Annotated in this window: 52 protein-coding genes and 2 pseudogenes (2 of these 54 running past the window's edge); 28 read left to right on the forward strand and 26 right to left on the reverse strand. The window is 72.1% G+C overall.

Features of this window, described 5'->3' with window-relative positions:
• Positions 1-1404, reverse strand: the 5' portion of a protein-coding gene (locus ABD901_RS08285; RefSeq protein ID WP_345122963.1) for a benzaldehyde dehydrogenase. It extends 18 nt beyond the left edge of the window; 1404 of the gene's 1422 nt are visible here — the first part of the coding sequence; its start codon is at positions 1402-1404; the stop codon falls past the left edge of the window.
• A 119-nt stretch (positions 1405-1523) separates the two neighbouring features.
• Between ABD901_RS08285 and pcaB the strand changes: the two genes are divergently transcribed.
• Genes pcaB through ABD901_RS08310 form a run of 5 tightly spaced genes read left to right on the forward strand, consistent with a single transcriptional unit; the run spans position 1524 to position 5170 of the window.
• Positions 1524-2675 (forward strand): 3-carboxy-cis,cis-muconate cycloisomerase, encoded by a 1152-nt coding sequence (gene pcaB, locus ABD901_RS08290; RefSeq protein ID WP_345122965.1) that lies wholly within the window; start codon positions 1524-1526, stop codon positions 2673-2675.
• The gene (locus tag ABD901_RS08295) at positions 2672-3055 is read left to right on the forward strand and encodes a carboxymuconolactone decarboxylase family protein (RefSeq protein ID WP_345122967.1); all 384 of its coding nucleotides are present in this window, start codon (positions 2672-2674) and stop codon (positions 3053-3055) included. The genes pcaB and ABD901_RS08295 overlap by 4 nt, the downstream gene beginning before the upstream one ends.
• Positions 3052-3837, forward strand: a complete 786-nt coding sequence (locus tag ABD901_RS08300; protein ID WP_345122969.1) for an IclR family transcriptional regulator domain-containing protein — start codon at positions 3052-3054, stop codon at positions 3835-3837. Before ABD901_RS08295 ends, ABD901_RS08300 begins: the two co-directional genes overlap by 4 nt.
• 27 nt (positions 3838-3864) lie before the next feature.
• Positions 3865-4476 carry an ATP-binding cassette domain-containing protein gene (locus tag ABD901_RS08305; protein ID WP_345122970.1) on the forward strand — a complete coding sequence of 204 codons (612 nt, stop codon included), beginning with the start codon at positions 3865-3867 and terminating at the stop codon, positions 4474-4476.
• 1 nt (position 4477) lies between these two features.
• Entirely contained in the window at positions 4478-5170 is a 693-nt protein-coding gene (locus ABD901_RS08310; RefSeq protein WP_345122971.1) for a hypothetical protein, read from the forward strand.
• On the opposite strand, the gene ABD901_RS08315 is transcribed toward ABD901_RS08310, so the two are convergent.
• The 7 genes from ABD901_RS08315 to ABD901_RS08345 all read right to left on the reverse strand — a co-directional run bounded on the left by ABD901_RS08315 (position 5154) and on the right by ABD901_RS08345 (position 10014).
• A complete protein-coding gene (locus tag ABD901_RS08315; protein WP_345122972.1) occupies positions 5154-5915 on the reverse strand; it encodes an alpha/beta fold hydrolase in 762 nt (253 codons plus the stop codon). The genes ABD901_RS08310 and ABD901_RS08315 overlap by 17 nt on opposite strands.
• A gap of 8 nt (positions 5916-5923) precedes the next feature.
• Complete coding sequence (locus tag ABD901_RS08320) at positions 5924-6370, reverse strand: SRPBCC family protein (protein WP_345122974.1); 447 nt, start codon at positions 6368-6370, stop codon at positions 5924-5926.
• Positions 6367-6705: an ArsR/SmtB family transcription factor gene (locus ABD901_RS08325; RefSeq protein WP_345122976.1), complete on the reverse strand. Its 339-nt coding sequence runs from the start codon at positions 6703-6705 to the stop codon at positions 6367-6369. Before ABD901_RS08325 ends, ABD901_RS08320 begins: the two co-directional genes overlap by 4 nt.
• A gap of 47 nt (positions 6706-6752) precedes the next feature.
• Positions 6753-7466, reverse strand: a complete 714-nt coding sequence (locus tag ABD901_RS08330; RefSeq protein WP_345122978.1) for a TIGR03089 family protein — start codon at positions 7464-7466, stop codon at positions 6753-6755.
• A gap of 62 nt (positions 7467-7528) precedes the next feature.
• Positions 7529-8410: an ATP-grasp domain-containing protein gene (locus tag ABD901_RS08335; protein WP_345122980.1), complete on the reverse strand. Its 882-nt coding sequence runs from the start codon at positions 8408-8410 to the stop codon at positions 7529-7531.
• 76 nt (positions 8411-8486) lie between these two features.
• Positions 8487-8810: a hypothetical protein gene (locus ABD901_RS08340; RefSeq protein WP_345122982.1), complete on the reverse strand. Its 324-nt coding sequence runs from the start codon at positions 8808-8810 to the stop codon at positions 8487-8489.
• A 289-nt stretch (positions 8811-9099) separates the two neighbouring features.
• Positions 9100-10014, reverse strand: a complete 915-nt coding sequence (locus ABD901_RS08345; protein ID WP_345123576.1) for a heme o synthase — start codon at positions 10012-10014, stop codon at positions 9100-9102.
• A 650-nt stretch (positions 10015-10664) separates the two neighbouring features.
• On the opposite strand from ABD901_RS08345, the gene tkt reads away from it, so the two are divergent.
• The 6 genes from tkt to pgl all read left to right on the forward strand — a co-directional run bounded on the left by tkt (position 10665) and on the right by pgl (position 18735).
• Positions 10665-12722 carry a transketolase gene (gene tkt / locus ABD901_RS08350; protein WP_380139764.1) on the forward strand — a complete coding sequence of 686 codons (2058 nt, stop codon included), beginning with the start codon at positions 10665-10667 and terminating at the stop codon, positions 12720-12722.
• Positions 12723-12750: 28 nt separating this feature from the next.
• Positions 12751-13866: a transaldolase gene (tal, locus tag ABD901_RS08355; RefSeq protein ID WP_345122986.1), complete on the forward strand. Its 1116-nt coding sequence runs from the start codon at positions 12751-12753 to the stop codon at positions 13864-13866.
• Between the two features lie 85 nt (positions 13867-13951).
• Entirely contained in the window at positions 13952-15400 is a 1449-nt protein-coding gene (locus tag ABD901_RS08360; protein WP_345122988.1) for a glucose-6-phosphate isomerase, read from the forward strand.
• Between the two features lie 5 nt (positions 15401-15405).
• Complete coding sequence (gene zwf / locus ABD901_RS08365) at positions 15406-16923, forward strand: glucose-6-phosphate dehydrogenase (RefSeq protein WP_345122991.1); 1518 nt, start codon at positions 15406-15408, stop codon at positions 16921-16923.
• A gap of 28 nt (positions 16924-16951) precedes the next feature.
• The gene (locus ABD901_RS08370; protein ID WP_345122993.1) at positions 16952-17968 is read left to right on the forward strand and encodes a glucose-6-phosphate dehydrogenase assembly protein OpcA; all 1017 of its coding nucleotides are present in this window, start codon (positions 16952-16954) and stop codon (positions 17966-17968) included.
• Complete coding sequence (pgl, locus tag ABD901_RS08375) at positions 17965-18735, forward strand: 6-phosphogluconolactonase (protein ID WP_345122995.1); 771 nt, start codon at positions 17965-17967, stop codon at positions 18733-18735. The genes ABD901_RS08370 and pgl overlap by 4 nt, the downstream gene beginning before the upstream one ends.
• Before the next feature lie 107 nt (positions 18736-18842).
• On the opposite strand, the gene ABD901_RS08380 is transcribed toward pgl, so the two are convergent.
• The 14 genes and pseudogenes from ABD901_RS08380 to rsgA all read right to left on the reverse strand — a co-directional run bounded on the left by ABD901_RS08380 (position 18843) and on the right by rsgA (position 37332).
• Positions 18843-19181 carry an RNA polymerase-binding protein RbpA gene (locus tag ABD901_RS08380; protein WP_345122997.1) on the reverse strand — a complete coding sequence of 113 codons (339 nt, stop codon included), beginning with the start codon at positions 19179-19181 and terminating at the stop codon, positions 18843-18845.
• A 126-nt stretch (positions 19182-19307) separates the two neighbouring features.
• Positions 19308-19565, reverse strand: a complete 258-nt coding sequence (gene secG, locus ABD901_RS08385; protein WP_345122998.1) for a preprotein translocase subunit SecG — start codon at positions 19563-19565, stop codon at positions 19308-19310.
• A gap of 64 nt (positions 19566-19629) precedes the next feature.
• Positions 19630-21345 (reverse strand): ABC transporter substrate-binding protein, encoded by a 1716-nt coding sequence (locus tag ABD901_RS08390; protein WP_345123000.1) that lies wholly within the window; start codon positions 21343-21345, stop codon positions 19630-19632.
• A 211-nt stretch (positions 21346-21556) separates the two neighbouring features.
• A complete protein-coding gene (tpiA, locus tag ABD901_RS08395) occupies positions 21557-22339 on the reverse strand; it encodes a triose-phosphate isomerase (protein WP_345123002.1) in 783 nt (260 codons plus the stop codon).
• A gap of 3 nt (positions 22340-22342) precedes the next feature.
• The gene (locus ABD901_RS08400) at positions 22343-23491 is read right to left on the reverse strand and encodes a phosphoglycerate kinase (RefSeq protein WP_345123004.1); all 1149 of its coding nucleotides are present in this window, start codon (positions 23489-23491) and stop codon (positions 22343-22345) included.
• A complete protein-coding gene (gene gap / locus ABD901_RS08405; RefSeq protein WP_345123006.1) occupies positions 23488-24492 on the reverse strand; it encodes a type I glyceraldehyde-3-phosphate dehydrogenase in 1005 nt (334 codons plus the stop codon). Before gap ends, ABD901_RS08400 begins: the two co-directional genes overlap by 4 nt.
• Before the next feature lie 459 nt (positions 24493-24951).
• Complete coding sequence (gene whiA, locus ABD901_RS08410; protein WP_345123008.1) at positions 24952-25932, reverse strand: DNA-binding protein WhiA; 981 nt, start codon at positions 25930-25932, stop codon at positions 24952-24954.
• Positions 25933-26482: 550 nt separating this feature from the next.
• A pseudogene (locus tag ABD901_RS08415) lies at positions 26483-27397 on the reverse strand (gluconeogenesis factor YvcK family protein); the annotation flags it as partial.
• A 461-nt stretch (positions 27398-27858) separates the two neighbouring features.
• Positions 27859-28749, reverse strand: coding sequence for an RNase adapter RapZ (rapZ, locus tag ABD901_RS08420; protein ID WP_345123578.1), 891 nt, complete (start codon positions 28747-28749; stop codon positions 27859-27861).
• Positions 28750-29805: 1056 nt separating this feature from the next.
• Positions 29806-31734 (reverse strand): annotated as a pseudogene (gene uvrC, locus ABD901_RS08425) (excinuclease ABC subunit UvrC); the annotation flags it as partial.
• Positions 31735-31929: 195 nt separating this feature from the next.
• Positions 31930-32343 (reverse strand): Rieske (2Fe-2S) protein, encoded by a 414-nt coding sequence (locus tag ABD901_RS08430; RefSeq protein WP_345123010.1) that lies wholly within the window; start codon positions 32341-32343, stop codon positions 31930-31932.
• Positions 32344-32488: 145 nt separating this feature from the next.
• Positions 32489-33010 carry a Rieske (2Fe-2S) protein gene (locus ABD901_RS08435; RefSeq protein WP_345123012.1) on the reverse strand — a complete coding sequence of 174 codons (522 nt, stop codon included), beginning with the start codon at positions 33008-33010 and terminating at the stop codon, positions 32489-32491.
• A gap of 118 nt (positions 33011-33128) precedes the next feature.
• On the reverse strand, positions 33129-36167 hold the full coding sequence (uvrA, locus tag ABD901_RS08440; RefSeq protein ID WP_345123014.1) for an excinuclease ABC subunit UvrA: 3039 nt from the start codon (positions 36165-36167) through the stop codon (positions 33129-33131).
• A gap of 130 nt (positions 36168-36297) precedes the next feature.
• A complete protein-coding gene (gene rsgA / locus ABD901_RS08445; RefSeq protein ID WP_345123016.1) occupies positions 36298-37332 on the reverse strand; it encodes a ribosome small subunit-dependent GTPase A in 1035 nt (344 codons plus the stop codon).
• A 104-nt stretch (positions 37333-37436) separates the two neighbouring features.
• Between rsgA and ABD901_RS08450 the strand changes: the two genes are divergently transcribed.
• The 6 genes from ABD901_RS08450 (at position 37437) to ABD901_RS08475 (ending at position 41491) form a co-directional block, all read left to right on the forward strand.
• Positions 37437-37871, forward strand: coding sequence for a hypothetical protein (locus tag ABD901_RS08450; RefSeq protein ID WP_345123018.1), 435 nt, complete (start codon positions 37437-37439; stop codon positions 37869-37871).
• A gap of 9 nt (positions 37872-37880) precedes the next feature.
• The gene (locus ABD901_RS08455) at positions 37881-38558 is read left to right on the forward strand and encodes a maleylpyruvate isomerase family mycothiol-dependent enzyme (protein ID WP_345123020.1); all 678 of its coding nucleotides are present in this window, start codon (positions 37881-37883) and stop codon (positions 38556-38558) included.
• Complete coding sequence (locus ABD901_RS08460) at positions 38555-39151, forward strand: MBL fold metallo-hydrolase (protein WP_345123022.1); 597 nt, start codon at positions 38555-38557, stop codon at positions 39149-39151. The genes ABD901_RS08455 and ABD901_RS08460 overlap by 4 nt, the downstream gene beginning before the upstream one ends.
• Positions 39152-39205: 54 nt before the next feature.
• Positions 39206-39415, forward strand: coding sequence for a type II toxin-antitoxin system VapB family antitoxin (locus ABD901_RS08465; protein WP_345123024.1), 210 nt, complete (start codon positions 39206-39208; stop codon positions 39413-39415).
• A complete protein-coding gene (locus tag ABD901_RS08470) occupies positions 39412-39837 on the forward strand; it encodes a PIN domain nuclease (RefSeq protein ID WP_345123026.1) in 426 nt (141 codons plus the stop codon). Before ABD901_RS08465 ends, ABD901_RS08470 begins: the two co-directional genes overlap by 4 nt.
• Before the next feature lie 460 nt (positions 39838-40297).
• Positions 40298-41491 carry a glycosyltransferase 87 family protein gene (locus ABD901_RS08475; RefSeq protein WP_345123028.1) on the forward strand — a complete coding sequence of 398 codons (1194 nt, stop codon included), beginning with the start codon at positions 40298-40300 and terminating at the stop codon, positions 41489-41491.
• Positions 41492-41623: 132 nt separating this feature from the next.
• On the opposite strand, the gene ABD901_RS08480 is transcribed toward ABD901_RS08475, so the two are convergent.
• Positions 41624-42211 (reverse strand): hypothetical protein, encoded by a 588-nt coding sequence (locus tag ABD901_RS08480; RefSeq protein WP_345123030.1) that lies wholly within the window; start codon positions 42209-42211, stop codon positions 41624-41626.
• A gap of 81 nt (positions 42212-42292) precedes the next feature.
• Here ABD901_RS08480 and ABD901_RS08485 point away from each other — a divergent pair, with 81 nt between their 5' ends.
• The 5 genes from ABD901_RS08485 (at position 42293) to ABD901_RS08505 (ending at position 45638) form a co-directional block, all read left to right on the forward strand.
• Positions 42293-42688 (forward strand): sensor histidine kinase, encoded by a 396-nt coding sequence (locus ABD901_RS08485; protein WP_345123032.1) that lies wholly within the window; start codon positions 42293-42295, stop codon positions 42686-42688.
• Positions 42685-43353 carry a response regulator gene (locus tag ABD901_RS08490; RefSeq protein WP_345123034.1) on the forward strand — a complete coding sequence of 223 codons (669 nt, stop codon included), beginning with the start codon at positions 42685-42687 and terminating at the stop codon, positions 43351-43353. Before ABD901_RS08485 ends, ABD901_RS08490 begins: the two co-directional genes overlap by 4 nt.
• A gap of 95 nt (positions 43354-43448) precedes the next feature.
• Positions 43449-44348, forward strand: a complete 900-nt coding sequence (locus ABD901_RS08495) for a hypothetical protein (RefSeq protein ID WP_345123035.1) — start codon at positions 43449-43451, stop codon at positions 44346-44348.
• A 41-nt stretch (positions 44349-44389) separates the two neighbouring features.
• On the forward strand, positions 44390-45097 hold the full coding sequence (locus ABD901_RS08500; protein WP_345123037.1) for a uracil-DNA glycosylase: 708 nt from the start codon (positions 44390-44392) through the stop codon (positions 45095-45097).
• A gap of 19 nt (positions 45098-45116) precedes the next feature.
• Positions 45117-45638, forward strand: a complete 522-nt coding sequence (locus tag ABD901_RS08505) for a MarR family winged helix-turn-helix transcriptional regulator (protein WP_345123039.1) — start codon at positions 45117-45119, stop codon at positions 45636-45638.
• Between the two features lie 100 nt (positions 45639-45738).
• On the opposite strand, the gene ABD901_RS08510 is transcribed toward ABD901_RS08505, so the two are convergent.
• Together ABD901_RS08510 and murJ are read right to left on the reverse strand one after the other, a co-directional pair.
• A complete protein-coding gene (locus ABD901_RS08510) occupies positions 45739-46677 on the reverse strand; it encodes an NADP-dependent oxidoreductase (protein WP_345123041.1) in 939 nt (312 codons plus the stop codon).
• A 170-nt stretch (positions 46678-46847) separates the two neighbouring features.
• Positions 46848-48608, reverse strand: coding sequence for a murein biosynthesis integral membrane protein MurJ (gene murJ, locus ABD901_RS08515; protein ID WP_345123042.1), 1761 nt, complete (start codon positions 48606-48608; stop codon positions 46848-46850).
• A 132-nt stretch (positions 48609-48740) separates the two neighbouring features.
• On the opposite strand from murJ, the gene ABD901_RS08520 reads away from it, so the two are divergent.
• The 5 genes from ABD901_RS08520 (at position 48741) to ABD901_RS08540 (ending at position 55389) form a co-directional block, all read left to right on the forward strand.
• Entirely contained in the window at positions 48741-49697 is a 957-nt protein-coding gene (locus ABD901_RS08520) for a quinone oxidoreductase family protein (protein ID WP_345123043.1), read from the forward strand.
• Positions 49698-49748: 51 nt separating this feature from the next.
• Entirely contained in the window at positions 49749-50069 is a 321-nt protein-coding gene (locus ABD901_RS08525) for a GYD domain-containing protein (protein ID WP_345123044.1), read from the forward strand.
• Between the two features lie 180 nt (positions 50070-50249).
• Positions 50250-50891: a ComEA family DNA-binding protein gene (locus ABD901_RS08530; protein WP_345123045.1), complete on the forward strand. Its 642-nt coding sequence runs from the start codon at positions 50250-50252 to the stop codon at positions 50889-50891.
• 192 nt (positions 50892-51083) lie between these two features.
• A complete protein-coding gene (locus ABD901_RS08535; protein ID WP_345123047.1) occupies positions 51084-53396 on the forward strand; it encodes a DUF4236 domain-containing protein in 2313 nt (770 codons plus the stop codon).
• 199 nt (positions 53397-53595) lie between these two features.
• On the forward strand, positions 53596-55389 hold the full coding sequence (locus tag ABD901_RS08540; protein ID WP_345123049.1) for a glycosyltransferase: 1794 nt from the start codon (positions 53596-53598) through the stop codon (positions 55387-55389).
• 6 nt (positions 55390-55395) lie between these two features.
• Here the strand turns inward: ABD901_RS08540 and ABD901_RS08545 are convergent, their stop codons facing one another.
• A complete protein-coding gene (locus ABD901_RS08545; protein WP_345123050.1) occupies positions 55396-55926 on the reverse strand; it encodes a DUF302 domain-containing protein in 531 nt (176 codons plus the stop codon).
• An 82-nt stretch (positions 55927-56008) separates the two neighbouring features.
• On the opposite strand from ABD901_RS08545, the gene ABD901_RS08550 reads away from it, so the two are divergent.
• Positions 56009-57428 carry the 5' portion of an Hsp70 family protein gene (locus tag ABD901_RS08550; RefSeq protein WP_345123053.1) on the forward strand. The gene runs 233 nt beyond the window's last position, so 1420 of the gene's 1653 nt are visible here — the first part of the coding sequence; it begins with the start codon at positions 56009-56011; its stop codon lies off the right edge, out of view.

The raw sequence follows: 57428 nt of genomic DNA on the forward strand, positions 1-57428 counted from the left end.
GATCGCGCCCCGCATCGTGATCCACCGCAGGTCGGTGTAGGCGTCCACGTTGCCGGAGCCGCCCGCCCGCGCGCCGGTGCCGGAGTCGCGCACGCCGCCGAACGGGGCCACGGCCTCGTCGTTCACGGTCTGGTCGTTGATGTGCACGATCCCGGTCGGGATCCGCTCGGCCAGGGCCAGGCCGCGCATCGCGTCGCCGGTCAGGATGCCCAGCGACAGCCCGAGCTCCGAGTCCGCGGCCAGGGCCACCGCCTCGTCCTGCGTGGCGAAGCGCACGACCGGCGCGACCGGGCCGAAGACCTCGTTGGCGTAGGCGGGCGAGGCCGGCACCACGCCGTCGAGGACGGTCGGGCGGTAGAACAGCTCCTCATAGCGCCCGCCGGCGGCCAGCCGCGCGCCGCCGTCCACAGACGCGGTGACCAGGCCGTGCACCTTGTCGCGCTGCCCGGCGTCGATGAGCGGGCCGAGCGCCACCGGCTGGGTGTGCGGGTCGCCGACCGGCAGCGCGTCGGCGTGCGCGGCGAGGCGGGCCACGTACTCGTCGGCGATCGACTCGTGCACCAGGTGCCGGCCGGTGGTCATGCAGATCTGGCCGGCGTGCAGGTAGGAGCCCCACGCCCCGGCGGAGACGGCCCGGTCGAGGTCGGCGTCGGGCAGCACGATCAGCGCCGAGTTGCCGCCGAGCTCCAGATGGACCCGCTTGAGGTGGCGCCCGGCGAGCTCGGCGACCTTGCGGCCGGCCGCGGTCGAGCCGGTGAACGCGACGACCCGCACCAGCGGGTGCTCGACGAGCGCCGTGCCGACGTCGGCGAACCCGGGCAGCACGTGCAGCAGGCCGTCGGGCAGGCCGGCCTCGCGCAGCAGGGCCTGGATGGCGAAGCCGCCGCCGACGGCGGTGCGCGGGTCGGGCTTGAGCACCACGGCGTTGCCGACGGCGAGCGCCGGCGCGACGGCCCGGATGGCGAGGATGAGCGGGAAGTTGAACGGCGCGATGACGCCGACGACGCCGACCGGGGAGCGGCGGGCGAGGCTGAGGCGCGGCAGCGCGCTCGGCAGGATCTCACCGATCGGGCGGGAGGCGAGGGCCGCGGCCTCGTAGCACTCCTGCGCGGCGACGTGGGTCTCGACGCCGGCCTTCGGCGGGATCGAGCCGGCCTCGCGGACCAGCCACTCCTCCACCTCCTTCGCGCGGGACTCGAACAGCGCCCCGGCGCGGCGCAGCACGCCGGCCCGCTCCTCGAAGGGCGTCGCCGCCCAGGCCCGCTGCGCCTCGGCCGCCGCGGCGCAGGCCGTGCCGACGTCGCCGGGCGCGGCGAGGCCGACCGTGCCGAGGACCGCGCCGGTGGCCGGCTCGATCACGTCGCGCGTCCCGGCGCCGAGCGGCGTCTCCACCAGAAAGCTCATGTGGGCACCTCATCTCCCGAAGGATGTTCGCATCGCGCACAATTGTTCGCGTGGCGCGCACGATGTGGCAAGGTACGTGCCGCAAGGTTCGGCAAGGTGACGACTAGCGCGGGGATCCCATGGGACCTACTACGAGCCTGTTCGGCGAGGTGCTGGCGCGCGGCGAGGTCGCGGCCGCCGTCGGCGACGACGCGTGGCTGACCGCCATGCTGCAGGTCGAGGCCGCCCTCGCCGAGGTGCAGGCGTTCACGGGCCTGCTCGACCAGGAGGCCGCCGACGCGATCGGCGCCGCCTGCGCCCGGCCGGAGGCCTTCGGCGTCGCCGCGATCGGCACGGCCGCCGCGGAGAGCGGCAACCCGGTGGTACCGCTGGTCGCCGCCCTGCGCAGCGCCGTGCCCGAGGCCTGGTCCGACGCCGTGCACCGCGGCGCCACCAGCCAGGACATCCTCGACACCGCCGGCATGCTGGTCGCCTCGCGCGCGCTGCGGCCGCTGCTGGCCGACCTCGCCGCCTGCGCCGAGCAGGCCGCCCGGCTGGCCCGCGAGCACCGCGACACCCCGATGATCGGCCGCACCCTGCTGCAGCAGGCGGTGCCGACCACGTTCGGGCTCAAGGCGGCCGGCTGGCTCGGCGGCCTCGACGCCGCCCGCCGCCGCCTGGAGCAGGTGCAGCGGGAGCGCCTCGCCGTGCAGTTCGGCGGCGCGGCCGGCACCCTCGCCCCGTTCGGCGCCGCCGGCACCGGCGTGGTCGAGGGCCTGGCCACCGTGCTCGGGCTGACCGAGCCGGTGCTGCCCTGGCACACCGAGCGGACCCGCATCGCCGACCTGGCCGGCGCCCTCGGCTCGGCGGCCGGCGCGGCGGCGAAGGTGGCCCGCGACATCACGCTGCTGGCCCAGAACGAGGTGCACGAGGTCTCCGACGCCGCACCCGGCGGCTCGTCGACCATGGCCCACAAGCGCAACCCGATCGCCGCCGTGTGCGCCCTGGGTTGCGCCGCGTCGGCGCCCGGCCTCGTCGCGAACCTCCTCGCGGCGATGGCGCACGAGCACGAGCGGGCCGCGGGCGCCTGGCACGCCGAGTGGCGCCCGATGCGCGAGCTGCTCGTCACGACCGGCTCGGCCGTCTCCTGGCTGCGGGCGGCCCTGGAGCGGCTGCTCGTCCATCCGGACGTGATGCGCGACAACCTGGCCCGCAGCGGCCTGACCGGCGACCTGGGCGCCACCGGCCCGCTCGTCGACCGCGCCCTCGATGCGTTCGGGACCACACGATGACCCCGGCCGAGCGGGGTGCCGAGGTCCGGCGCGAGGTGCTCGGCGAGTTCGCCGAGCGGCCGCCGAAGCCGTTCGCCGAGCCGTTCCGCGAGTGGGTGCTCAGCGCGGCCTGGGGCGGCGTCTGGGACCGGCCGGGGCTCGACCGGCGCACCCGCAGCTGCGTCACCCTCGCCGTGCTGACCGCGCTGCGCTGCGAAGAGGAGCTCGCCATGCACGTCGAGGCGGCCCTGCGCAACGGGCTGACCCGCGACGAGATCGCCGAGGTGCTGCTGCACGCCACCGTCTACGCCGGGGCGCCGGCCGGCAACGCGGCGTTCGCGGCGGCCGCGCGCGTGCTGGAGAGCCTCGACGCGGACGGGGTTGCCGAGGACGCGCCGTGACCGAGGACCCGCGCGGCCCCGACTTCGTGCAGTCGCTCGAGCGGGGCCTCGCCGTGATCCGGGCGTTCGACGCCACCCGGCCGGAGCTCACGCTCAGCGAGGTCGCCGCGCTCACCGGGGTCACCCGGGCCGCCGCGCGGCGGTTCCTGCTGACGCTGAGCGAGCTCGGCTACGTGCGCAGCGACGGGCGGCAGTTCTCGCTCACGCCGCGGGTGCTGGAGCTCGGGTACGCGTACCTGTCCGGCCTGTCGCTGCCGGCGATCGCCGAGCCGCACCTGGAGGCGCTCGTCGCGCAGGTCAACGAATCGTCGTCGGTGTCGGTGCTCGACGGCGCCGACATCGTCTACGTCGCCCGGGTGCCCACCTCGCGGATCATGACCGTGATGATCAGCGTCGGGACGCGCTTCCCGGCGTACGCCACGTCGATGGGTCGGGTGCTGCTGGCCGGGCTCGAGCCGGCGGACCTGGACGCGTTGCTCGCCGGGACCGAGCCGCGCCGGCTGACACCGCACACCGTCGCCGACGCCGCCGCGCTGCGCTGCGAGATCGAGCGGGCGCGGGTGCAGGGCTGGGCGCTGGTCGACCAGGAGCTCGAGGAGGGGCTGCGCTCGGTGGCGGCGCCGATCCGGGACCGGGCCGGGCGGGTCGTCGCCGCGCTCAACCTGTCCACGGCGGCGAGCCGCCGCTCCGCCGAGGAGGTGCGCCGCGACCTGGTGCCGCCGCTGCTGGCCGCGGCCGCGCGCATCGAACGCGATCTCCCGCCAACCCGGCGCCGGGCCTGAGGCGTTGATCTCAATATGGTGGACGGCATGGACTACGGACGCGTGCGCCTGCGGGCCGAGGGCATCACCAAGCGCTACGGGCGCAGGAACGTCCTGTCGGGCGTCGACCTCACGGTCCGCTCCGGCGAGGTCGCGGCGATCGTCGGTGCGAACGGGGCCGGCAAGTCCACGTTCCTGAAGATCTGCGCCGGGCTGGCCGGTGCCGACGCGGGCACCGTCACGATCTCCGGCACGGTGGGGTACTGCCCGCAGCAGGCCGGCCTGTTCCAGTTCCTGCGCGCCGACGAGCACTTCGAGCTCTTCGGCGCCGGGCGGGACCAGCCGCGGCCGGCGGCGCGGCGGTCCGGGCGGCGCATGGCCCGGCAGCTGTCGTGGAACGCGAGCGAGCCGACGGCCGCCCGGCACCTCTCGGGCGGCACCCAGCAGAAGCTGAACCTGGTCCTCGCCGCGATCGGCGACCCCGACCTGATCCTGCTCGACGAGCCCTACCAGGGCCTCGACCGCGGCTCGTACACCGACTTCTGGGAGTGGGTGTTCCGCTGGCGACAGGAGGGCCGCGCGGTCGTCGTGGTGACCCACATGCTCAACCTCCTGGACCGCGTCGACACGGTGCTCGACCTGACGCCGGTGGAGGTGTGAGATGCGCAAGACCCTGATCGTCGCCGAGATGGTGGCCCGCGACCTGCTGCGCCGCCGCGGCGCCCTCACCCTGCTGGCCCTCGTCCCCCTCGCCTTCTACCTGGCCCGCCACGACGACAAGGTCGGCCAGTCGATCCGGTTCGCGACCCTCGGCCTGTCCTGGACCGTCAGCACCCTGGCCCTGTTCGCCGGCACCGCGGCCAAGGGCGCCGAGCCGCGGCTGCGCATCGGCGGCTACCGCCCCGGCCAGCTCTACGCCGGCCGCCTCGTCGCGCTGCTCGGCATCGGGCTGGCGCTCGGCGCCGCCTACTGGGCCGTCATCGTCGTCGACCAGGACCTGCAACGCCCCGGCGCGCTCGCGGTGCTGATCGCCGTGTCGGTCGTGGTGGCCGCGCCGATGGGCCTGCTCATCGGCGCCGTCGTGCCGCGCGACCTGGAGGGCGCGCTGCTGCTCATCACGCTGCTCGGCCTGCAGTTCCTGATGGACCCGGCGAAGAGCGCGGCGCGGCTGCTGCCGCTGTGGTCGAACCGGGAGATCGGCACGTACACGGTCGACCGCACCGACGCCGGCTACCTGCAGCGTGGGCTGCTGCACGCGGCGCTCTGCACGCTGCTGCTGGTGGGCGTGACGGCGGCGCTGACGTCCGTGCGCCTGCGGCGCCGCCGTCACGTGCGGTTCAGCTCAGCAGCTTGACCAGCAGCGGGGCCAGGGCGTCCGGGTCCGGGTCGTGCGTCTGCCCGTCGAGGACCTCGAAGCGCGCGCCCGGCAGCGCGGCGGCCGTCTCCCGGGCCGCGTTCTGCAGGAAGGCGGGACTGGCGCCGCCCGCGACGACCGTCGCCGGTATCGCGACATTGCCCAGCACTACATTGCCCAGCACGACATTGCCCAGCACGGCATCGTCGTAGGCGAGGGTGTGCGCGATCGCCTCGAGGATCGCGAACGCGGGCGACGCGCGGAAGCCGGCGATCGCCTCGGCCGGCATCCCGACGCGGGTCATGAACAGCGCGACCGCGTCGCCGCGCCGGTCCGCGGCGAGCAGGTCGGCCAGCCCCGCCGAGTAGGCCGGGTCGGGGCCGATGAACGGCGGCTCGTAGAGCGCCAGGGCCGTGACGCCCGGGCTCGCCGCGGCGGCGGCCAGGCCGACGGCCCCGCCCGAGGACATGGTGTAGACGGCGGCCGAACCGCCGGCCGCGGCGACGAGCGCGAGGAGGTCCTCGGTCTCGCGGTCGACGTCGTAGGGCAGCGTGTCGCCGCTGTCGCCGCGGCCGCGCCGGTCGTAGGTGTACACGGTGAAGTGCTCCCGCAGCCGCGCGGCGAGGGGGCGCATCGGCCCGGCGGCGCGGTAGCACATGGCGCCGTCGACGAGGATCAGGGCCGGGCCGGCGCCGGCGCTTTCGTAACCGATGGCGGTGCCGTCGGCAGAGGTAACGGTGGGCATGCTGGCTCCTAACGGTTGCGGCCGAGCTCGGCCAGGTAGGCGTCGAAGCGGTCCAGGCTGGTGTTGAACCCGGCCCGGGCCTGCGCGCTCAGGAACACGGCCGGCACGTTGGTCTGGTGGGTGCGCACCTCGGTGCGCCCGTCGCCGAGGTCGGTGAAGGTGATCTCGGTGCGCATCCCGCCCTCGACGGCCGGCTCGACCCACACGAGCCGCCGGGGGCGGTCGATCTCGGCATAGACGGCGCGCATGGTGTACGTCCCGCCGTCCGCGCCGACCATGGTGGTCTCGAACGCGCCGCCGGGCCGCAGGTCGACGACGATGCCGTCCAGCGGCGTCGTGGTCCCGGCCGGCCCCCAGAAGTGGGTCAGGTGCTCCGGCGACGTCATGCAGTCGAACAGCAGCTCCGGCGATGCCTCGTGGATGCGGCTGAACGTGAGCTCGCCTACTTCGCTCACCGGGCAACCCCCTTGAGCCGCTCGATGTGCGCGGCGAGGCGGTCGTGGCGGTCCGACCACACCTTGCGGTGCCGCTCGATCCAGCCGGCCGCGTCGGCCAGCCGCCCGCCCTCCAGGGCGCACGGGCGCGACTGTGCGCTGCGCGTGCGCGAGATGAGCCGGGCCTGCTCCAGGACCTTCAGGTGCTTCGAGACCGCCTGCTGGGTCATCGCGAAGGGCTCGGCCAGCTCGTGGACCGTGGCCTCGCCCTCGGCGAGCCGCTCCAGGATCGCCCGCCTGGTCGGGTCGGCCAGGGCCGCGAAGACGAGGCTCAGCTCGTCGGTGACAACCGCCATGGACACGACGGTACCCACAACCGAGCAGTTTCACAACCATATGGTTGTTATTGCAGCGTGTGGGTGGCTCCCTCGCGCTCGCCGTGCTCCCGCAACGCTTCGGGGGTCGCATTCGCGCACACCACGATCGAGGCGCCGGCCGACAGCGGCGCGAGCAGCCATTTGACCGGGTGGTCGTCCCCGCCGGCGTTCACCAGCAGCCGGTCGCCGCCCCGCAGCCCGATCCGCTCGGCCACGCCGGCCGCGATCGCGCCCCACTGGCCGTAGCTGGTCCCGTCGACGCTGGCCGCATCGGTACCGCGGGTGCGCCCGAACGCCGGCGTGTGCGCCGGGTACGCATCGAGGGCGGCCCGGAGGTCGCGGTACCCCTCCGGCGCCTCCCCGAAGCACGAGAACCGGTGCGTGGCCTCCGGAACGTTCTCCAGCCACGAGCCGATGCGCGCGGCGGCGACGAAGGAGACGTCGTACGGCTCGCCGGCGCCGGGCTCGTGGACGGCCAGCCCGGCGGTCGCCCAGCCCTGCAGCGAGACGGTGATCCCCGCCGACCAGGCGCCGAGCAGGGCCGCCGCGCTCAGCCAGTGCGGCGGCAGCAGCACCGCGGCCCGGTCGCCTTCGCCGAGCCCGCAGCCCTCGCGCAGCAGCCCCGCCGCGCGGGCGGCCCACTCGCCGAGCGCGGTCGCGGACAACTCGACGCGCTCGCCCGTGGCGGCGTCGTGGTGGATGAACAGGGGCGCCTCGACGCCCACGAGGTCCTCGGCCATGCCGGCCAGCCTAGGCGTTCAGCGCATAGGCCGGCCGGGCCGCGTACCGCTCGAGCCGCCCGCTATAGCAGCGAGCGCTCCACGGCCGCCGCGAAGCGCTCGGCCGCCCCCGGCGCGTGGCCGAAGAACAGCGAGGGCTCGGTCAGCTCGACCTCGATGACCACCGGCCCGTCCGGCGTCGGCAGCAGGTCGATCCGGGCGTACAGCAGCTCGCCCACCGGCGCCGGCAGCGCCGCGAGGACCCGCTCGGCGAGCGCGCGCTCCGCGCCGGACGGCGTGCGCGGCGAGATGTTCTCGTTCTGGTACAGCTTTTCGGTGCCCTCGTAGGGCCCGGTGAGAATGGCGCCCTTGCGGATCGCGTGGCTGAGCTCGCCGTGGAAGCACATCAGCGCCGTCTCCCCCGCCGTGTCGACGCCGGCGAGGTACGGCTGGATCATCACGACCCGGCCCTCGCCCTGCAGGCGCCGCACGAGCGCGGCGGCGAGGCCGGCCTGGGTGGAAAGGTCGTACCGCCCGGTGTCGATGCTGCCGACGCTGACCGCGGGCTTGACCACGATCTCGCCCTCGGCCGGCGGCACCCACTCCTCGCCGGGCTCGACCCAGGTGGTCGGCACGACGGGGACGCCGGCGGCGGCGAGGTCGCGCAGGTACCGCTTGTCGGTGTTCCACTCGATGACCCCGGCCGGGTTGGCCAGCCGCGGCACGGCCCGGGCCCAGGCGACGAACTCGTCGCGGCGGCGGGCGTAGTCCCAGGTGTTACGGATCACGGCCAGGTCGTAGCCGGACCAGTCGGCCGCCGGGTCGCTCCAGGCGACGGGCTCGGCGGCGATGCCGCGCGCGGCGAGGGCCGGGATCAGCGCCCGGTCGTCCTCGTCGAGGTCGGGCAGGCCGGTGCAGGTAACGAGAGCGACCCGGGCGGCGGCCCGGGTCGCGGCTGACAACAAGGGTTGGCTCTGTATGGGCTGACTCAGGCGATCTTGGTTCACCCGGCGAAGATACCCAGGTGATCGGGGCCGGAGGCTAGCGGGACAGGGTGCGGCGGCCCATCGAGCGCCACAGGTCGTTGCTCGGCCGCATCTGCTCCAGCAGCTCGCGCTCCCACGCGTTCTCGATCGTGACCCCGGCCTGCGCGCAGGCGGAGCGCGCGATGTCCGTGCCCTCGGCGAACTGGTCGCCCCAGACGCCGTCCTCTCCGACGAGCACGATGCGAGCACCGCGCCGGCCGACGTACTCGATGACCGCCTTGGCGCCGCCGTGGTCCTCCGCGAAGGACTTGATGCCGGTGATCAGGCTGCCCGGCACCGGGCGGCTCAGGGTCATCGTCGTATCGGAACCATCTGCCATGAGCGCCACATTAGAGGGACGGCAGACCAAGCGCGGATGAACTGCGCTCCCGTTGTGATCGTTGTTACGAACATGTTTAGCGGTGACCGGCGTCGATTCGCCCGACAGTGTCCGCAAATAGCCGGATTTTCTTCGCCCTCATTCGGCGCGCAAAGCGAGATATCTGTCACGTCCCGTACAGCGGGACGGGCGTGCCAAAAAATTCGGGCGTTTCTGGTTTAACTTTCGCTTAGGGGACCTTTTGGCGCGGGGTTGGGGCCATCGGTACTTGCCGTGCCGCGCCGGCGGTTCAGTGCAGGAGCGCGTCGACGGCGATCGCGACGAACAGCAGCGTCAGATATGTCACGGACCAGTGGAAGAGCCGCATCGGCTTCAGCGGTTCCTCGCGCCGGGCGCGGTTGTAGAGGCGGTGCGACTCGACGAGCAGCATCGCGCCGGTGACGATCGCCACGACGCCGTACAGCGGGGTCATCCCCAGCGGCCAGAGCGCGACGGAGGCGGCGACGGTGAGCCAGCTGTACACCACCGTCTCGAGCCCGACCCGGCGCATGCTCGCCACGACGGGCAGCATCGGGATGCCGGCCCGCGCGTAGTCGGCCTTGAACTTGATGGCCAGGGCGTAGAAGTGCGGCGGCTGCCAGAGGAACACGACGGCGAAGAGCACCCACGCCGGCCACGACAGCCCGCCGGTGACCGCCGCCCAGCCGATGAGCACGGGCGCCGCGCCGCACGCGCCGCCCCACACCGTGTTCTGCGGCGTGGTCCGCTTGAGCCACAGCGTGTAGACGAGGTCGTAGTAGGCGATCGCGCCGACGGTGAGCAGCGTGGCGAGCAGGTTGGTGAACGTCGCCATGAGCACCGTGGACACGGCCGCGAGCGTGAGGCCGAAGACCAGGGCGCTGCGCGGCGACACGGTGTGCGTCGCGAGGGGCCGCCGCGACGTGCGCTTCATCACCTGGTCGATGTCGCGGTCGATGTAGCAGTTCAGGGCGTTGGCGGCGCCCGCGGCGAGCGAGCCGCCGACGAGCACGACCAGGACCAGCCACAGGTTGGGCAGCCCGCCCTTGGCCAGGAACATCACCGGGACGGTCGTGATGAGCAGCAGCTCGATGATGCGGGGCTTGGTGAGCGAGACGTACGCCTTCACCACCGCCGCAAGGCCGGCGCGGCGGCCGGCCGTCTGCTGTCGCTGTGCCCGGGCCAGGGCTGCCGCCGACGTGGGACGGACCGGCTCGGACGCGCGCTGATCAACGACTGAATGGTCGACGAGCTGCGTCACGTCTGGGTTGCCACCTTCCGGCGTCGGCCGCGTTGCTGCCCGTCGGCTGCCCGATATTCCAGGGCCTCGCGGTCCTGGCGGAGTCGCCTGGTGGAGAGTGCGGCGGAGCGAGGGTCCCACCGAGATCAGCGGGGCCCCCGCATCGTAGAACAGGATCGGCGCAGGTCGGACGGCGGCCCCGGCGGGCCGGGGCGAGGCACTTGCCGTACCGGATCCGATGGATCTCCGCGCTACGATTTCGCGTACAGCTGAATCGATCTAGCGCCGCCCGGCCCCGGCCACGTCGGGGCCGCCGGGGCAGTGCGGTCATCGTCTACCGTTGCCGCAGGCAGTGCCGAGCGCTGCCGAGGCAGTGTCGCCGATGTCCGAAACATGGTCGACTGAGCGTCGGGCCACCCGATCGTGGGTAGGGTCGACCTGGTAACCCTTTCGAGACAGTGTTCATGCAAAAGACAAACGCAACCTCGCCGTTCGACAGGAGCAGCACCGCCGTGAGCGTTGAAGAGGTCAAGGGTCCCGAGCTTTCCTGGTCCGACGTCGACCGGCGCGCGGTCGACACGGTCCGGGTGCTGGCGATGGACGCCGTCGAAAAGGCCGGCAACGGCCACCCCGGCACCGCGATGAGCCTGGCACCTGCCGCATACCTTCTCTTCCAGAAGGTGATGAAGCACGACCCGACCGACCCGAGCTGGATCGGCCGCGACCGCTTCGTGCTCTCCTGCGGTCACTCGAGCCTGACGCTGTACATCCAGCTCTACCTGGCCGGCTACGGGCTGAGCCTCGACGACCTGCAGTCGCTGCGCCAGTGGGGCTCGCTCACCCCGGGCCACCCCGAGCACGGCCACACCGCCGGCGTGGAGACCACCACCGGCCCGCTGGGCCAGGGCATCGGCAACGCCGTGGGCTTCGCGATGGCGGCCCGCCGCGAGCGCGGCCTGTTCGACCCGGAGCCGTCCGTCGGCGAGAGCCTCTTCGACCACTTCGTCTACGTGCTGTGCTCCGACGGCGACATCGAAGAGGGCATCAGCCACGAGGTCAGCGCCCTGGCCGGGCACCAGAAGCTGGGCAACCTCGTCGTGATCTACGACGACAACGAGATCTCGATCGAGGACGACACCAAGGTCGCCAAGAGCGAGGACGTGGCGGCCCGCTACGCGGCGTACGGCTTCCACACCCAGGTCGTCGACTGGCGCGCCGGGCACGACGCCGGCGACGGCGTCTACGCCGAGGACGTCGTGGCGCTGTGGGACGCCATCCAGGCCGCGAAGGCCGTGACCGACAAGCCGTCCTTCATCGCGCTGCGCACCATCATCGGCTGGCCGGCGCCGAAGAAGCACAACACCGGCAAGATCCACGGCTCCGCCCTCGGCGCCGACGAGGTCGCCGCGACCAAGCAGATCCTGGGCTTCGACCCGGCGCGGTCCTTCGACGTCGCCGAGGACGTGCTCGCGCACACCCGCGGCGCCATCGAGCGCGGCCGGACGCAGCACGAGGAGTGGGAGAAGGGCTTCGCGCAGTGGCGCGAGGACGCCGGCGAGCGCGCGGTTCTGCTGGACCGCCTCTACGCGGGCGAGCTGCCCGACGACTGGGAGAAGGCGCTGCCGGAGTTCCCGCCCAGCGAGAAGGGCGTGGCGACCCGCAAGGCGTCCGGCGACACCCTCAACGCGCTCGCGCCGGTGCTGCCGGAGCTGTGGGGCGGCTCGGCGGACCTCGCGGAGAGCAACAACACCACGATGGAGGGCGAGCCGTCGTTCCTGCCGGCGCAGTACGGCACGAAGCTGTTCCCCGGCAACGAGTACGGCCGCACCCTGCACTTCGGCATCCGCGAGCACGGCATGGGCGCGATCCTCAACGGGATCAAGCTGCACGGCCCGACCCGCCCCTACGGCGGCACGTTCCTCGTCTTCTCCGACTACATGCGCCCCGCGGTGCGCCTGGCCGCGATCATGCAGCAGCCGGTGATCTACGTGTGGACGCACGACTCGGTCGGCCTCGGCGAGGACGGCCCGACGCACCAGCCGATCGAGCACCTCTCGGCGCTGCGGGCGATCCCCGGCCTCGCGGTGGTGCGCCCCGGCGACGCCAACGAGACCGCGCAGGCGTGGAAGGCGGCGCTGGAGCGCAAGAACCAGCCGATCGCCCTCGCACTCACCCGCCAGAACCTGCCCGTGCTGGACCGCACCGTCTACGCCCCGGCGGACAACGTGGCCAAGGGCGGCTACATCCTCAAGGACGCCAGCGACGGCCAGCCGCAGGTGATCATCGTCGCCACCGGCTCCGAGGTGCAGCTCGCCGTCAAGGCGCAGGAGCGCCTGGAGGCCGAGGGCACGCCGACGCGGGTCGTGTCGATGCCGTGCCAGGAGTGGTTCGAGGAGCAGGACGCGGCGTACCGCCAGCAGGTGCTCCCGACCGGCGTCAAGGCGCGCGTCACCGTCGAGGCCGGCATCGCGATGTCCTGGCAGAAGCTGCTCGGCGACTGCGGCGAGGCCGTGAGCATCGAGCACTACGGCGCGAGCGCCCCGTACACGGTGCTGTTCGAGCAGTTCGGCTTCACCGTCGACCACGTCGTCGCGGCCGCGCACGCCTCGCTCGCCAAGGTCGGCGAGATCACCGGCAGCACCACCGGCAACTGAGCCGGAAACTGAAGAAGGAGACCCCGCGATGAGTTCCGACCGGCTGGCCGAGCTCGCCGCCGCTGGCGTGGCGATCTGGCTCGACGACCTCTCCCGGCTGCGGCTGAGCAGCGGCGACCTGGACAAGCTGCGCCGCGAGCAGCACGTGGCCGGCGTGACCACCAACCCGACGATCTTCGCCAAGGCCGTCACCTCCGCCGACGCCTACGCGGAGCAGAACAAGGACCTGGCCGTGCGCGAGACCTCGGTCGCCGAGGCGATGCGCGCGATCATGGGCTACGACGTGCGCTGGGCGTGCGACGTGATGAAACCCGCCGCCGACGCGAGCAAGGGCGTCGACGGGCGCGTCTCGATCGAGGTCGACCCGACCCTGGCCAACGACACCGCCCGCACCGTCGCCGAGGCGAAGGCGCTGTGGTGGCTCGTCGACCGCGACAACCTGTTCATCAAGATCCCGGCGACCCCGGAGGGCCTGCCGGCGATCACCGCGACGCTCGCGGCGGGCATCAGCGTCAACGTCACGCTGATCTTCTCGCTCGAGCGCTACGACGCCGTCATCGAGGCCTTCTTCGCCGGCCTCGAGCAGGCCAAGGCCAACGGGCACGACCTGTCCAAGATCGGCTCGGTGGCGTCGTTCTTCGTGTCGCGCGTCGACACCGAGTACGACAAGCGCCTCGAGAAGATCGGCACCGACGAGGCCAAGGCGCTGCGGGGCAAGGCGGCGATCGCCAACGCGAAGCTCGCCTACAAGCTCTACGAGGAGAAGTTCTCCTCCGAGCGCTGGCAGGGCCTCGCCGACGCGGGCGCGCACCCGCAGCGGCCGCTGTGGGCCTCGACGTCGACGAAGAACCCGGAGTACCGCGACGTGATCTACGTCGAGGAGCTCGTCGCCCCCGGCACGGTCAACACGATGCCGGAGGCGGTCATCCACGCCTTCGCCGACCACGGCGAGGTCCGCCTCGACGCCGTCACCGGCGGCTACGCCGAGGCGCAGCAGGTCATGGACCGCCTCGCCGCCGTGGGCATCGACTACAACGACGTCGTCGAGGTGCTCGAGCGCGAGGGCGTGGAGAAGTTCACGGCCAGCGGCAAGGAGATGATCGAGACGGTGCAGAAGGCGCTCGACTCGGCGGCCGCGTCCTGATCCGCACGCGGGCCGGAGGTTTCACGGGTTCTTGACGCGCCCGCCATTCGCTGGCGCCAAGATGAGGGCATGCAGGGGGTGGCGGGTGTCTGATTTGCTCGACAACGTGGTCGCCGCGGCCGGGCTGACGGTGTTCGGCGCCGCGCCCTCGGCCGAGCCCGCACCCCGCCTCACGCTCCCCGGCCCGGAGCTTCCGGGCCGCATCGAGGCCCTGCGCGGCAACCTGCACGCGCGGGGCCTCGATCATGTAGTGCTTCTGGCGACGGGTGCGCCGGCCGCCGCGGCCCGGGCGATCGCGGCCACGCTCGGCCTGCGGCTGACGGTGCTCGACGACGCCGACCCGCACCGCGTGTCGGCGGCGCTGGCGCATCCCGACCGGACCGTGGTGGTGCTCGCGGCCGAGACGGCCGACCACCTCGACGACCACCTGCGCGTCTTCCCGGCGCCGCTGGTGGTGGTGACCGCGCCCGGCTCGCCCCTGGAGGCCCTCGGGCGCTCGTGGGGCGCCGAGCTGTTCCTTACCGACGCCTCCCCGCTGTCCGCCCTGAGCGAGTACGGCCTGGTGGCGCCCGGCCTGGCCGGCGCCGACACCGCCGCGCTGCTCGACGAGGCCGCGGCCCTGCTCGCCCCGGCCCCTCCACCGGCCGCGCCGGCCATCGCCGCCGGCTTCAGCCTGGCCCCGTTCATCCGGTCGGCGGCGGAGACCGTCGGTGCGCCGCACGCGCCCGACGCACCCGGCGCGGCGCTCGGCGCCGCGATCGCCGCGGCGGCCCGCTCGGGCCGCGACAAGCTCGCCGTCGCGCCCGACGGCACCGGCATCGACGGCCTCGGCGAGTGGATCGACGCGGTCTTCGCCGGCGTCGTCCCGGTCGCCCTGGAGAACCCCTCGTCGTGGGGGCACGAGGGCCCCGACGTGCTCAGCGTGACCGTCGGCGGCGCGCTCGGCCGGGCCATCATGCCCGGCGGCGGCATCGCCTCCGACCTGTCCGTCAACGGCCCGCTCGGCGCGCAACTGCTCGCCTGGGAGCAGGCCGCCCGCATGCTCGGCGCGCCCGCCGCCGAATCCGGCGTATCCTTGGGCGGATCGGACATTCCGCCGGAAACGCCCGCGCTGGTCGAGGGTTCCATCGAGGTGTACGGCGAGACGAGCGCCTCCGGCCTCATCGGCGCGATCGACGCGCTGGTGCGCGGCGTGCCCGAGGGCGGATACGTGGCGATCGCCGCCTATCTCGACCGCGACGGCGACGCCGCCGCGGCGGCCGTGCGCGACGCCCTCGCCGGGCGGGTCGCGCGGGCCGTCACCTTCGGGTGGGGCGGCCGCCCGGCCCGGACCGGTCTCGGCGCCGTGCTGCAGCTGACCGGCGCGGTGACCGGCGACGTGCCGGTGCCCGGCGGGCCGTACACGTTCGGTGGCCTGCAGGCCGCCCGGGCCGCCGCCGACCGGCGGGCCGGACGGCGGTTCCCGACCCTGCGTTTGCATCTGACCGACCGGGCAACCGGTACAGACCAACTGTTGGCCGCCCTCGGAGGCTGAGACTGATGACCAATCCGCTGCGGGACCCGCAGGACCGGCGACTGCCTCGGATTCCCGAGCCCTGTGCGCTGGTCATCTTCGGCGTCACCGGTGACCTGGCCCGCAAGAAGCTCATCCCGGCCGTCTACGACCTGGCCAACCGGGGTCTGCTGCCGCCCAGCTTCGCCGTGCTCGGCTTCGCCCGCCGCGACTGGGGCGACGGCGACTTCGAGGACCTGGCCCGCAAGGCCGCGCAGAACGGCGCGCGCACCACCTGGCGGGAGGAGGTGTGGTCGCGCCTGGCCGGCAACATCAAGTTCGTGCCCGGCTCGTTCGAGGACGACGCGGCCTTCGACCACCTGGCGCAGACGCTCGACGACCTGCACGACGACGCCGGCATCCCCGGCAACGCCGCCTTCTACCTGTCGATCCCGCCCTCGGCGTTCCCGGTGGTGCTCAAGCAGCTCGAGCGCACCGGCATGTCGGACAACGCGAAGTCCGGCGGGTGGCGGCGGGTCGTGGTGGAGAAGCCGTTCGGCTACGACCTGGGCTCGGCCCGGCAGCTCAACGACCTCGTCGACGACGCCTTCACCGCCCAGGACGTGTTCCGCATCGACCACTACCTGGGCAAGGAGACCGTCCAGAACATCATGGCGCTGCGGTTCGCCAACAACCTGTTCGAGCCGGTGTGGAACTCCAACTACGTCGACTCGGTGCAGATCACGATGGCCGAGGACGTCGGCATCGGCACCCGCGCCGGGTTCTACGACACGGTCGGCACGGCCCGCGACGTCCTGCAGAACCACCTGCTGCAGCTGCTCGCCCTGGTGGCGATGGAGGAGCCGACGGCCTTCGACGCCGACGCGATCCGCACCGAGAAGCTCAAGGTGCTCAACGCCATCAAGGTGCCGACCGACGTGTTCACGCAGACGGTCCGTGGGCAGTACCTGACCGGCTGGGTGGCCGGCGAGCGGGTGCCCGGGTACCTGGAGGAGAAGAACGTCCCGGCGGAGTCCAAGACGGAGACGTACGTGGCGGTGCGGCTGGGCATCCAGAACCGCCGCTGGGCCGGGGTGCCCTTCTACATCCGGGCCGGCAAACGCCTGCCGCGGCGGGTCACCGAGCTCGCGGTGCTGTTCAAGAAGGCGCCGCACCTGCCGTTCAACGACGCGGACGTGGAGATGCTCGGCAACAACCAGCTGGTCATCCGGGTGCAGCCGGACGAGGGCGTGATGCTGAAGTTCGGCTCGAAGGTGCCGGGCACCCAGATGGAGGTCCGCGACATCGCGATGGACTTCCAGTACGGCGAGGCGTTCACCGACGCGAGCCCGGAGGCCTACGAGCGGCTCATCCTCGACGTGCTCATCGGCGACAAGACGCTCTTCCCGGACTCGGCCGAGGTCAATGCGAGCTGGAACGTGATCGACCCGCTGGAGGAGGCGTGGTCCGGCTCGACGCCGGAGCCGTACCGCGCGGGCGAGTGGGGTCCGCGGGCCGCCGACGAGATGCTGGCCCGCGAGGGCCGCGCCTGGCGCCGGGCCTGAGGCGACCGGCCCGAGAGGAGACATGGACATGATCGGTTTGTGGGACACGACCGGCATCGAGGTCGTCAAGGCCCTGGCCAACGAGCGGCGCAGCGCCGGCGGGCTGACCAGCGGACTGGCGCTGACGCTCATCGCCGTGGTCGACGAGCGGCAGGTCCGCGAGGCCGAGGCGGCGGCCACGATCGCCGCCTCCGCGCACCCGTGCCGGCTGCTCATCATCGTGCGCGCCGACGTGACGCAGCAGCGCTCGCGCCTCGACGCCGAGATCGTCGTCGGCGGCCGGCTGGGCCCGTGCGAGGCGGTCGTGATGCGCATGCAGGGCCGCCTGGCGCTGCACGCCGAGTCGGTGGTCATGCCGCTGCTCGCGCCGGACGTGCCGGTGGTGACGTGGTGGCAGTGCTCGCCGCCGGAGCGCATCGCCTACGACCCGCTGGGCGTGGTCGCCGACCGCCGCATCACCGACAGCGCGCAGTCCGACGACCCGGTGTCGGCGCTGCGGGTGCGCTCCGACGACTACGTGCCCGGCGACACCGACCTCGCGTGGTCGCGCATCACCCCGTGGCGCACCCTGCTGGCCGGCGCGTTCGACGCCAACCGGGTGGGCGTGAAGGCGGCGACGATCGTCGCGCCCGAGCTCGACCCGACCGCGCTGCTGCTCGGCGGCTGGCTGGAGGCCCGCCTGGGCGTGCACCCGTCCCGCGTGACCGGCACCGGCAAGATCATGGAGTCGGTCAACCTGGAGCTCGCCGACGGCACCGCCATGAACCTCGTCCGCGACCTCAACGCGGGCGTGGCGACGCTGGAGCGCACCGGGCAGCCGGACCGCATCCTGCCGCTGAGCCGCCGCCCGCTCGGCGACGAGCTCGCCGAGGAGCTGCGCCGCCTCGACCCCGACCAGCCGTACGCGGCGGCGCTGGCCGCCGGGACCGGCAAGCGCCGGCTCGGCGAGCGCACGGCGCCGCGCGTGCACATCTGGAAGGACCCGGCCCTCGCGGAGCGTCCCGAGGCCGCCGCCGCCCCACTGCAGGGGAGCGTTGCCCCGTGACCCAGAGCAAGGTTGTCGTACACACCGAGCCGAAACTGCTCGCCGAGGCCGCGGCGGCGCGGCTCATCGTGCGGCTCACCGACGCACAGGCCGAGCGCGGCGAGGCGTCGGTGGTGCTCACCGGCGGGCGCATCGCCGCCCAGATCTACCAGGCGATCCGGGAGAGCCCGGCGCGCGACGCGGTGGACTGGTCGCGGGTGAACCTCTGGTGGGGCGACGAGCGGTTCCTGCCGGCCGGCGACCCGGAGCGCAACGAGACGCAGGCCCGCGCGGCGCTGCTCGACGCGCTGAAGCTCGACCCGGCCCGCGTGCACCCGATGCCGCCCTCGGACGGCCCGGACGGCGACGACGCCGAGGCGGCTGCGGCCCGCTACGCCGCGGAGCTGGCCGAGGCGGCCCGCCCCGGCCACGCCGAGGTGCCGCACTTCGACGTGATCCTGCTCGGCGTCGGCGAGGACGGCCACGTGGCCTCGGTGTTCCCGGAGCACCCGGTGACGCTGGAGTCGCGCCCGGTCTCGGCGGTGCGCGGCAGCCCGAAGCCGCCGCCGGTGCGCACGACGCTCACCCTCCCGGCGATCAACACCGCCGAGGAGATCTGGCTGATCGCCTCCGGCACCGGCAAGGCGAGCGCCGTGGGCCTGGCCCTGGCCGACGCGGGCCCGCGCCAGATCCCGGCGGCGGGCGTGCACGGCCGCGACCTGACGCTGTGGCTGCTCGACTCGGCCGCGGCGCACGAGCTCCCGCCGAAGTTCCGCAGCCTGGTCTGAACGGCCGAAAGGCGCCGGCCCTCCCTCGGGCCGGCGCCTTTTTCGTGTTGCCATGGTTCGTTGTTGCGTTGGTTCGTTGTTGCGTTGGTTCGTTTCGGTTTCCCGGTTCAGCCCCGGCGCTGGCGTAGCTTGGCCAGCGCCTCCTGGAGGATGGCCTCGGCGTCGGCGTCGCTGCGCCGCTCCTTGACGTAGGCCAGGTGGGACTTGTACGGCTCGGGCCGGGGACGCTCCGGTGGGCGCTGGGCGTCCTGGCCGGCCGGGAGGCCGCACCGGGGACAGTCCCAGAGGATCGGGGGCGTGATCTCGGCGGCGAACGCCGGCTCGGTCATGTGGCCGTTGGCGCACCAGTATCGGACGCTGCGCCGGGGGGCCTGTTCACCTCGCTCGGCCCAGCGCATCGGGCCGGAGCCGACTCGGGTTCCGCGGATGGCGTTGCCAGATGCCACGGCTGCTCGCTCCTGTTCGTCGGGGGGTACGACGTCATGGGGAGTGCAGGAGTGTGGGCGAAAACACCTGCGCGCGGCCCGAAAATACCCGGACCGCGCGCATGAGTCTAAAACTACCCGGTGTGCTCAGGCACCACCGTTCTGGACAATTTTCAGCCAGAGGCCCAGACCGACGATGCAGGCGAACCAGATGATGCCGACCAGCAGCGTGTAACGGTCCAGGTTCTTCTCGGCGACGGAGGAGCCCGCGAGGCTCGAGGACACGCCGCCGCCGAACATGCTGGACATGCCGCCGCCCTTGCCGCGGTGCAGGAGCACGAGCATGGTCAGCAGCACGCTGGTGATGACCAGCAGCACGATCAGGGTGTAGGCGAACGCCGTCATGGCGCGGTCGTCCTCTCGGTGGGCCGGTTCTGCAATGGGTGGAGCGCGTATCGGGGAGAGCTTACTAGGCGAGGCCGAGTGCGCACAGGTCGGGCTGGCCGAACTGCGGGTGGATGAACCCGCCGCGCACGTTCGTGCCCGCCATGCGCAGCGCCTTCATGTAGACGATCGGGATCGTCACGGCCTGCTCGGCGATCTTCTGGTCGAGTTCGCCCCACAGCCGGTACTGCCGCTCCGGGACCGACTCGGCCAGCGCCGCGGAGATCATGTCGTTGATCTCGGGGTCGTTGAGCAGCGCGTAGTCCTGGTTGTTCGTGGCGTTGGCCTTGGTCGGGATGAGCCGGCCGTCGAACAGCGGCGGGATGACCGCGGAGCCGTTCGCCCAGTCCGGGATCCAGCCGGCCCACAGCAGGTCGTTGGTGTTCGCCGGGTTGCCGATGACGTCGAAGTACGTCTCCGGGTCGATCCCGTTGATCTTCACCTGGATGCCGATCTGCTGGTAGGTCTCCACGACGGTGGTGGCCAGCCGGCGGATGTCCTTCTGGTCCGGGATCGACAGGGTGAGCGTCGCCGGGCAGGGCTTGTTGGCCTTGCGCTGCTCGTCCATCAGCTTCAGCGCGACGTCGGGCTTGCCCTCGACGTTGTTCGTGCTGTCGTAGATGTCGAAGTCCTTGTGGGCCTTGAGCTGCGGGGCGATCATCGTGTTGGCGTAGTCGCCGTAGACGCTGCCGCCGGCGGCCGCGCGGAACTTGCGCTTGTCGAAGGCGTACACCAGCGCCTGGCGGCAGGCGAGGTTCGGGATCCGCTTGCTGTTGATGGCGAGGTACCGGATGCCGCCGTAGCTGCCCTGGACCGCCCGCGCCGACAGGTCCGGGTCGTTGACGACCTGCTGGACGAAGTTCGGCGCGACGTTCTTGTCCAGGTCGATCGTGTCGGCGTTGTCGCCGTCGCTGGTGATCAGGTTGGACGTGACGGTCGGCAGGTCGCCGTTGGCCTCAATGACGATCTTGTCCGGGTAGGCCTTGCGGACGCTGTCGGTCTTGCGGTCCCAGTAGGAGTTGCGCACGTAGACCAGCTGCTGGTCGGTGACCTCCTGCAGCTTGTACGGCCCGGAGGAGAACGGGTGCTTGTCGTAGTCGTTCTTGGTGTCCTGCTTCGCCGGCACGGGGGCGAACATGGACATGGCCACGGTGTACCCGAAGTCGCCGATCGGCTGGTTCAGCGTGAACCGGATGTTGCGGTTGTCCACGCACTGCACCGACGAGAGGCCCTTGCCACCGTTGTTGCCGCCGACGAACGGGCCGGCGTAGCCGTCGGTGTCGGCGAGGTAGATCTTGCCGTACGGCTGGGAGACGGAGAACAGGCCGGAGAAGCTGCGCTCGACGCCGTACTTGACGTCGGCGCAGGTGATCGGGGTGCCGTCCTCCCAGCGCACGTCGTCCTTGAGCTGGAAGTCCCAGACCCGGTTGCCCTCGCTCGGGCGGCCGGCGTCGGTGGCGAGATCGCCCACGATCTCGCTGGCGGCCGCGCCCGGCTCGGACTTGAACGTGGTGAGCGTCCGGGTGATGAGGCGGTTGACGTTGGCCTCGGTGGCCGTGGCGACCCGCTGCGGGTCCAGGTGCGCGGGCTTCGCGCTCACCACCACGTGCAGGGTCCCGCCGGTCTTCGGCGGCTTCGGCTGGTTCTTGGCGTCGGCGTCGCTGCACCCTGCCGTCGCCAGCAGCGCCAGTCCGGCCAGGGTCGAAACGAGGGCACGACGGCGGCGCTTGTCGAACAACATGCTCGTCCTCACGGCGCGGCCCGCGGGACGGTCACCCGTTCGTGGCGGGTGGGCCGCGGCCCGCTGGCTTGACGCCAGGTCAAGGGGTGGTGGACGCAGCCACTTTAGGCGGCATTCACCCGCCGCGGTACAGGGGGTGGCGGGGTAAACAAAGCGTCGCGCGACCTGCGAAAGGCCGCGCGACGCTGGGTGTTTCCGTGGTTACCGAGACCTACTTGCCGAGGCGGACAATCCTGACAAAGCCCTCGGCGTCGATGCTGGCGCCACCGACGAGCGCGCCGTCGATGTCGGGCTGCTCGATGATCGCCGCGACGTTGTCGTGCTTGACCGAGCCGCCGTAGAGGATGCGCACCCGGTCGGCGGTGCCGCCGGTGTACTTCTCGGCCAGGCGGGTGCGGATCGCCCCGATGACCTCCTGCGCGTCCTGCGGCGTCGCCACCTTGCCCGTGCCGATCGCCCAGACCGGCTCGTACGCGATGACGATCTTCTCGACCTCGTCGGTCTTGATCTTCTCCAGCGCGGCGTCGAGCTGCGCGAGCGTGTAGCCCACGTGCTCGCCGGCCTCGCGGATCTCCAGGCCCTCGCCGACGCACAGGATCGGCACGATGCCGTTGGCCAGCGCCGCCTTCACCTTGGCGTTGACCAGGGCGTCGTCCTCGCCGTGGTACTGCCGGCGCTCCGAGTGCCCGACGACCACGTACTGGCAGCCCAGCTTCGCCAGCATGGCGCCGGACACCTCGCCGGTGTAGGCGCCCGAGGCGTGCGCGGAGATGTCCTGCGCGCCGTAGCCGATGAGCAGCTTGTCGCCGTCGACGAGCGTCTGGACGCTGCGGATGTCGACGAACGGCGGGAGCACCACCGTCTCCACGTCGTTGAGCTGCTGCTCGGTGAGCGTGAAGGCCAGCGTCTGGACGAGCTTGATGGCCTCGAGGTGGTTCAGGTTCATCTTCCAGTTGCCGGCCATCAGCGGCCGGCGACCGGTCTGCTCAGCCATTGCTCAGCCCTCCAGCGCGACGATGCCCGGCAGGGCCTTGCCCTCGAGGAACTCGAGGGAGGCGCCGCCGCCGGTGGAGATGTGGCTGAAGCCGTCCTCGGGGATGCCCAGCGCGCGCACAGCCGCGGCCGAGTCGCCGCCGCCGACGACCGTGAAGCCGTCGACCTTGGTGATCGCCTCGGCGACGCCGCGCGTGCCGGCGGCGAACGGGGCCAGCTCGAACACGCCCATCGGGCCGTTCCAGAAGACCGTCTTCGCGCTCTCGAGCGCGGCGGCGAACGCCGCGACGGACTCCGGGCCGATGTCCAGGCCGAGCCCATCGGCCGGGATGGCATCGACGCCCACGGTCTGCACCGCCGCGTCGGCCGCGAACTTGTCCGCGGACAGCACGTCGGTCGGCAGCACGATCTTGTCGCCGCCGCGCTGGAGCAGGTCCTTGCAGGTGTCGACCATCTCGTCCTGCAGCAGGCTCTTGCCGACCTCGTAGCCCTGGGCCTTGAGGAAGGTGAAGCACATGCCGCCGCCGATGAGCAGCTTGTCGACCTTCGGCAGCAGCGCCTCGATGACGGCGAGCTTGTCGGAGACCTTCGAGCCGCCGAGCACGACCACGTAGGGCCGCTCCGCCTCGCCCGTGAGCTTCGAGAGCACCTCGAGCTCGCGGGCCACCAGGTAGCCGGTGTAGTGCGGCAGGAGCGCGGCCACGTCGTAGACGCTGGCGTGCTTGCGGTGCACGGCGCCGAACGCGTCGTCGACGTAGACGTCGCCGTGCGCGGCCAGCTCCTGGGCGAACGCCTTGCGCTCGCCCTCGTCCTTGCTGGTCTCGCCCGGGTTGAACCGCAGGTTCTCCAGCAGCGTGACCTTGGCGTCGCCGGCCGCGCCGAAGTTCACCGGGCCGCCGAGCAGCTCGCTGAGGCGGGCCGCGACGGGCGCGAGGGTGTACTTCGGGTCCGGCGCGCCCTTCGGCCGGCCGAGGTGCGACACGACCGTGACCGTCGCGCCGCCCTCGAGCAGCGCGTTGAGGGTCGGCAGCACAGCCCGGATCCGGCCGTCGTCGGTGATCTTCTCCCCGTCGAGCGGGACGTTGAGGTCGGCGCGCAGCAGCACGCGCCGACCCGCGACGCCCTCGCTCAGGAGGTCGTCGAGCGTCTTCACAGGCCGGTGCCGACCAGGGTGACGGCGTCGACGAGACGGTTGCTGTAGCCCCACTCGTTGTCGTACCAGCCGACGACCTTGACCTGGTTGCCGATGACCTTGGTCAGGCCCGAGTCGAAGATGCACGACGCCGGGTCGGTGACGATGTCGCTCGACACGATCGGGTCCTCGGTGTAGGTGAGGATGCCGGCCAGCGCGCCCTCGGAGGCGGCCTTCAGCGCGGCGTTGACCTCCTCGACGCTGGTGTCGCGCGAGACGGTCACGGTCAGGTCGGTCGCCGAGCCGGTCGGGACCGGCACGCGCAGCGCGTAGCCGTCCAGCTTGCCCTTGAGCTCCGGCAGGACCAGGCCGATCGCCTTGGCGGCGCCGGTCGAGGTCGGCACGATGTTCAGCGCGGCGGCGCGGGCGCGGCGCAGGTCCTTGTGCGGCCCGTCCTGCAGGTTCTGGTCCTGCGTGTAGGCGTGGATCGTGGTCATGAGGCCACGCTCGATGCCGAACACGTCGTTGATGACCTTCGCCATCGGGGCCAGGCAGTTCGTGGTGCACGAGGCGTTGGAGATGATCGTGTGCTTCGCCGGGTCGTACTGGTTCTCGTTCACGCCGAAGACGATCGTCAGGTCCTCGTTCTTGGCCGGGGCCGAGATGATGACCTTCTTGGCGCCGCCGGCCACGTGGACCTTGGCCTTCTCGGCGTCGGTGAAGATGCCGGTCGACTCGATGACGACGTCCGCGCCCAGGTCGCCCCACGGCAGCTTCGACGGGTCACGCTCGGCGAGGGCCTTGAAGGTCTTGCCCGCGACGGTGATCTCGTCCGAGGTCGCCTTCACCTCCTCGCCCAGCCGGCCGAGGATGCTGTCGTACTTGAGCAGGTGCGCCAGCGTCGCGTTGTCGGTCAGGTCGTTCACGCCGACAACCTCGATGTCGGCGCCCTTGGCCAGGGCCGCACGGAAGAAGTTGCGGCCGATACGGCCGAAGCCGTTGATGCCAACCCGGATGGTCACTTCGACACATCTCCTCGTCAGGTCGCGCCCCGGCCGTTTCCTTGCCGATGCCGGGCGCCAGATGAGTGTTATTGGCTCGCCCACCCTGGTCCCGCCGGTCCGGGCCCAACCCTGTTGAGCAGGGGCCCGGCCGCGTGTGTGCGGCGGCGATCGAACAGCGAGGAGCGACCCGAGTCGGCCTCATCGCCGAACAGTGAAACCCTATCGTCTCGAAGCGGTCACGATGCGGCCGGGGTGTCGGAGCACACGTTTCGCGTTGATTCGCGCTGCGTGACACACCGTTTTCGGCGGCGTTGCTCCGTCACCTCTTCCGGGTGTTGCCCGACTTTGGGCGGGCACCACCTTTCGGGCGCTGCCTCAGCTCTTGGCAGCGCACCTTTGGGCCTTGCCCCGGTCTTCGGCCGGCACACCTTTCGGGGCGTTGTCGCGGCTTTTGACGGCGTCACCCTTTCGGGTAATTCAGCCGACCAGCATCTCGGGGGTGACGGCCGACTCCGTGTCCGGAATACCCAGGTCGCGCGCCCGCTTGTCGGCGAGAGCCAGCAGCCGGCGGATCCGACCCGCGATCGCGTCCTTGGTCAGCGGCGGGTCGGCCAGGGCCCCCAGCTCCTCCAGCGAGGCCTGCCGGTGCTCCAGCCGCAGCGTGCCGGCGCTGAAGAGGTGCTCGGGCGCGGCGTCGGCGAGGATCTCCATCGCCCGGGCGACCCGCGCGGCGGCGGCGACCGCGGCCCGCGCCGAGCGGCGCAGGTTGGCGTCGTCGAAGTTGGCGAGCCGGTTCGCGGTGGCCCGCACCTCGCGGCGCACCCGCCGCTCCTCCCAGGTCAGCACGCTCTGGTGCGCCCCGATCCGGGTCAGCAGGGCCGCGATCGCGTCGCCGTCCTTGACCACGACCCGGTCGACGCCGCGCACCTCGCGGGCCTTGGCGGTGATCCCGATCCGCCGGGCCGCCCCGACCAGCGCGAGCGCCGCCTCGGGCCCCGGGCACGTGATCTCCAGCGCGCAGCTGCGCCCCGGCTCGGTCAGCGACCCGTGCGCCAGGAACGCGCCGCGCCACGCGGCGACCGCGCAGCACATGTTGGCCGACACCACGTGGGGCGGCAGCCCGCGCACCGGCCGCCCGCGCACGTCGAGCAGCCCGGTCTGGCGCGCGAGGGCCTCGCCGTCCTTGACCACGCGCACGATGAAGTGGCTGGCCTTGCGCAGCCCGCCGGAGGCCAGGACGTGGATCTCGCTCGAGTACCCGTACACCTCCGACACCTCCCGCCGCAGCCTTCGCGCGGCCGGGTTGGTGTCGAGCTCGGCCTCCACGACCACCCGGCCGGAGACGATGTGCAACCCGCCGGCGAAGCGCAGCAGCGCGGCCATCTCGGCGCGCCGGCAGCAGGGTTTCGCTACGTCCACCCGGCTCAGCTCGTCCTTGACCGCAGCGGTCATCGCCATTCTGTCGTCACCTCGCGGTTTTCGTGTTCAAGGTCATGTCGTGCGTGCCCGCGCCCGTCCGTGCGCCGTTGCCGTTGCCGGCGTTCTGCGCGCCGGCGCCCGGCGCGGTACCGCCGTTCGGCGCGTTGCCCACGTTCTGCGCGTTGCTCGCGTTCTGTACGGCTCGGGCGCTTGGTGCCGTGCCGTTTGGTGCAGTGCCGTCTTCTGCGGCGCCGTCTTGTCCCGCGCCTTCCTGTCCAGCGCCGCTTTGCGCGGTCCTGTCCGGTGCGGTGCCGTCCGGTGCGGTGCCGTCTGGTGCGGTGCTGTCTCGTGCGGTGCCGCTCTGTGCCGTGCCGCTCTGTGCGGTGCTGCGTGATGCCGTGCTGCGTGGTGCGGTGCCGTTCGCAGCGGTGCCCGCGGCTGCCGCGCCGCTCACCGCAGCGCTGCCTGCCGCATCGGTACCCGCCGCAGCGTCCCCCGTCGCCACGGTGTTCGCCGCCGTGCTGCCCCGCACATCGGTGCTCGTCGTGCCGGCGGCCGGGGCGGCGGCGTCCGGTGCGCGGCGAGCTCCGGCGCGCAGGAGTGGTTCAAGTGCGGCCGCCAGCGCCCGAGGGTCGTGCCTGGGCGCCCCGTCGCCGACGGCCACGGGGGCGAGCACCAGCCGCGCACCCAGCGATTCTGCCGCACGATGGACCGGTTCGGGGTCACCTACGGCTTTCCCGTCGGCAAGAACTACATCGACCTGGAGCCCTGGTAGGTAACGATGCAGGGCCGCAAGGTGTTCCGGCAGCGTCAGCCCGGCGGTCTCGCTGTCGGCGGCCAGGTTCAACGTGACCAGCCGATGCGCCCGGCTGTCCCGGATCGCGGCCGCGAGCCCGGGCACGAGCAGGTGCGGAATCACACTGGTGAACCACGACCCGGGCCCGAACAGCAGCCAGTCCGCCTCCAGCACGGCCCGCACCGCTTCGGCGCAGGCTTCGGGCTCGGCGGGCGTCAGGCGTACCCGGTCGATGTTCTTCGTCGTCACGGCCACCTCATGCTGACCGCGGACGGTGACCACTTCGCCACCTTCGGACAGATCCGCCTCGATGTGCAGCGAATCGCGCGACATCGGCAGGACCCGCCCCCCGCACCGCAGCATCTCCGCGGCCCGGTCCAGCGCGACGACCGGGTCCCCGGCGAGCTCCATCAGCGCACAGAGCACGAGGTTGCCCACGGGATGCCCGGCGATCTCGTCCGCACCGGTGAACCGGTGCTGGAACAGGTCGGCGGTCCCGGTCTCGCCGGCGAGCGCGGCGAGCGCCTGCCGCAGGTCCCCGGGCGGCAGGATGTCGCGGGTCGCACGCAGCCGCCCGCTCGACCCCCCGTCGTCGGCCACGGTGACCACGGCGGTGATGTCGAGCGGCATGTCCCGCTGCACGATCCGCAGCGCCCGGAGCGAGGCCGACAGCCCGTGCCCGCCCCCGAACGCCACCGCCCGCACCACACCCGGTCGCCGGGACCCACCCGCGCCCGTCTGCTCTTGTCGATCGGTCACCGAAACGGCCCCACCCGGCCCGCCAGGGGCAACCGCAAGCGCCGCACTCGCAACACCGCCGACCTGGTCGTTGTCGCGTACGCGCCCCAGCGCCGGCGCTGCCATCGCGGAGCCCCGGTGCGCGGTGGCCGCGGGCGCCTCGCCGGCGGGTGCGTTGACCGCCGCCGGCGAGGTGTTCGCGGCCAGCGAGGCGTTCGCGGCGGCCGGCGAGGTGTTCGCCGCCAGCGAGGTGTTCGCCGCGGCCGGCGAGGTGTTCGCTGCGGCCGGCGAGGTGTTCGCTGCGGCCGGCGGGGTGTTGATCGCGGCCGGCGGGCGTGCGGCATCGCCGGCGGGTGGGGTGCCCGGCCGTGTGCTTGCGTCGGCGTTCGTCTCTCGGCCCTCGTTCCGGCCCGTCACCTGGTCCGGCCCCGTCATTCGCGTCCCAGGTCGCGGTGCTGGGGCGAGGCAGCGAGGCGCATCTCGCGCAGCCGCCGGGCGAGCTCCTCGGCGATCGCCACGCTGCGGTGCTTGCCACCGGTGCAGCCGACGGCGATCGTCAGGTACCGCTTGCCCTCGCGCTCGAAGCCGGGCGCGGTCGCGTTGATCAGCCGCGCGTACGTCTCCACGAACGTGATCGCCCCGCGCTGCCCCAGCACGTACCGGCTGACGTCCGTCTCCTTGCCCGTGTGCTCGCGCAGTTCCGGCACCCAGTACGGGTTCGGCAGGAACCGCGCGTCGAGCACGAAGTCGGCGTCGGGCGGCAGGCCGTACTTGAACCCGAAGGACAGCACCGTGACCCGGATCTGGGTCGTGTCCTCCTCGCCGAACATCTCCTCGATGCGCCCGCGCAGCTGGTTGACGTTGAGGTGGCTCGTGTCGATGAGCACGTCGGCCTGCTCGCGCGCCTCCTGCAGCAGCTTGCGCTCGGCGGCGATCCCGTCGGAGAGCCGGCCCGCGCCCTGCAGCGGGTGCGAGCGCCGGACGCTCTCGAAGCGGCGGATCAGCACCTCGTCGTCGGCGTCGACGAACACCATCCGCGGGTGGAACCCGCGCTCGCGCAGCGACTTGACCGCACCCGGCAGGTCGGTCGAGAACGCGTGGCTGCGCACGTCGAGCACCATGGCGGTGCGGCGCGCGGCCCCGCGGGCGGCATGCGCAAGCTCGGCCATGTCGAGCAGCAGCGCCTGCGGCAGGTTGTCGACCACGTAGTACCCGACGTTCTCGAGCGCCCGCGCCACCGTGCTGCGCCCGCCCCCGGACACCCCGGTGACGATGACGAGGTCGGTGGTGTTGCGCCCCGGCACCCCTTCGCCGTGATCGATCCCGAGCTCGTCCTCGCCGAGGAACCCCTCCCCGCCTATGCCGGCGGGCGCCCCCTCCCCGGAGGCGAGGAAGCCACCGGGCTCGATGGCGCGCCCGGTCCTCCCGCTGGCGGCGCCGTCGTCTCCGGTCCTGCCGCTGGCGGTCCTGTCGCTGGCGGCGCCGTCGTCTCCGGTCCTGCCGCTGGCGGTCCTGTCGCTGGCGGCGCCGTCGTCGGCGATCCTGCCGCTGGCGGCGCTGTCGTCGGCGGCGCTGTCGCTGGCGGCGCTGTCCGTCATGCCGGCGTTGCTGTCGGTGGCGGCGCTGTCGGTCGTGCTCCTGTCAGGCATGGTCCTGTCGGTCGCGGTCCTATCGGTCGCGACAGCCTCGCCGTCGGTGGTGGCGGCCCTCGCCGGGGCGGTCACGTCGCCCGTCGGCTGGGCCCCGCTGTCGGGTGCGGTGGCGTCTCTCGGCACGTCGCCTTCTCTCGACACGTCGACGAGTTTATGTCGTACCGCCCGCCGCATCGGACGGTCGGTCGGTTTGCACTAGTTAGCGGTATGCGTGGCTTCCGTCGCCTCCGTCCCTTCCTCGCCGCCGCGCTCTGCCCCGACACCCTTCGGCCCGTCGTCGAGCCCGCTCGACGACCCGGCCGGAACGTCCGGCGGGCCGGCGTCACGCTCGACCGGTGGCCCGCCGAAGACTTCAGGCTGGTCAGCGCCAGGACCGTCCGGCGTGCTGCCCCCGGAATCTGAAGATCGATCCGCGTCCAGCGCACCACCCACGTCCGAGGCACCACCTACGTCCAACGAACCACCCGCGTTCGGGGCATCGTCCGCGGCCGAGGCACTCTCCACGGCCAAGCCACCGTTCGCGGACGAGGCACCGTCCGCGGACGACGCACTCTCCACGGACAAGCCACCGTTCGCGGCCAAGCCACCGTTCGCGGACGACGCACTCTCCACGGACGAGGCACCGTTCGCGGACGAGGCACCGTTCGCGGACGAGGCACCGTTCGCGGACGATACGGCGCTGTCCGCGGGCGATGCGGAGCGGCCGGCGTCCGGGGCGGGGCGGTCGCGAGGCGGCGGGGCCTCGCCGTTCAGGGCGGCGAGGATCGCCTCGGCCGTGCGGCGGCCGATGCCGGGGACCTCCGCGATCTCCTCCAGGCTCGCGGCCTTCAGCCGTTTGAGTGAACCGAAGTGGCGCAGCAGGGCCTTGCGGCGGATCTCGCCGAGGCCGGGCACGTCGTCCAGGGTCGAGGCGGTCATGCGCTTCGAGCGCTTCTGGCGGTGGTACGTGATGGCGAACCGGTGTGCCTCGTCGCGCACGCGCTGCAGCAGGTAGAGGCCCTCGGAGGCGCGCGGCAGGATCACCGGGAACTCGTCGTCGGGCAGCCAGACCTCCTCGAGCCGCTTGGCGAGGCCGCAGATGGCGATGTCGTCGATGCCGAGGTCGAGCAGCACCTGGGCGGCGGCCTGGACCTGCGGCTGGCCGCCGTCGACGACGACGAGCTGCGGCGGGTAGGCGAACTTGCGCGGCCGGCCGGTCGTCGGGTCGATGCCGGGGCGGGACGGGTCGGCCTCGGCGGCCTCGTCGATCTCGACCTTTGCGTCGAGATAGCGCGCGAAGCGCCGCCGCAGCACCTCCGAGATCGCGGACACGTCGTCGGTGGCGCCGTTGATCGCGAAGCGCCGATACTCGCTCTTGCGCGACAGCCCGTCCTCGAACACCACCATGCTCGCGACCACGTCCGTGCCCTGGATCTGCGACACGTCGTAGCACTCGATGCGCAGCGGCGCGGTCTGCATGGCCAGCGCCTCGGCGATCTCCTCGAGCGCCTTGCTGCGGGTGCTCAGGTCGCCGGCCCGGCGCAGCTTGTGCTGCTGCAGCGCCTGCTCGGCGTTGCGGGCGACGGTCTCGGCGAGCGTCTTCTTGTCGCCGCGCTGCGGCACCCGGATCGACACCCGGCTCCCGCGCAGCCGGCTCAGCCAGTCGGCTAGCGCGTCGACGTCGGCGGGCAACTCCGGCACCAGCAGCTCGCGCGGCAGGTCGGCGGCATCGGCGCCGGCCTCGCTGCCGTAGATCTGGGTGCAGAAGTGATGCACCAGATCGCCGGGGGTCAGGTCCTCGGTCTTCTCCACGATCCAGCCGCGCTGGCCGCGCACCCGCCCGCCGCGCACGTGGAACACCTGCACGGCCGCCTCGAGCGGGTCGTCGGCGAACGCGACCACGTCGGCGTCGGTGCCGTCGCCGAGCACGACCGCCTGCTTCTCCATCGCCCGGCGCAGGGCGCCCAGGTCGTCGCGCAGCCGCGCCGCGCGCTCGAAGTCCAGCTCGTCCGACGCCTGGTACATCTCCCGCTCGAGCTGCTTGATCATGGTGTCGGTGCGCCCCGCCATGAAGTCGCAGAAGGCCTCGACGATCTCGCGGTGCTCGGCCTCGCTGACGCGGTCGACGCACGGCGCCGAGCATTTCCCGATGTACCCCAGAAGGCACGGCCGGCCGATCTGCCCCGCCCGCTTGAACACGCCCGACGAGCACGTGCGCGCCGGGAACACCCGCAGCAGCAGGTCGAGCACCTCGCGGATGGCCCATGCGTGCGCATACGGCCCGAAGTAGCGCACGCCCTTGCGCTTGGCCCCGCGCATCACCTGCAGCCGCGGATAGGCCTCGTCGAGCGTGACGGCCAGATACGGATAGCTCTTGTCGTCGCGATAGCGGACGTTGAACCGCGGGTCGTAGGCCTTGATCCAGTTGTACTCGAGTTGCAGCGCCTCGACCTCGGTGCCGACGGTCACCCAGTCGACCCTCGACGCCGTGGTGACCATCTGCTGGGTGCGCGAGTGCAGCGTCCACAGGTCGGCGAAGTAGCTGCTCAGGCGCTGCCGGAGGCTCTTGGCCTTGCCCACGTAGATGACCCGGCCGCTGGGGTCGTAGAAGCGGTAGACGCCGGGCGTGTCGGGAATGGTCCCCGGTGCGGGTCGATACGTGGACGGGTCTGGCACGGTTCCGAGACTATCCGCCGGGTACGACAAAACCGGGAAGGGCCGGACGCCACGGCGCCACCCGGCCGTGCAGAGGACGGCCGAGTGCCGCGGGCTCAAGAAGCGCCACGCCCGGCGGAGCAAGGTCCGCCGGGCGCAACGCCGCAGAACAAACAAGCCGCAAAACAACAAGCCGCAGAGCGACCAACGGCTAGGTCACGTCGTGACGTAGATGTCGTCGCCGTCCATGCGCAGCTTCTTCTCCTCGAGCTTCCGCGTGGCCGGCGGGTTCGTCGCCGAGCCGTCGACCGCCGAGAACGTGCTGCCGTGGCACTTGCAGTCGATCGTGTTGTTCGACACGGACGACACGATGCACTGCTGGTGCGTGCAGATCGCCGTGAAGGCCTTGAACGTGCCGGCCTCGGGCTGGGTAATGACCGTGCCGCCGGCGTCGGCGACCACCTTGCCGCCGCCGACGGGGATGTCGGACTTCTTGGCGACCGGGCCGCCCGGGCTGGAGTTGTTGGCGGTGCTGTTCGATCCGCTGTCGTCTCCGCAGGCGGCAAGGACGGACGCGGCCGTCACGCCGACCGCCCCGGCGAGCACCGCGCGGCGGGTCGTGTCACTCATCAATATCCTCCAATGGTCGTAGGCCCGCAGGCTGCGGCCAGAGATACACCGATCAAGGAGGATACGGTTCAATGCTCAACAAAGTCTGTGAACTCGGCACCAAGCTGGCAACCACACGATTACCCAGAGCGACGAAACCGGACGGCTAGGCGCGCACCACGTACCCGCTGCGCACCTCGACCCGGATGCCCTTCAGCCCGCGCGGCGCGGGGCCCGAGACCCAGCTGCCGTCGGAGACCTTGAACTTCGAGTTGTGCCGCGGGCACTGGATGACCTGGTTGCCGTCGAACGGCGGGTCGACGATCGCGCCCTCGTGCGGGCACGCGGCGTCGTACGCCTTGAACTGCCCCTTCGCCGGCTGGATCACCAGCACCGTGTCCTTGACGATGACGCCGCCGCCGACCGGCACCTCGCCCGTGGCGATGAGCGCGTTGGACGGCACCTGCGGCCCGCCGCCACCGCCCGAGCCGGTCGAGTCGTCGAACGGGTTGCCGCCGGTGGTCGCGGGCGCCGCCGGGGCGCTGGACCCGCCCGGAGCCGCCCCGGCGCCCGGCTTGCCGTCGTCGCCGCACCCGGCGATCACGGCGATGCCCATGGCGCCCGCGCCCAGCAGCAGGGTGCGCCGCGCAGCGGTGGCGCAGGGGTTGAAGCGGTCCTCGACTGGCACGTCTCTCCTCCTGAGGTCAGCCTCGCCAGCGGCCACCGTAGCAGCGCCGCCCGCGAACCGCGGATCGCAGGAGAAGAGTCCGGGGGCGGGCATGCGGATCCGCCCCGGGTCGAAAACCTCAGGCCTTCTTCGCGGCCGCCTTCTTGGCCGGTGCCTTCCGGGCGGTCGCCTTGGCCGGCGCGGCCTTCGCGGGGGCCGCCTTCACCGGAGCCGCCTTGGCAGGGGCGGCCCTCTTCCGCGGCGCCGGCGCGGGCTTGGTGCCGTTGGCCTCCGCCGCCCGGTCGCGCGCCGCCGGGTCGCCGCTCGGCTCCCCGTCCAGCCCGAGCACGTGGCGCAGGAACTGCCCGGTGTAGCTCTCCGGCAGCTCGGCGACCTCCTCCGGCGTGCCGGCCGCGACCACCGTGCCGCCCTTGTGGCCGCCCTCCGGGCCCATGTCGATGAGCCAGTCGGCGGTCTTGATGACGTCGAGGTTGTGCTCGATGACGATGACCGTGTTTCCCTTGTCCACGAGGCCCTGCAGCACCAGCAGCAGCTTGCGGATGTCCTCGAAGTGCAGGCCGGTCGTGGGCTCGTCCAGCACGTACACGGTCCGGCCCGTCGAGCGCTTCTGCAGCTCCGAGGCGAGCTTCACGCGCTGCGCCTCGCCGCCGGACAGCGTCGGGGCGGGCTGCCCCAGCCGCACGTAGCCGAGGCCGACGTCGACCAGGGTCTTGAGGTGGCGGTGGATCGCCGGGATCGCCTCGAAGAAGCCCTCCGCCTCGTCGATCGGCATGTCCAGCACCTCGGCGATGGTGCGGCCCTTGTAGTGCACCTCGAGGGTCTCGCGGTTGTACCGCGCGCCCTTGCAGACCTCGCACGGGACGTACACGTCGGGGAGGAAGTTCATCTCGATCTTGATCGTGCCGTCGCCGGCGCAGGCCTCGCAGCGGCCGCCCTTGACGTTGAACGAGAAGCGCCCCGGCCCGTAGCCGCGCACCTTCGCCTCGGTCGTCTCGGCGAAGAGCTTGCGGATGTTGTCGAAGACTCCGGTGTACGTCGCCGGGTTGGACCGCGGCGTCCGGCCGATCGGCGACTGGTCGACCCCGACGACCTTGTCGACGAGGTCGAGCCCGGAGATGCGGGTGTGCCGGCCCGGCACGAGCCGCGCGCCGTTGACCGTGTTGGCCAGCACGGCGTGCAGGATGTCGTTGACCAGCGTGGACTTGCCCGAGCCGGAGACGCCGGTGACGGCGACGAGCTGCCCGAGCGGGAACGACACCGTCAGGTTGTGCAGGTTGTGCTCGCGCGCGCCGACGACGACCAGCTCGCGGCCCGGGGTGCGCGGGCGGCGGATCTCCGGCGTCGGGATGCTGCGCCGGCCCGACAGGTAGGCCCCGGTGATCGACTCCTCGGTCTTGACCAGCTGCTCGTAGGGCCCGCTGTGCACGACCCGCCCGCCGTGCTCGCCGGCGCCGGGACCGATGTCGACGATCCAGTCGGCGGTGCGGATGGTGTCCTCGTCGTGCTCGACGACGATGAGCGTGTTGCCCAGCTTCTTGAGCCGCACCAGGGTCTCGATGAGCCGGTGGTTGTCGCGCTGGTGCAGGCCGATGCTCGGCTCGTCGAGGACGTAGAGCACGCCGACCAGGCCCGAGCCGATCTGGGTGGCCAGCCGGATGCGCTGCGCCTCGCCGCCGGACAGCGTGCCCGCGGCCCGGTCCAGCGACAGGTAGTCAAGGCCGACGTCGACGAGGAAGCGCAGCCGGGCGTTGATCTCCTTGAGCACCCGCTCGGCGATGAGCTTCTGCCGGTCGGTGAGCTCCATCTGCCCGAGCAGCTCGGCGCACTCCCCCACGGACAGGTTGCACACGTCGGCGATGCTGCGCCCGGCGATCGTCACCGCGAGGATCTCCGGCTTGAGCCGGGTGCCGCCGCAGGTGCCGCAGGGCACATCGCGCATGTACCCCTCGTACTTGTCCCGCGACCAGTCGCTCTCGGTGTCGGAGTGCCGGCGCTCGATCCACTGCACCACGCCCTCGAAGCCGGTGTAGTAGGAGCGTTCGCGCCCGTACTTGTTGCGATACCGGACGTGGACCTGGTCCTCGGAGCCGTAGAGGATCGCCTTCTGCCCGCGGCTGGACAGCGCCCGCCACGGGGTATCGAGGTTGAAGCCCTCCTCGTCGCCGAGCGCCTCGAGCAACCGCAGGAAGTACTCCAGGGTGTGCCCGCTCGCCCAGGGCGCGACCGCCCCCTCGCGCAGGCTGCGCTCCGGGTCGGGGACGATGAGCTCCGGGTCGACCTCCTTCTTGGTGCCGATGCCGGTGCAGTCCGGGCAGGCGCCGTATGGAGCGTTGAACGAGAAGGAGCGGGGCTCGAGGTCCTCGATCGACAGCGGGTGCTCGTTGGGGCAGGCCAGGTGCTCGGAGAAGAGCCGCTCGCGGTGCTCGTCGTCCTCGGGCAGGTCGACGAACTCGAGGATCACGATGCCGGCGGCGAGCTTGAGCGCGGTCTCGACCGAGTCGGTGAGCCGCTGCTTGGCCGAGGACTTCACCGCGAGCCGGTCGACGACCACCTCGATGGTGTGCTTCTCCTGCTTCTTGAGCTTCGGCGGCTCGGTCAGCGGGTGCACGACCCCGTCGATGCGGGCCCGCGCGTAGCCCTTGGACTGCAGCTCGCTGAACAGGTCGACATACTCACCCTTGCGCCCGCGCACCACCGGCGCCAGCACCTGGAAGCGGGTGCCCTCGTCCATGGCGAGCACGCGGTCGACGATCTGCTGCGGCGTCTGCCGGGTGATCGGCTCGCCGCAGACCGGGCAGTGCGGCTCGCCGATGCGGGCGTAGAGCAGCCGCAGGTAGTCGTAGACCTCGGTGATCGTGCCGACCGTCGAGCGCGGGTTGCGCGAGGTCGACTTCTGGTCGATGGAGACCGCCGGGGACAGGCCCTCGATGAAGTCGACGTCGGGCTTGTCCATCTGGCCGAGGAACTGCCGCGCATACGACGAAAGGGACTCGACGTAGCGCCGCTGCCCCTCCGCGAAGATCGTGTCGAACGCCAGGCTCGACTTGCCCGAGCCGGACAGCCCGGTGAACACGATCATCGCCTCGCGCGGCAGGTCGAGGCTGACGTCGCGGAGGTTGTGCTCGCGTGCGCCACGGATGATCAAGCGGTCCGACATGCTTCCCCTTGGCAGCCATTTGTCCGTTTCAAACACCGGTGCGGTGCCAGCCGCCAACTCTAGCCAGGGGGTATGACATTTTTCGGCGCCCGCCCGCCCGAGGGTGCCTCGAACGGGGGAAGCCCCGCAGCTAGGGCCGTGCCGGCCGTCGGCGTTCGCGGCTTTCGCGCCTCACCCGCCGTACCGATGCAAGCATCTGCTCTTTCTGCAGTTTCTGCCAGCTTGCGTAGCGCCGCGGGCTCAGCTCGCCCTCCTCGACGGCCGCCCGCACGGCGCAGCCCGGCTCCTGCCCGTGGCGGCAGTCCTGGAAGCGGCAGTCCTGGGCGAGCAGCGTCACATCCGCGAAGGCCCGGTCGAGGCCGGACACGGTGTCGAACATGCCGACGAGCCGCACGCCGGGCGTGTCGAGCACCGCCCCGCCGCCCGGTAGGGGGATCAACGCCCGATATGTCGTAGTGTGCCGCCCGCGCCCGTCCGCGCGCAGCGCCCGCGTCTGCATGACGGTGGCCCCGGCGAGCGCGTTGACCAGGCTGGACTTGCCGGCGCCGGACTGCCCGAGCAGCCCGAGCGTGAGCCCGTGCGCCACCAGCGGCCGCAGCGCCTCGAGCCCCATCCCGGTCCGCGCGCTCACGGCGTGCACGGTCACCCCCGACGAGCGCCCCGGCATCTGCGCGGCGAGCGCCTCGGGGTCCGCGGCCAGGTCGGACTTGGTCAGCACGAGATGCGGTCGCGCGCCGGACTCCCATGCGAGCGCCAGCAGGCGCTCGATGCGCCCGAGGTCGGGCGAGGGGTCGACGGGCTCGACGACCGCGACGGCGTCGATGTTCGCGGCCAGGACCTGGCCGAACGACTCCTCGCCGGCCACCGCGCGCACGATCGCGGTGCGCCGCGGCAGCACCGCCTCGGCCGTGACGCGCGCGTCGGGCCACGTGCGCACCACCAGCCAGTCCCCGGCGCACGGCAGGGCGCTCGGGTCGTCGGCGGCGCGGGCGAGCAGGTTACCGGCGAAGCTTGCGCGGACGGGTCCGCCGGCCGTCAGCGCGGTACACACGCCTCTGTCCACACGGCAGACCCGTGCGGGACGCTGCCCCGGCGCGGCGAACCCGCGCTCGAAGACCGCGGCAAAGGCGTCGTCCCACCCGAGGGCCGACAGTTCGATGTTCATCTTGTCCTTCCACAGGGCACACCCGTCCGAACGGACGTTCGGAAATCAACGGTAGGCAGCGCGTCCGTGCCGCGAAACCGAATATCGGGGCTATCGTCGGGGGCGTGCTCCCCTCGCATGTGCTGGCCGGCGCCGTCGGACTCCGTCTCGAACGGGCCGACGTCCAGTGGCACGTCTCACCCGGCCAGGAGGACTCGCTCATGCGGTTCTGGCTGACCTTCGGCGGGACGTCCTACGGCTTCCATGTCGGCGCCGAGGACGAGATCCTGGACGTCATCGTCGAGGATCGCGGGACCGACGCGGACATGGGCGTCTACGGCCGCCTCCAGGTCAGGACCGCCGCGGGCCGCGACCCCGCGGCCTTCGCGGTCGGCCAGCGCCTCGTCGTGGTCCATGATCTTTTCGCGGGGTACCTCGGGAAGCCCATCGGCGCCCGCCTGACCTTCGAGAACGTGGACCTCAGCGTCGCCGACTGGGAGGACGAGCTGCACTGGGCCGTCGGCGACCTGCCGCCCGCCGTCGGGGTCCGCCAGCGCTAGAGTTTGCGGGTGACCGCCGATCCGCTGCTCCTGCAGCCCGAGCTCGAGCGCGCCACCGCCCGGCTCCTCGCCACCGTGCAGACCCTCGACGACGCCGGGTACTCGACCCCGTCCCTGTGCCCCGGCTGGACCCGCGGCCACGTGGTCACCCACCTGGCACGCAACGCCGACGCCTACCTCAACCTCCTCGACTGGGCCCGCACCGGCGTGCCCACCCCGTCGTACGCCAGCGCCGAGGCCCGCGAGGCCGACATCGAGGCCGGCGCCCCGCGCCCCGCCGCCGATCAGCTCGCCGACCTCACCACCGCCGCGTCCCGCCTGTCCGCCAAGATCGACGCCACCCCGCCCGAGGCCTGGTCCTCGACCGTCGCGTTCCTCTCGGGCGCCGAGATCCCGGCCGCCCGCCTGGTCTGGGCGCGCATCTGCGAGGTCGAGCTGCACCACGTGGACCTCGACGCCGGCTACTCCCCCGCCGACTGGCCGCCGTCGTTCGCGCTGCGCCTCCTGCACGACCCGTCGACCCCGCGCGTGGCCACCCTCATCGACCCCGACGGCACCGTGCTGCTGACGGTCCCGTCGGCACCGACCGTCACCGGCCCGCCGCACCTGCTGGCCGCGTGGCTCTCCGGCCGCGCCGACGGCACCGGCCTGACCGGCGACCTGCCCAGCCTGGAGGCGTGGAAATGACGACCGGACTCGAGATCACGAAGCTCTCCGTCGGCCCGATGGACAACAACGCGTACCTGCTGCGCTGCCGCACCACCGGCGACGGCATCCTGATCGACGCGGCCAACGAGGCCCCGAAGCTGCTGCGGCTCGTGGAGCCGCAGGGCATCGCCGCCGTGGTCACGACCCACCGCCACCCCGACCACTGGATGGCCCTGCAGGAGGTGCTCTCCGCCACCGGCGCCGAGTCCCTGGCCCACCCGGCCGACGCCCCGGAGATCCCGGTGGTCACCTCCACCCTGACCGAGGGCGACACCGTGACCGTCGGCGACTGCACCCTCGAGGTGATCCACCTGGTGGGCCACACACCGGGCTCGATCGCCCTGTACTACGCGGCGGAGGGCGGCCACCTCTTCACCGGCGACTCCCTCTTCCCCGGGGGTCCTGGGCGGACAACAAACCCGACCGACTTCAACTCCTTGATGGACGACCTGGAGGCGAAGGTCTTCGGCCCGCTGCCGGACTCGACGGTGATCTACCCCGGGCACGGCAAGGACTCGACGCTCGGCACCGAGCGCCCGTCGATCCCGGACTGGCGCGCCCGGGGCTGGTAACCCAATCGTCGTATATACTCGCTACTGAAGCTATATATACGAGAGTGGTGCGCCGTGGCCAAGGTCCTTATCGACATCGACGACGAAGCGCTCGCTGAGGCGTCCGAACTCCTCGGCACCAAGACCAAGAAGGACACGGTCAACACCGCGTTGCGATCGACCGCACAGCAATTGCGCCGAGCCAAGGCGCTCACGCGCCTCGCGGAACTCGGCGAGGCCGGCGCCTTCGACGAACTGCTGGACAAGTCGACGTACCGCGCATGATCCCGGCGCGGTTCCTGGTCGACACCAGCGCGGTGGTCCGCCTACTGCGCGACGGCGAGGTCCGCGCCCGGTGGCAGCCGCAGATCACCGCCGGCGTCATCGGTATCTGCCCGATCACTGAGCTGGAACTACTGCACAGCGCCCGGTCGAAGGCCGATCGCGAAGAGTGGCTGGAGCTGTTCAACGCCACGTTCGCCTGGGTCGCCATGCCGGACCGGGTTTTCGGCCGCGCGACCGAGGTCCAGGCCGCCATGACGGCTCGCGGTACTCACCGCTCGGCCGGCGCGGTCGACCTGCTCCTCGCCGCCACGGCCGAACTGAGCGGACTGACCCTCGTGCACTACGACCACGACTTCGACGAGATCGTCAAGGTGACCGGCCAGCCGGCCGCGTGGCTCACCCCTCCAGGCTCCATCACCTGACAGACACTCCGCTCACGCGAGCTTCCCCGCTAACACTCGCCGCAGCGGGTCCGCTTCCACCTCGGTCAGCCCTCGCCAGGCGCGCTAGTAACGTCGGCGTCGAAGTACTCCGGCACAGATCACGTCGGCCAACGTCGGCGTCGCGCTGAGCGTCCTCGGCGGCCTGGAGACCGCCCTGCTGGTGCACTGGCTCGACACCCCGGCCACACAGGGCAGCCCAGTCGGTACTCCGCCGCCGGGTGAATCCGCCGGGCGATCAGCCCGGTCCGTCCGGCCCGGTCTCGCCAAGACGCCACGGGGATGCCCCGCCGCTTGGAACACTGGACCGCGACATCGCGCCGCGAGGCCACCGCCCGGCATTCGCTGCGGTCGAACCGCATTCCTGGACGACACCACGTGTGTACACGTGCGGTGTCGACCGCGGTTCGTGCCTCATCGATACCGACGGGGGAGCCGAACGTTGGACATACGGGCGGACGAATCCGCGTCAGCGTCGAGCGTGTCCGGGCGGCAATGGGTCGGCCTGGCCGTCCTCGCGGTCTGCGTCGCCCTGTTCGTCGCCGCCTCGGCGCGCTGGCAGCACCAGTTCGACCTGCGGATCTACCACGGCGCGGTCCGTTCCTGGGCGCACGGCGGTGACCTGTACGCCTACCGCCAACCGGAGACCGTGCGGGTATTCGGCTTCACCTATCCACCGTTCGCCGCGATCGCCATGCTGCCCATGACGATCGTGGCGTGGCCGGTCGCCGCCGTTGCCCTCGCGCTCACGTCGGTGTCGGGGACGTTGCTGCTGCTCTGGCGACGGTTTCACCGGTGGGCACCGACGCTCGCCGGCGTGATTCTGCTCGCCGCGGCCGAACCCTGGCGGGACACCCTCAGTCTCGGCCAGATCAACCTGGTGCTGCTCACGCTCGTCGCGGTCGACCTGCTGTACCTGGTCGGACGGCATCCCGCCGCCGGTATCCTCATCGGTGTCGCCGCCGGCATCAAGCTCACCCCGGCGGTGTTCATCGCATACCTGCTGCTCGCCAGGCGTTATCGGGCAGGGTTCATTGCCGCCGGTACGGCGTTGGCGACCGTCGGCCTCGGATGGCTGATCGCCCCGGGGGCATCCCGCGCGTACTGGACGTCGCTGGTCTGGCGGACCGGCCGGGTCGGCGAGATCTTCTCCGTGCCAAACCAGTCCCTCGACGGCGCATTGACCAGGATGCACGCGCCCGCGGCGGTGTGGCCCGCGCTCGTCGTGGTCATCCTGGCGGTCTGGGCCTACCGGGTGCGGCGGGCCGCCGCCGCCGACGACGCCTGGGCCGGCCTGGCGCTGACCGGTGTGGCGATGTGCCTGATCAGCCCGATCAGCTGGGTACACCACCTGGTCTGGCAGATTCCGGCGCTGCTCGTCCTCGTCGACCGGCAGGCCGATCGGCGCCACCGGCACTGGTACCTGCTGCTCGGCGCCGGCATCTACGGGTTGATGGCCACCAGGGTCCTCTGGCTGTTCAAGGACCCCGCCAACCCGCTCTACCTGCCGGGCGCGAACATGCACGTCATCACCGGACTGGTGCTGCTGCTCACGGTACCGGTCAAATCGGCGCCCCGCCCCACCACGGTGCTGCCGGCCCCGGCCACACGGCCGTCGCTTGCCAAGACGGCGTAGCCCGCCACCCTCCCGTCGCGGCGCGTTTATCGCCGGGCAAGCAGGCTGTCCCGACGCGACAGGTGAAGCGGCCCGTCAACGGTGTGCGTTGGCGTGGCCCTCCGGCTTGTCGCCGGAGGGCCACGAGGCCGATCAGGCGGAGCGGCGGCGGCCCAGCCGGAAGCCGCAGGCAACGGTGACGGCGATCGCGAGCGGCAGGTAGCGCATCGGCGCGGGCGAGATCGCGATGACCGATGCCAGGATGAGGAACCAACCGCTGACGCCGATCAGCTTGGCCCGCAACAGCGATATCGCGATCAGCGCCCAGCCCAGGCCCATCACCATGTACGACACGACGAAACCGGCCGTGACACTGGCGATGCCGTCGCTGACCGCACGCGGGTCGACGTGCGCGAGACCGGGCTGCACGAACACGCTTGACCAATAGCCTCCCGCGACCAGGATCGTGCCCAGCTCCCCGACGATCCAGGCAAGCCGGCCGAAGCCGTGCCGCAGCGCCTGCACCTGCGCCGGAAGTGCGGCCAGCCCCACGGCCATCGCGATCAGCGCAGCCAGTGCGGCGACGTTGGATGCGATACCCAGGCCGTTCGTCACCATCTTCACCGCATCACCGCCGGTTGCGGCGGCGGCCACCAACACGAGGACGATCGATACCGCGGCAATCGGACCGGCAAGCAGCAATGCCGGCCGGCGCGCATCGGTCGCCGGCGCGATACCCAACCGGGCCTGAGCGCGCAGGTCCTCGATGCGATCGGCGAAACCGGCCGGCGTGCCATCGGCGACCTGCGGAACCTGCTCGGCGTGCTCCGCTCGAATGAGGACTCCGTACCGGCCGACCTGAGCGCACTGCTCGAACCCGTCCGCCTCACCGGCCTGGACGTCGACCTGATCGAGTCCGGGGACCCGATCCCGATCCCGCTACGGCCGGCCGTGTACCGAATCGTGCAGGAGGCACTCACCAACGCCTTGAAACACGCGGCCGCGTCGAAGGTCGTCGTCACCGTCAGACACGACGGCGCCGGCGTGACCCTGGAGGTGGTCGACGACGGTCCCGGTGCGCCACAGCCGGCCGGCGGCAGCGGCCGGGGCCTCGCCGGCATGGCCGAACGGGTACAGGCGCTCGGCGGGACCTTGTCCACCCAGCACCTCACACCGGCCGGATTCCGGGTGCTCGCGCAGCTGCCGGTGCAGCCGTGATCCGCGTACTCATCGCCGACGACCAGGAACTCGTCCGCGCCGGGCTGCGGATGATCCTCGAAGCGCAACCGGACATCGAGGTCGTCGCAGACGTCGGCGACGGCGCGGCGGCCACGCGCGAGGCGATGCACCTCCGCCCGGACGTGGCGCTGCTCGACATCCAGATGCCCGGCGGCGACGGCATCGCGGCGGCACGGCAGATCCTCGCCAACCCACGGCTGGACACCCGCGTGGTCATGCTGACCACCTTCGACCTCGACGAGTACCTGTACGCCGCGATGGCCGCCGGCGCCAGCGGCTTCCTGCTCAAGTCGTCGCCCCGCGCCCACCTGCTGCACGCGATCCGCACCGCCACCTCGGGAGACGCGCTACTCGATCCCGTCCTCACCCGACGCCTCATCGAAACCTACGTGAAGCGACCCGTCGCACCATCCGACGCAACGGCCACACTGACAGCCCGGGAACGCGAGGTGCTGGTGGAGCTGGTCCGAGGACGCTCCAACGCGGCGATCGGAGCGAGGCTGTACCTCGCCGAGACGACGGTCAAGACGCACGTCGCCGCGATCCTGCGCAAACTCGGCTTGCGCGACCGGCTCCAGGCCGTCATCTACGGATACGAGCACGGCATCATCCACCCCGGCGACACGACTCAGCCGCCGGATTGAAGGATCACCGGGACTAGGACACACCGGGCTGCCCGATCGTCCGGCCGTCCGTTTTGTTCAAGACTCGTCTCGACCCGGCGCCTAGCATCCGGTTCATGACCGATGCATTTTCCTCGGCAGACCGATTCCTGCTGGCCGAGGCGCGTCTGCTGGAGCGCCGCCTGTTCGCCACCCTGTTCCGGGGTGCGTCCCCGGACGCTGTGGTCGATGTCCTGCGCGGCTACCAGAACGCCGACGGCGGCTTCGGCCACGGGCTGGAGCCGGACAAGCGCTGCCCGGCCAGCCTGCCGATCGACGTGGAGATCGCGTTCCAGGCGATGGCCGCGGCCGGTACCGCCGACGCGAAGATGCTCGGCCGGGCGTGCGACTTCCTCAGCCGTACCGCGGCCGAGGTTGACGCCGGTGGCGCGGTTCCGCTCGCCTTCCCGGTCATCGAGTCCTTCCCGCGCGCGGAACACTGGTCGGACTGGACCTATGAGCCGGGCGTAAACCCCACGGCCGGCCTGGCCGGTCTGCTGTACCGGCTTGACTTCGACCATCCGTGGCGGGAGGCGGCAAGCCGCTTCTGCTGGCACGCCGTCCAGACCGATGCGCTGCCCGACGAAGTGCACGCGCTGGCGGAGGTGCTGGCGTTTCTGGCACACGTACCGGACCGGGAGCGGGCCGAGCGGTACGCACCGGCCGTATTGGAGCGGATGGCCGCCTCGCCGATGTACCAGGCGGAGCCGAAGGACGGGGAGTACGGGCTGTCGCCGCTGACCGTGGCGCCGACCGCAGACTCGCCGTGGCGGCGCCGGTTCGATGACGGCCAGATCGAGGCGCACCTCGACCACCTCGCCGCAGCGCAGCAGCCGGACGGCGGCTGGCCCATCACGTGGACGCCCCCGAGCGAGGCGTCGCGTCTGGAGTGGCGGGGCATTGTCACCCTCCAGGCGTTGCGCACGCTCACCTCGTACGGCCGGCTGTCACCAGCCGTAGCCGCCGGTCCCGCGTGACGCCCTGGCGACTGGATCGATCCGACGGATACATTGCGGCCATGACCGTGCCGGCAAAGCCCGTGTACCTGCTGGACTTGCTGCCCGACGACTGGCGCCAAGCGGTCGCGCCGTACGTCGACGCCGACGTCGTGGCGGCGCTGTCCTCGTTCGTCGTCGAGGAGTACCGGTCCACTGCGGTGTATCCGCGGAAACAGGACATCTTTGCCGCGTACCGGTTGTGCCCGCTCGCGGACACGCGGGTCCTCATCCTCGGCCAGGACCCGTACGTCAGGCCGGGACAGGCCCACGGGCTGAGCTTCAGCGTGCCGCCGGGCGTCGCGGTGCCGCCGTCCCTGCGCAACGTGTACCAGGAGATGCGCGACGACCTCGGGGTCGAACCGCCGCCGTCCGGCGACCTGACCGCCTGGTGCCGGCAGGGGGTGATGCTGCTCAACGCGGTGCTGACCGTCCGCGCCGGCACCCCGAACTCGCACAAGGGGCGCGGCTGGGAGAACATCACCGACGCCACGATCCGGGCGCTGAACGACAAGGCGGAGCGGGTCGTGTTCGTGCTGTGGGGCGCGGCGGCGAAGGCGAAGGCGCCGCTCGTGACGCATGACCGGCATGTGGTACTGCGGGCCGGCCACCCCAGCCCGATGAACCCGGCCGGGTTCATCGGCAGCCGGCCGTTCAGCCGGATCAACGCGGCCCTCGCGGCGACCGGAGCGCTGCCGGTGCGTTGGTCACCGGCGATGCCGAGGCACTGACGCACGTACGGTGAGCGGTGTGAGCGACCCGACACCAGGCCCGGCACCAGCAGGCCTGAACACCGAGCAGCTGGCCGCCTTCTTCGCCCTGATGGAGGTCAGCAGCCTGCTCCAGTACGCCGTCGACGAACACCTGCGCGCCGACGGGGACCTCAGCTACGTGCAGTTCCAGATCCTCGCCCGCCTCGTGGACGCGTCCGAGGGCAGGCTGCGGATGACCGATCTGGCCGACGGTGTGGTGTACAGCCGCAGCGGGCTCACCTATCAGGCGGGCCTGCTGGACCGGCGCGGCCTCATCACCCGCTCGCCGTCGCCGGACGACGAGCGCAGCGTCATCGTGTCCATCACCGAAGCCGGCCGCGACCTGGTCGCCCGGGTGCTGCCCGGACACGTGGACAGCATCCGGCGCCTGCTGTTCGACGCGATGTCCGACGGTGACCTCGCCGTGCTGGGCGACGTGCTCGGACGCGTCCGCGAACACATGCGCGCCGCCCCGCCCCGGTCCGCCAGACCCCGCGCCGGGCGCAAGACGTCGAGCTGACCGACCTCGATGTAAGCCCCCGCCATCGCCTCGGCCATCGGGGCCGGCGCGGCGGCGACTTCGGAGTCCAAGTTGCATGACATCGCTGCGTCCTTGGCCGTCAGGCGGCGGGCGGAAGGACGATGACCTTGCCGGACAGCGTGGCCGCCCGGGCGTGGAGCGCCGGCAGTTGCGCCAGCGGCACCCGCTCCGCGACGTCGACGCGCAGCTCGCCGCGGTCGACCAGCGCCACCAGCCGCGACAGCTGTTCGGCGTCGCTGCGGACGAAGACGTCGACGCCGCGGACGCCGCGCTCCTCGTCGGCCGGCGCGGCCATCCACACGGTCGTGCTCACCACGACACCGCCCGGGCGGACGAGGCCGACCAGCGCGGCCAGCTGCGCCGGGTCGATCGGCGCGAGGTTGAGCACGACGTCGACCGGCTCGGTCACCGCCGCCGTCACCTCGGTGGTGGTGTGGTCGATGACCTCGTCGGCGCCCGCCGTCGTGACGCGCTCGCGGCTGCGCGGGCCGGCCGTGGCGATCACGTGGGCGCCGGCGCGCTTGGCCAGCTGCACGGCGTAGCCGCCGACCGCTCCGCCCGCGCCGTTGATCAGCACGCGCTGCCCGGCCGTCAGGCCGCCGTGGTCGAAGAGCGCCTGCCACGCGGTGAGGCCCACCGACGGCAGCGCGGCGGCGTCGGGCAGCGGGATGCTCGTGGGCGCCGGGGTCAGGATCTCGGCCGGCGCGAGCACGTACTGCGCGGACGCGCCGTCCTCCACCATGGGCAGGAAGCCGATGACCTCGCCGCCGACCTCGATACCGTCCACGCCCTCGCCCAGCGCGTCGACCGTGCCGGAGACGTCGATGCCGGGCGTGTGCGGCAGTACCACCGGGAAGGGGTCGCGCATGTAGCCGGCGCGAATGTTGCCGTCGATGGGGTTGAACGTCGTCGCGGCGACGCGGATCCGGACCTGCCCGGCACCGGGGACGGGCTGCTCCACGTCCTCGTAGCGCAGGACGCCGGGGTCGCCGTACTCGTGGAAACGCACTGCCTTCATGGCTGAGCCTGCCTTCGCTCGAGTCTTCGATAGATGCTCCGAATTCGAAGCACACTATCTATAACTTGCTGCGAGTTTGAAGCAATCCCGGCCCAGGCGTGACCCCCGTCACGAAGCCACACCATTCGAAGGCCGCATGGGTCGCGATGCCGGACCGGGCCTTCGGGCGCCTACCGGCCGAGCTTGCGGCGTACCATCCCCGCCACCTGGCTCACCTCGCGCACGCCCAGCAACGTGGCCACGGCGAGGTAGACCGCGACCACCGTGGTGCCTCCGGCCAGCAGCTGCAGCAGCGCCTCGCCTCGGCCGGAGGGGGCGCCCGCGCCCGGCATCAGGTGCACCACCAGCAGCCCGAGAGCGGCCGCGACCGCCGCCGCGACGAGCACCTTGCCCAGGCCGAGCGCGATCGAGCCGAGGTCGAGCCGGCCGATCCGGCGGCGCAGCACGGCCAGCGAGATCACGGCGGAGACCAGGTAGGACAGGGCGTTGCCGGCCGTCATGCCGGCCGCCGAGAGCGACTTGTCCAGGACCGCGGCCAGCACGACGTACGCGCCGATCCGCACCGCCACGACCGGCAGGTTGATCAGCGCGGCCGTCCTGTTGCCCTGCAGCGAGTAGAACGCATACGTGCACAGGTAGCTGATCGAGAGCGGCAGCACCGCGAACGCGGCGACCACCAGCACCGTCCCCGTGGCCAGGGCGGCGTCGTTGCCGTAGGCGCCGCCCTGGAAGAGCATGACCGAGATCGGGGCGCCGAGCACGCCGTAGATCGCCGCGATCGGGGCGAGCGCCGCGGCGGTGAGCCGGATGCCGCGGCTCAGGTCCGCGCTCACCTCGGCATACCGGCCCTCGGCGGCGGCCGCGCTCATCTTCGGCAGCAGCGCGGTCATCACGGAGACGCCGATGATGCCGTGCGCCATCATGGTCAGCAGGAAGACGTTGTTGAAGGCCAGCACGCTGGCGCTGTTCTTGCCGGCCACCCGGCTCAGCAGGCGGACCACGACGAACACGGCCACCTGGTTCGCGGCCACGTAGCACAGCATCCAGCCGGCCAGCCGGCCGATCTCGCCGAGGCCCAGCGAGCGCGGATCCCAGCGCCACCGCCAGCTGAAGCCGACCTTGCGCAGCGCGGGCAGCAGGCCGAGCGCCTGCACCACCATGCCGAACAGCGTGCCCAGCCCGATCAGCGCGATGCGCCCGCCGCTCATGTCCTCGGGCCGCAGGCCCTTGGCGGTGCCGAAGACGACGACGAAGACGCCGCAGGTCGCGATGACCACGAGGTTGTTGAGGATCGGCGCCCACATCGGGGCCGCGAAGTGGCCACCGACATTGAGGATCGCGCCGATCAGCGCCGACAGGCCGGTGAAGAAGATGATCGGCAGGATCAGGTACGCGAAGTGCGTGACGAGGTCGTGGTACCCCACCGAGGTGCTGCCGCTCGACTGGACCGCCGTGATCAGCGGCGCGGCCGCCACCACCAGCAGCGTCGCCACCCCGAGCGAGAGGACCGCGAAGGTCAGCAGCTTCCGGGTGTACTCCAGGCCGCCGTCCGGGTCGGCCTTGCGCCGCCGGACCAGCAGCGGAACCAGCACGCTGGAGAGGATCCCGCCGAGCAGCAGCTCGTAGATCTGCCCCGGCAGGAACTGGGCGCTGGTGTAGGCGTCGCCGATCCCGGCGCCCAGGGTCATGCCGATCAGCGCGTTGCGTGCGAAGCCGATGATCCGGCTGACCAGGCTGCCGACCGCCATGACCGCGCTGTGACCGGCCGTGCCGCCGTCGCCGCCGACGGCCGCGGTCACGGCCGGCGCGGACGGCTCCGGCTCCTGCCCCGGGAGCTGACCGTCGACCGAGATCAGGGTCACGCCGTCCTCGACCGCCGGGGGCGTGCCATCCGATGCGGCGTGCGCGCTGCGGTACAGACCGGAGCTCATCCGAGGCTCGTGGAACGCGATTGCACGGCTGACTACGTTATGTGATCGCCCAAGGCGACACCACGTGACACGCGCGACAGCCACCCGGCCGTTTGGGTCGCGCCCCCACCCCGGCCGGTTACGTTGGCGATCATGCGAGCCATCCAATGCGCCCGGTTCGGCGGCCCCGAGGTCCTCGAGCTGGTGGAGGTGCCCGAGCCGGTGCCGGACGACGGGCGGCTGCTCGTCGATGTGCACGCGGCCGGGCTGAACTTCGCCGACGTCGGGCGGATCGCGGGCACCTACCGGCCGGCGCCCGAGCTGCCGTTCGTGCCCGGGACCGAGGTGGTCGGGGCCGACCCCGCCGGGCGGCGCGTGCTGGCCACCGTGTTCGGCGGCGGCGGGTTCGCGCAGCGGGCGCTGGTCGCGGCGGAGGATGCCGTGGTGGTACCCGATGAGGTGCCCGACGGCGCGGCGCTGGCGCTGCTCGTGCAGGGGCTCACCGCGTGGCACGTGCTGCGTAACAGCGCGCGGGTGCGGCCCGGCGAGACCGTGGTCGTCAACGCGGCGGCCGGCGGCGTGGGCTCGCTCGCGGTACAGCTGGCCAGGCACTTCGGCGCCGGCCGAGTCATCGCCACGGCGTCCACCCCGCAGCGGCGCGAGCTCGCGATGGCCCTCGGCGCCGACGCGGCCGTCGACGGCGCCGCCGACGGGTACGCCGCCCGCGTCCTCGACGCGAACGGCGGCCGCCCCGTCGACGTGGTGCTCGAGTCGATCGGGGGCCGGGTGTTCTCGGCCGGGCTGGAGGTGCTCGGCGCGTTCGGGCGCCTGGTCACGTTCGGCAACGCCTCGCGCGAGGGGCGCCCGGCCGTCGACCCGGGCGAGCTCGCCGAGCGCAACCTGAGCGTCGCCGGCTTCTGGCTGCGCCCGGCGCTGGAGGTGCCGGGCGCATACGAGGGGCCGCTGCGGGAGATGTTCGGCCTCGTCGCCGCCGGGGTGCTGCGGCCGCAGGCCGGGGCCGAGTACCCGCTGCACGAGACCGGGCGCGCGGTCGCCGACCTGCTGGCCCGGCGTACCACAGGCAAGGTTCTGATCCGGCCACAGCAGTGAGCCCGGACCGGGCCACGGGCGATTACCCTCGGTACTGAGGGGGTGATCTCCATGCCCAGATTCCTCATCCAGGGGACCTTCACGCTCGACGGCCTTCGCGGGCTGCTCAAGGAAGGGGGCAGCGGACGAGTCGAGGCCGTCCGGAAGATGGCCGAAAGCGTCGGCGGGCGACTGGAGTCGTTCGACTTCTGCTTCGGCGACAACGACACCCACGTCATCTGCGAACTGCCGGACAACAAGGCCGCCGCGGCCGTCGCCCTGGCGGTCGGTGCATCCGGTGGAGCAACCACCAGGACCGTCGCGCTGCTCAGCCCGGCGGACGTCGACCAGGCGGTCCGGCAGAACGTCGAGTACCGCTCGCCGGGCACCTGATCCGGCCACCGGACGAACCCGTCCGGTCGCGAGAGCAAGCTTCCTTTCGGCGCGTGGACGCCGGCGCTGAGCAGAAGCCGGTGCCCGCGTGCCGCCAACAGCTCACCGCGCCAGGGTCGGCCATCCGACCCGCGGCCACACTGTCACCTGAGCGTGATGGTCGATCCCTACCGTGGGTCCATGCGGCGGTTACCGTGGTGGTTCCTGATTCCGCTCCTCACGTTCGGCGCCGGCAGCGGCCCGATGGTCGTCTACGGCGGCGCCCGGCTGCGCAGCCGCGGGCACATCGCGGCCGGAGCCGTCTACGGCGCGCTCTTCATCGTCTTCTTCGTGGGCGCCCAGTTCACCGACGACAACTCGACGGGCCCGCTCGACGCGGTCATCTCGACCGCCTGGCTGGTCAGCTGGCTGGCCGGCACGGTACACACCGCGATCCTCGAGCGGATCGTCAAATCCGGGCGACGCCGGCAGTCCCACCCGGTCGACCCGGTCCTGGCCGCGGCGCAGGACCGCCTCGCCAGGCGCGAGCAGGCCCGCGCGCTCCTGGCGTCGAACCCGGCGCTCGCCGGCGAGCTGCTGATCGGGCGGCCCGACCTGTACCGCCAGTACGACGACGGCGGCCTCGTGGACGTCAACAACGTGCCGAGCGCGGTGCTCGCCCACGAGCTGCGGCTACCGGCCGAGACGGCCGAACAGATCGCGGACGCCCGCGAGCGCCTCGGCGGCTTCAGCTCCCCGGACGAGATCCTGGTGTACTGCGCCGGCATCACGCCCGCCCAGCTGGGCAACATCCGCGACCGGCTGGTGTTCCTGCCCCGCTGACCGTGACACCGCGCGCAAAGAACGTCGCGGAATGCGTCGGCCGAACGCCCGGTGGGCATGGCCGCACGGCTGCCCGGGGACCACCCCTGAGCTGCGCAATCCGGCCGGCGGTCCGAGGGCTTCACGGCGATTCAGGTCGTACGGTGACGCGGCCGACCAAACGGCCGGCATCCTCGTCGGAGAGGGCTGCTGGTGGGACTTCGCATCGGTACGAGCCTGCGCGCCGGGCCGTTCCGGTTAGGGCTTTCGACCCGTGGCATCAGCATGAGCGCGGGCCTTCCGGGATTCCGGATCGGATCGGGCCCGCGCGGCAACTATGTCAGCGTCGGCATCGGCGGGATCCGCTATCGCGCCACGATCGCCGGCGGCGGGCGACGGCCGGCCCGCCGGACTACTGCCGGCGCACAGGTCCCGTCGAACCCGCCGGTCGGCGGCGCGGTGCCCATGCAGGACACGACCGGCCGGGACGCCGCCGCGCTGGACCCGACCGGTCCGGGCGATCTCGTCGCGCAGCTGAACACGGCGCAGGCGCGCCACCTGTTGTGGCCGTGGGTCGCCGCCGGGCTCTTCGTGGCGATGCTGCTCACGGCGGTCGTCCCGCCGCTGGCGGCGGCGATCCTGCTCGCCGGGCCGTTCGCGGTGGCGTGGGTGTGGCAGTGGGAGCGGGCCAAGCGCACGGTCGTCGCGTTCTACGAGGTCGACGGCGCCGTCGCGGACTGGTTCGGCACCCTCACCAACGGCTTCCCCGCGCTCGGCACGCTCGGCGGGGCCTGGCGGATCCAGCAGTCGGGCGCGATTCACGACACCCACGAGCGCAAGGTCAACAGCGGGGCCGGCAACCTGGTCACCCGCGCCTCCGCCCGCTTCGCGCTGGCCCCTCCGGCGACGCTCACGACGAACATCGACGTGCCCACGCTGTCGTGCGGGGACGATGCGCTGCTCTTCCTGCCCGACCGCGTCCTGGTGCGCTCCGGGAAGCGCTGGAGCGACGTGACCTACGCCGACCTGCGCGTCAGCGCGGACGCGAGCCGGTTCATCGAATCGGGCCCGGTGCCCCGCGACGGGCGGCAGGTCGACACGACGTGGCAGTACGTCAACGTCAAGGGCGGGCCCGACCGCCGGTTCAGGGACAACCGGCAACTGCCGGTCATGCTGTACGGCAGGCTCGAAATCACGTCGCGGACTGGGCTCTGGTGGATCGTCGACTGCTCCCGGCTGGACGCGGCACAGTGGCTGGCCGGGGCGCTCCGCCCGCCGATGGCGCCGCCGATCGCGCCGCCCCGGACGCAGGCGCCGCTCACGCAGCACCGTGCCCCGGCGGTGCAGACCGCTCCCAGGCAGCAGACGGCACCCAGGCAGGCGGCACCCGCCGCATTCGCCGCACCCGGCCGGCGTGGCCCGCTGTTCGCATACGCCGGGTTGCTGTCGAGGAGCCCGGCGCTGCGCGCGCACGCGGGACCGTTCGCGGTCATCGACGTCGAGACGACTGGGCTCTGCGCCGCGGCCGGTGATCGGATCGTGGAGATCGCCATCGCGCGGGTGGAGCCGAACGGACGGATCATGGAGGAGTTCGCCACCCTCGTCAACCCGCAAGGGCGCGACACCGGCCCGGTGTTCATCCACGGCATCACCAACGACGCGGTCGAGGACGCCCCGCGCTTCAGGGACATCGCCGCGGAGGTCGTGCGCCGCCTGGACGGCTGCGTGCTCGTCGCACACAACGCCGCGTTCGAGGAGCGGTTCCTGGCAGCGGAGCTCGAACGCGCCGGGCTCCGTATGGGTCCGGTGCCGGCCTTGTGCACCCTGTGGCTGGCGCGGCAGGTGATGCGGACGCCCAACCACAAGCTGTCGACGCTCGCGCGGCATGCCGGCATCCCGATGCCGGACGCGCACGCCGCGCTGGGCGACGTCCGTGCGGTCGCCGCCCTCATGCCGCGTCTCTTCGCGCTGCAGCGGGACGCGCTGGGCTACCCGTGCCCGCCCCACGACAGCGTCGCGCTGCGGTTGCCGCCGACGACCCCCGTCCGCCCGCGCACCCGCGCGGCCGGAATCCGCCGCGGCACCGACGGGTGGATGTCGTCGATCCTCGCCCGGTTGCCGATGAGCGCAGCCGATGCCGGCGACGCCGATGCCGAGCGCTATCTGTCGTGCCTGTCCGACGCCCTCGCGGACGGGCGTATCGTCGGCGACGAGGCCCGGGCCCTGGCCGGCCTCGCGGGCTCCGCCGGCTTCGGCTCGACGCAGGTCGCGGCGCTCAACCAGCGGTTCCTCGAGTCGATGCGCGAAGCCGCCTTCGAGGACGACGTGCTGACCGTCGACGAGCTGAAGCAGCTGCGGGCGGCGGCCGCCGCGCTGGGCGTGCCGGGATACTTCGACGACCTCCGCGCGGACGAGGCACCGTCGGTCGCTGCCGGGCGGCAGGCCGCCCGGCAGCGCCGCTGCGGGAACTGCCGTACGCCGGGGCACTACCGGTCCACCTGCCCGGAGCTGATGGTGGCACGGTAGCCGACCGGCCGTTGTGAGCGATTCATGAGGTACGGGAAGATTGACCCGCCGATACGTGTTGGATAGCGTGCTGATCAATTGTTTCGGTCGGGGATGTCCGCATGTTCGTCGTGGTTGTAGACGCCGGGCACTGTCAGTGCCGCGCCCCTTGGACGTGTCGTAGGTCCTGTCGTCATGTGCCGGCGGGCCAGGGGCGTCGATGATCATTACCCTGGTCATCGATACGTTCAACGTCGGCAACAACGGGACCACGGTGTCCGCGATGCGGTTTGCCGACACACTCATCGCCCGGGGGCATACCGTGCGGGTCGTCGCCTGCGGGGAGGCCGGCGAACCGGACGCGGGCGGGCCCGAGATGTACTGGGTGCCGGAGCTCGTGGTGCCGATCGCGAGCGGGCTCGCGCACCGGCAGAACACCGTGTTCGCCAAGCCGGTGCGTGAGGTGCTCGTCGCGGCGATCACCGGGGCCGACGTCGTGCACATCTATCAGCCGTGGCCCCTGGGGCGGGCCGCCGAGCGGATCGCGCGGCGGCTGGGAGTGCCCGCCGTTGCGGCGTTTCACATCCAGCCGGAGAACATCACGTACAACATCGGGCTGGGCTGGTTCCCGCCGGCGGCGCACCTGGTGTACCTGCTGCTGCGGGTCGCCTTCTACGGGCGGTTCACCGACATCCACTGCCCGTCGACGTTCATCGCGGCGCAGCTGCGCCAGCACGGGTACCGTGCGCGACTGCATGTGATTTCCAACGGCGTCGGCGCCGGCTTCCGGCCCGCAGCGGCGCGGGCACGCGGCGACGACGAGCCGTTCCGCATTCTCATGGTGGGGCGGCTGTCGCCGGAGAAACGCCAGGACGTGCTGATCCGGGCCGCGCGCAGGTCGAGGCACGCCGGGCGGATCCAGTTGTACTTCGCCGGGCACGGGCCCCGCGAGAAGCGCCTGCGGCGGATGGCGGCGAGGTTGCCCAACCCGGCCCGCTTCGGCTACTACACGCAGGACGATCTCGCCGAGCTCATCCGCGACTGCGACCTGTACGTGCACGCCTCCGACGTCGAGATCGAAGGCGTGTCGTGCCTGGAGGCGTTCTCGTGCGGGCTCGTGCCGGTCATCTCCGACAGCAGGCGCAGCGCCACCGGTCAGTTCGCGCTCTCGCCCGCCAACCTGTTCCGTTCCGGCGACGCCGCGTCGCTCGCCGAGCGCATCGACGGGTGGATCGAAGACCCGGAGGGGCTCGCCGCGGCGTCGAAGGACTACGTGCGCTTCGCCGAGCTGTACCGGGTCGAACGCAGCGTCCGGGCGATCGAGCGGGTGTACGCGCGGGCGGGCCGTGCGCCGGAGGTGCCCGCGGGGTACGCCGGACGGGTGTACCGCATGCTGTCCAACGCGTTCTACTACGCGGTCGCGATCCCGCTGCTGTTCCTGTGGACGCGCGTGATCCTGGGCGTGCGCGCCGAGGGCAAGACCCGGCTGCCCCGCGGCGGCGGGGCGCTCACCGTCTGCAACCACGTGCACCTGCTCGACAGCGTGCTCGTCGGGCTGGCGCTGTTCCCCCGCCGGCCGGTGTTCACGGCGGCGCCGATCAACCTCGAGCATCGATGGTACGGCGCGCTGGTGCGACTGCTGGGCGGCGTTGCGGTACCGCCGACGCCCGCCGGACTGCCGAGCTTCTTCTCGGAGATGGAGCTCCTCCTCGCGCAGGGACGCGTCGTGCACTTCTTCCCGGAGGGGGAGCTGAAGCCGTACGACACGAGCCTGCGCGACTTCAAGCAGGGCGCATTCCACCTGGCGGCACAGGCGCGGGTGCCCGTGGTGCCGCTGTCGATCCGGTTCACCCCGCCCACCGGCCTGCGGCGCCTGGTCCGGCGCCGGCCCACGATGGTCATCGTCATCGGCGAGCCCATCGCGCCGACGATGACGGACCCGCGCAGCGACCGGCGCCTGCTCATGGAGCTGGCCCGCCGGCGCATGCACGACCAGATCACGCGCGCCGCGTAGCGCGCGTCAGGCGGCGGTGAGGCAGTCCGGCACCGGCATGTCGAGGGCCTCGAGCAGCCCGGCGAGCTTGTGGTCCAGCTCCACGCCGACGGTGGCGATGTCCATGCGCCCGAACGACGAGAACTGCCGGCTGGGCTGGTCCGTGGAGAACAGCGTCGGCCCGTCGGGCGCCTGCGAGATGACCGTGCGCAACGGGGCGTACAGCATCACGGCCGGATCGTGCCGGAACATCTTCTCGGCGATCGTATGGTTGCCCATGAGGTAGGCGGCGCAGTGCGCGTCGTCCCCGGCGAGCCCCATGACGGGGTCGAGGTCGATCTTCCAATAGATCATGAACCCGTGCTCGGCGACCTCGTCGGTGAGCTCGAGCATGGCCGGCCACTCGGCGTGCTCGGCCACGAGCCGCTCGACGCGCTCGACCGGATAGGCGGGCACGGCGGCCTCGTACCGCGCGACCGCGTCCTCGAACGGACTGTCGACCTCGACGACCAGGCGGCGCGAGGCCCAGTCCACCTGCATGGTTCGCGCTTCGTCCATCTCCACCGGCCCTATCTACCCCGGCGCGCCCGCACCAACCACCGACTCATCCCGTTCGATGCTCATCTGGTTCGATGCAGGGGTGACTGGAATCGCCTGGCGGCTCGGCGTCGACTACGGATCGTCACACACGGTAGCCGTCCTGTCCCGCCCCGGCGGCGAGACCCCGCGCCCGCTCACCTTCGACGGTTCGCCGCTGCTGTCCTCCGCCATCTACGCCGAGCCGGACGGCACGCTGCTCACCGGCCAGGACGCCCACGCCGCGGCGCGCTCCGAGCCGGCGCGGCACGAGCCGCACCCGAAGCGCCAGATCGACGCGGGCACCCTGCTGCTCGGCGACCGCCAGGTGCCCGTCACCGAGGCGATCGCCGCGACGTTGCGCCGCGTGGCCGAGGAGGCCGCCCGGGTGAGCGGCGGCGCCGACCTCGACGTGGTGCTCACCCACCCCGCCGGCTGGGGCCCGACCCGCCGCGCGACGCTGCGCGCCGCCGCCGAGTCCGCGGGCTTCGCCGCGCCGGCCATGCTGCCCGAGCCGGTCGCCGCCGCGAGCCAGGCACTGTCCGGCCGGGACAAGAGCGGGAAACCGTTGCTCGTGTACGACCTGGGCGGCGGAACCTTCGACGTGGCGCTGGTACGCGACACCGACGAGGGCGTGGAGATCCTCGCCGCCGACGGCACGCCCGACCTGGGCGGCCAGGACCTCGACGCGCTCGTCGTCGACCTGGTCCGCCGGGCCGTCGAGGAGCGCGACCCGCCGGCGTGGGCCCGCCTGTCGACGCCCGCCACCCCCGCCGACCGCCGCCACTTCCGCCTGCTGTGGGACAACGCCCGCCTGGCCAAGGAGAGCCTGTCGCGGCGTTCGTCGGCGACGGTCGCCGTACCGTTGCTGGAGCAGGAGGCACACCTCACCCGCGAGCAGTTCGAACGCTCCGCCGCGCCCGTGCTGGCCCTCACCGTCGACCAGACCCTCGGCCTGCTGCGCCGCGCGGCCCTCTCCCCCGCCGACCTGGACGGCATCCTGCTGGTGGGCGGCGCCACGCGCACCCCACTGGTGGCCACGCTGCTGCACCGGGCGATGGGCGGCCCGCCGACGGTGCTGGAGCAGCCGGAGCTCATCGTGGCCGAGGGTGCGGTACACCAGATGCCCAGCCGCCCCAAGGCTCCCGCAACCCCTCAGGAACCCCCGCCGCCTACCACGCCGAAGGCATCCACCCCCGACGCGACGCCCGCGTCCACGCCCGCGTTCCGCACGCAAGGCGCCCGCGGCCCGAAGCTGACCGGCGCCGCCGTCGCCGCCGCGGCCCTGATCGGCGGCATCTGGTACGCCACGGCACACGCCTCGGCGCTCAACGCCACCCCGCCCGGCGCACAGGCGTTCGGCATCGCCCTCCTGGTCGGCGCCTTCCTGGTGATGATCGGCGACCTGGCCCGAGCCGGCCGGCCCGACCTGCTGCTCATCGACGGCCGCGGCATCCACATGCGCCGCATTCGCTGGGGCCGGG

The sequence above is a fragment of the Dactylosporangium darangshiense genome (genome assembly GCF_039537565.1).
GTDB classification, from domain to species: domain Bacteria; phylum Actinomycetota; class Actinomycetes; order Mycobacteriales; family Micromonosporaceae; genus Dactylosporangium; species Dactylosporangium darangshiense.

Bases quoted from the DNA above. Each gene is read 5' to 3' on its own strand.
- pcaB (WP_345122965.1), top strand. From the start codon at position 1,524: ATGGGACCTACTACGAGCCTGTTCGGCGAGGTGCTGGCGCGCGGCGAG.
- ABD901_RS08295 (WP_345122967.1), top strand. From the start codon at position 2,672: ATGACCCCGGCCGAGCGGGGTGCCGAGGTCCGGCGCGAGGTGCTCGGC.
- ABD901_RS08305 (WP_345122970.1), top strand. From the start codon at position 3,865: ATGGACTACGGACGCGTGCGCCTGCGGGCCGAGGGCATCACCAAGCGC.
- ABD901_RS08310 (WP_345122971.1), top strand. From the start codon at position 4,478: ATGCGCAAGACCCTGATCGTCGCCGAGATGGTGGCCCGCGACCTGCTG.
- ABD901_RS08315 (WP_345122972.1), bottom strand. From the start codon at position 5,915: ATGCCCACCGTTACCTCTGCCGACGGCACCGCCATCGGTTACGAAAGC.
- ABD901_RS08325 (WP_345122976.1), bottom strand. From the start codon at position 6,705: ATGGCGGTTGTCACCGACGAGCTGAGCCTCGTCTTCGCGGCCCTGGCC.
- ABD901_RS08330 (WP_345122978.1), bottom strand. From the start codon at position 7,466: ATGGCCGAGGACCTCGTGGGCGTCGAGGCGCCCCTGTTCATCCACCAC.
- ABD901_RS08340 (WP_345122982.1), bottom strand. From the start codon at position 8,810: ATGGCAGATGGTTCCGATACGACGATGACCCTGAGCCGCCCGGTGCCG.
- tkt (WP_380139764.1), top strand. From the start codon at position 10,665: ATGGACGCCGTCGAAAAGGCCGGCAACGGCCACCCCGGCACCGCGATG.
- tal (WP_345122986.1), top strand. From the start codon at position 12,751: ATGAGTTCCGACCGGCTGGCCGAGCTCGCCGCCGCTGGCGTGGCGATC.
- zwf (WP_345122991.1), top strand. From the start codon at position 15,406: ATGACCAATCCGCTGCGGGACCCGCAGGACCGGCGACTGCCTCGGATT.
- ABD901_RS08370 (WP_345122993.1), top strand. From the start codon at position 16,952: ATGATCGGTTTGTGGGACACGACCGGCATCGAGGTCGTCAAGGCCCTG.
- secG (WP_345122998.1), bottom strand. From the start codon at position 19,565: ATGACGGCGTTCGCCTACACCCTGATCGTGCTGCTGGTCATCACCAGC.
- ABD901_RS08390 (WP_345123000.1), bottom strand. From the start codon at position 21,345: ATGTTGTTCGACAAGCGCCGCCGTCGTGCCCTCGTTTCGACCCTGGCC.
- tpiA (WP_345123002.1), bottom strand. From the start codon at position 22,339: ATGGCTGAGCAGACCGGTCGCCGGCCGCTGATGGCCGGCAACTGGAAG.
- whiA (WP_345123008.1), bottom strand. From the start codon at position 25,932: ATGGCGATGACCGCTGCGGTCAAGGACGAGCTGAGCCGGGTGGACGTA.
- ABD901_RS08430 (WP_345123010.1), bottom strand. From the start codon at position 32,343: ATGAGTGACACGACCCGCCGCGCGGTGCTCGCCGGGGCGGTCGGCGTG.
- uvrA (WP_345123014.1), bottom strand. From the start codon at position 36,167: ATGTCGGACCGCTTGATCATCCGTGGCGCACGCGAGCACAACCTCCGC.
- rsgA (WP_345123016.1), bottom strand. From the start codon at position 37,332: ATGAACATCGAACTGTCGGCCCTCGGGTGGGACGACGCCTTTGCCGCG.
- ABD901_RS08460 (WP_345123022.1), top strand. From the start codon at position 38,555: ATGACGACCGGACTCGAGATCACGAAGCTCTCCGTCGGCCCGATGGAC.
- ABD901_RS08470 (WP_345123026.1), top strand. From the start codon at position 39,412: ATGATCCCGGCGCGGTTCCTGGTCGACACCAGCGCGGTGGTCCGCCTA.
- ABD901_RS08495 (WP_345123035.1), top strand. From the start codon at position 43,449: ATGACCGATGCATTTTCCTCGGCAGACCGATTCCTGCTGGCCGAGGCG.
- ABD901_RS08500 (WP_345123037.1), top strand. From the start codon at position 44,390: ATGACCGTGCCGGCAAAGCCCGTGTACCTGCTGGACTTGCTGCCCGAC.
- ABD901_RS08510 (WP_345123041.1), bottom strand. From the start codon at position 46,677: ATGAAGGCAGTGCGTTTCCACGAGTACGGCGACCCCGGCGTCCTGCGC.
- murJ (WP_345123042.1), bottom strand. From the start codon at position 48,608: ATGAGCTCCGGTCTGTACCGCAGCGCGCACGCCGCATCGGATGGCACG.
- ABD901_RS08520 (WP_345123043.1), top strand. From the start codon at position 48,741: ATGCGAGCCATCCAATGCGCCCGGTTCGGCGGCCCCGAGGTCCTCGAG.
- ABD901_RS08525 (WP_345123044.1), top strand. From the start codon at position 49,749: ATGCCCAGATTCCTCATCCAGGGGACCTTCACGCTCGACGGCCTTCGC.
- ABD901_RS08530 (WP_345123045.1), top strand. From the start codon at position 50,250: ATGCGGCGGTTACCGTGGTGGTTCCTGATTCCGCTCCTCACGTTCGGC.
- ABD901_RS08540 (WP_345123049.1), top strand. From the start codon at position 53,596: ATGATCATTACCCTGGTCATCGATACGTTCAACGTCGGCAACAACGGG.
- ABD901_RS08545 (WP_345123050.1), bottom strand. From the start codon at position 55,926: ATGGACGAAGCGCGAACCATGCAGGTGGACTGGGCCTCGCGCCGCCTG.